This is a genomic window from Streptomyces sp. MBT53, from assembly GCF_016654115.1.
Taxonomy (GTDB): Bacteria; Actinomycetota; Actinomycetes; order Streptomycetales; family Streptomycetaceae; genus Streptomyces.
Genome location: NZ_JAEQAZ010000085.1, coordinates 1 through 57,671 on the forward strand (window position 1 = coordinate 1; position 57,671 = coordinate 57,671).

52 protein-coding genes and 1 pseudogene (1 of these 53 running past the window's edge) are annotated in these 57,671 nt (G+C 70.6%); 30 read left to right on the forward strand and 23 right to left on the reverse strand.

Features of this window, described 5'->3' with window-relative positions; translation table 11 throughout:
- Positions 1-356: LacI family DNA-binding transcriptional regulator (locus JHN45_RS27815; RefSeq protein ID WP_201051119.1), on the reverse strand; the 356-nt coding region annotated here is incomplete at its 3' end.
- A gap of 431 nt (positions 357-787) precedes the next feature.
- Here JHN45_RS27815 and hisC point away from each other — a divergent pair.
- The 6 genes and pseudogenes from hisC to JHN45_RS27845 form a co-directional block, all read left to right on the forward strand.
- Complete coding sequence (gene hisC, locus JHN45_RS27820; RefSeq protein ID WP_201051121.1) at positions 788-1,867, forward strand: histidinol-phosphate transaminase; 1,080 nt, start codon at positions 788-790, stop codon at positions 1,865-1,867.
- Between the two features lie 234 nt (positions 1,868-2,101).
- Positions 2,102-3,610 carry a cytochrome ubiquinol oxidase subunit I gene (locus JHN45_RS27825; RefSeq protein ID WP_200709296.1) on the forward strand — a complete coding sequence of 503 codons (1,509 nt, stop codon included), beginning with the start codon at positions 2,102-2,104 and terminating at the stop codon, positions 3,608-3,610.
- Between the two features lie 21 nt (positions 3,611-3,631).
- On the forward strand, positions 3,632-4,636 hold the full coding sequence (gene cydB, locus JHN45_RS27830) for a cytochrome d ubiquinol oxidase subunit II (RefSeq protein ID WP_201051123.1): 1,005 nt from the start codon (positions 3,632-3,634) through the stop codon (positions 4,634-4,636).
- 116 nt (positions 4,637-4,752) lie between these two features.
- On the forward strand, positions 4,753-8,247 hold the full coding sequence (gene cydD / locus JHN45_RS27835; RefSeq protein ID WP_201051129.1) for a thiol reductant ABC exporter subunit CydD: 3,495 nt from the start codon (positions 4,753-4,755) through the stop codon (positions 8,245-8,247).
- A 62-nt stretch (positions 8,248-8,309) separates the two neighbouring features.
- The gene (locus tag JHN45_RS27840; protein WP_201051131.1) at positions 8,310-9,989 is read left to right on the forward strand and encodes a GAF domain-containing sensor histidine kinase; all 1,680 of its coding nucleotides are present in this window, start codon (positions 8,310-8,312) and stop codon (positions 9,987-9,989) included.
- Positions 9,990-10,198: 209 nt separating this feature from the next.
- Positions 10,199-10,684: pseudogene (locus JHN45_RS27845) on the forward strand (M23 family metallopeptidase); the annotation flags it as partial.
- Between the two features lies 1 nt (position 10,685).
- Here the strand turns inward: JHN45_RS27845 and JHN45_RS27850 are convergent.
- Entirely contained in the window at positions 10,686-11,573 is an 888-nt protein-coding gene (locus JHN45_RS27850; RefSeq protein WP_200709300.1) for a Cof-type HAD-IIB family hydrolase, read from the reverse strand.
- A 1,058-nt stretch (positions 11,574-12,631) separates the two neighbouring features.
- Here JHN45_RS27850 and JHN45_RS27855 point away from each other — a divergent pair.
- The 11 genes from JHN45_RS27855 (at position 12,632) to JHN45_RS27905 (ending at position 21,262) form a co-directional block, all read left to right on the forward strand.
- Positions 12,632-12,889, forward strand: a complete 258-nt coding sequence (locus JHN45_RS27855; RefSeq protein WP_200709301.1) for a helix-turn-helix transcriptional regulator — start codon at positions 12,632-12,634, stop codon at positions 12,887-12,889.
- Between the two features lie 99 nt (positions 12,890-12,988).
- Positions 12,989-13,609, forward strand: a complete 621-nt coding sequence (locus JHN45_RS27860) for a DUF2975 domain-containing protein (protein ID WP_200709302.1) — start codon at positions 12,989-12,991, stop codon at positions 13,607-13,609.
- A complete protein-coding gene (locus JHN45_RS27865; protein ID WP_200709303.1) occupies positions 13,609-13,833 on the forward strand; it encodes a helix-turn-helix transcriptional regulator in 225 nt (74 codons plus the stop codon). Before JHN45_RS27860 ends, JHN45_RS27865 begins: the two co-directional genes overlap by 1 nt.
- Positions 13,834-13,878: 45 nt before the next feature.
- Entirely contained in the window at positions 13,879-14,358 is a 480-nt protein-coding gene (locus JHN45_RS27870; protein WP_201051133.1) for a DUF3515 family protein, read from the forward strand.
- 147 nt (positions 14,359-14,505) lie between these two features.
- Positions 14,506-15,012: a hypothetical protein gene (locus tag JHN45_RS27875; RefSeq protein ID WP_200709305.1), complete on the forward strand. Its 507-nt coding sequence runs from the start codon at positions 14,506-14,508 to the stop codon at positions 15,010-15,012.
- 158 nt (positions 15,013-15,170) lie between these two features.
- Complete coding sequence (locus tag JHN45_RS27880) at positions 15,171-16,763, forward strand: hypothetical protein (RefSeq protein ID WP_201051134.1); 1,593 nt, start codon at positions 15,171-15,173, stop codon at positions 16,761-16,763.
- Between the two features lie 23 nt (positions 16,764-16,786).
- On the forward strand, positions 16,787-17,512 hold the full coding sequence (locus JHN45_RS27885; RefSeq protein WP_201051136.1) for an ABC transporter ATP-binding protein: 726 nt from the start codon (positions 16,787-16,789) through the stop codon (positions 17,510-17,512).
- Entirely contained in the window at positions 17,509-18,726 is a 1,218-nt protein-coding gene (locus JHN45_RS27890; protein ID WP_201051138.1) for an FtsX-like permease family protein, read from the forward strand. The genes JHN45_RS27885 and JHN45_RS27890 overlap by 4 nt, the downstream gene beginning before the upstream one ends.
- Positions 18,723-19,787, forward strand: coding sequence for a hypothetical protein (locus tag JHN45_RS27895; protein WP_200709309.1), 1,065 nt, complete (start codon positions 18,723-18,725; stop codon positions 19,785-19,787). Before JHN45_RS27890 ends, JHN45_RS27895 begins: the two co-directional genes overlap by 4 nt.
- Positions 19,788-19,798: 11 nt before the next feature.
- Positions 19,799-20,311 carry a hypothetical protein gene (locus JHN45_RS27900; protein ID WP_201051140.1) on the forward strand — a complete coding sequence of 171 codons (513 nt, stop codon included), beginning with the start codon at positions 19,799-19,801 and terminating at the stop codon, positions 20,309-20,311.
- 48 nt (positions 20,312-20,359) lie between these two features.
- On the forward strand, positions 20,360-21,262 hold the full coding sequence (locus tag JHN45_RS27905) for an LLM class flavin-dependent oxidoreductase (protein ID WP_201051141.1): 903 nt from the start codon (positions 20,360-20,362) through the stop codon (positions 21,260-21,262).
- Between the two features lie 99 nt (positions 21,263-21,361).
- On the opposite strand, the gene JHN45_RS27910 is transcribed toward JHN45_RS27905, so the two are convergent.
- The 5 genes from JHN45_RS27910 to JHN45_RS27930 form a co-directional block, all read right to left on the reverse strand.
- The gene (locus tag JHN45_RS27910) at positions 21,362-21,910 is read right to left on the reverse strand and encodes an RNA 2'-phosphotransferase (protein WP_201051143.1); all 549 of its coding nucleotides are present in this window, start codon (positions 21,908-21,910) and stop codon (positions 21,362-21,364) included.
- A gap of 123 nt (positions 21,911-22,033) precedes the next feature.
- Positions 22,034-22,981 carry a MerR family transcriptional regulator gene (locus tag JHN45_RS27915; protein ID WP_201051145.1) on the reverse strand — a complete coding sequence of 316 codons (948 nt, stop codon included), beginning with the start codon at positions 22,979-22,981 and terminating at the stop codon, positions 22,034-22,036.
- On the reverse strand, positions 22,978-23,895 hold the full coding sequence (locus tag JHN45_RS27920; protein ID WP_201051147.1) for a metal-dependent hydrolase: 918 nt from the start codon (positions 23,893-23,895) through the stop codon (positions 22,978-22,980). The genes JHN45_RS27915 and JHN45_RS27920 overlap by 4 nt, the downstream gene beginning before the upstream one ends.
- On the reverse strand, positions 23,892-25,646 hold the full coding sequence (locus JHN45_RS27925) for an SDR family oxidoreductase (protein ID WP_201051150.1): 1,755 nt from the start codon (positions 25,644-25,646) through the stop codon (positions 23,892-23,894). Before JHN45_RS27925 ends, JHN45_RS27920 begins: the two co-directional genes overlap by 4 nt.
- Positions 25,643-26,485, reverse strand: coding sequence for a M24 family metallopeptidase (locus tag JHN45_RS27930; RefSeq protein ID WP_200709316.1), 843 nt, complete (start codon positions 26,483-26,485; stop codon positions 25,643-25,645). The genes JHN45_RS27925 and JHN45_RS27930 overlap by 4 nt, the downstream gene beginning before the upstream one ends.
- A gap of 247 nt (positions 26,486-26,732) precedes the next feature.
- Between JHN45_RS27930 and JHN45_RS27935 the strand changes: the two genes are divergently transcribed.
- The 5 genes from JHN45_RS27935 (at position 26,733) to JHN45_RS27955 (ending at position 30,570) form a co-directional block, all read left to right on the forward strand.
- Positions 26,733-27,713: an ABC transporter ATP-binding protein gene (locus JHN45_RS27935; RefSeq protein ID WP_026179266.1), complete on the forward strand. Its 981-nt coding sequence runs from the start codon at positions 26,733-26,735 to the stop codon at positions 27,711-27,713.
- Positions 27,703-28,611, forward strand: a complete 909-nt coding sequence (locus JHN45_RS27940; protein WP_200709317.1) for an ABC transporter permease subunit — start codon at positions 27,703-27,705, stop codon at positions 28,609-28,611. Before JHN45_RS27935 ends, JHN45_RS27940 begins: the two co-directional genes overlap by 11 nt.
- Positions 28,608-29,519 carry an ABC transporter ATP-binding protein gene (locus JHN45_RS27945; RefSeq protein WP_201051152.1) on the forward strand — a complete coding sequence of 304 codons (912 nt, stop codon included), beginning with the start codon at positions 28,608-28,610 and terminating at the stop codon, positions 29,517-29,519. Before JHN45_RS27940 ends, JHN45_RS27945 begins: the two co-directional genes overlap by 4 nt.
- An 11-nt stretch (positions 29,520-29,530) precedes the next feature.
- Positions 29,531-30,250 (forward strand): ABC transporter permease subunit, encoded by a 720-nt coding sequence (locus tag JHN45_RS27950; protein ID WP_200709318.1) that lies wholly within the window; start codon positions 29,531-29,533, stop codon positions 30,248-30,250.
- An 80-nt stretch (positions 30,251-30,330) separates the two neighbouring features.
- Positions 30,331-30,570 carry a hypothetical protein gene (locus tag JHN45_RS27955; RefSeq protein ID WP_019073427.1) on the forward strand — a complete coding sequence of 80 codons (240 nt, stop codon included), beginning with the start codon at positions 30,331-30,333 and terminating at the stop codon, positions 30,568-30,570.
- A gap of 324 nt (positions 30,571-30,894) precedes the next feature.
- Here JHN45_RS27955 and JHN45_RS27960 read toward each other — a convergent pair whose 3' ends face one another.
- From JHN45_RS27960 to JHN45_RS28000, 9 genes are all read right to left on the reverse strand, one after another.
- The gene (locus tag JHN45_RS27960) at positions 30,895-31,698 is read right to left on the reverse strand and encodes an HAD family hydrolase (protein ID WP_201051154.1); all 804 of its coding nucleotides are present in this window, start codon (positions 31,696-31,698) and stop codon (positions 30,895-30,897) included.
- Positions 31,695-32,972: a serine--tRNA ligase gene (gene serS / locus JHN45_RS27965; RefSeq protein WP_200709320.1), complete on the reverse strand. Its 1,278-nt coding sequence runs from the start codon at positions 32,970-32,972 to the stop codon at positions 31,695-31,697. The genes JHN45_RS27960 and serS overlap by 4 nt, the downstream gene beginning before the upstream one ends.
- A gap of 584 nt (positions 32,973-33,556) precedes the next feature.
- Complete coding sequence (pheA, locus tag JHN45_RS27970; RefSeq protein WP_200709321.1) at positions 33,557-34,489, reverse strand: prephenate dehydratase; 933 nt, start codon at positions 34,487-34,489, stop codon at positions 33,557-33,559.
- A 108-nt stretch (positions 34,490-34,597) separates the two neighbouring features.
- Positions 34,598-35,896, reverse strand: coding sequence for an iron uptake transporter deferrochelatase/peroxidase subunit (gene efeB, locus JHN45_RS27975; protein WP_201051156.1), 1,299 nt, complete (start codon positions 35,894-35,896; stop codon positions 34,598-34,600).
- A gap of 8 nt (positions 35,897-35,904) precedes the next feature.
- The gene (locus JHN45_RS27980) at positions 35,905-37,854 is read right to left on the reverse strand and encodes a copper resistance CopC/CopD family protein (protein ID WP_201051158.1); all 1,950 of its coding nucleotides are present in this window, start codon (positions 37,852-37,854) and stop codon (positions 35,905-35,907) included.
- A gap of 16 nt (positions 37,855-37,870) precedes the next feature.
- Complete coding sequence (locus tag JHN45_RS27985) at positions 37,871-38,314, reverse strand: copper chaperone PCu(A)C (protein ID WP_201051159.1); 444 nt, start codon at positions 38,312-38,314, stop codon at positions 37,871-37,873.
- A complete protein-coding gene (locus tag JHN45_RS27990) occupies positions 38,311-38,961 on the reverse strand; it encodes an SCO family protein (RefSeq protein WP_200709325.1) in 651 nt (216 codons plus the stop codon). Before JHN45_RS27990 ends, JHN45_RS27985 begins: the two co-directional genes overlap by 4 nt.
- 95 nt (positions 38,962-39,056) lie before the next feature.
- A complete protein-coding gene (locus JHN45_RS27995; RefSeq protein ID WP_200709326.1) occupies positions 39,057-39,773 on the reverse strand; it encodes a YcnI family protein in 717 nt (238 codons plus the stop codon).
- Positions 39,774-39,946: 173 nt separating this feature from the next.
- Positions 39,947-40,783 carry a hypothetical protein gene (locus tag JHN45_RS28000; protein ID WP_200709327.1) on the reverse strand — a complete coding sequence of 279 codons (837 nt, stop codon included), beginning with the start codon at positions 40,781-40,783 and terminating at the stop codon, positions 39,947-39,949.
- Between the two features lie 236 nt (positions 40,784-41,019).
- Between JHN45_RS28000 and JHN45_RS28005 the strand changes: the two genes are divergently transcribed.
- From JHN45_RS28005 to JHN45_RS28020, 4 genes are all read left to right on the forward strand, one after another.
- Positions 41,020-41,466: an ATP-binding protein gene (locus JHN45_RS28005; RefSeq protein ID WP_200709328.1), complete on the forward strand. Its 447-nt coding sequence runs from the start codon at positions 41,020-41,022 to the stop codon at positions 41,464-41,466.
- 52 nt (positions 41,467-41,518) lie between these two features.
- Positions 41,519-42,076: a GNAT family N-acetyltransferase gene (locus JHN45_RS28010; protein ID WP_200709329.1), complete on the forward strand. Its 558-nt coding sequence runs from the start codon at positions 41,519-41,521 to the stop codon at positions 42,074-42,076.
- 66 nt (positions 42,077-42,142) lie between these two features.
- Positions 42,143-43,105 (forward strand): intradiol ring-cleavage dioxygenase, encoded by a 963-nt coding sequence (locus JHN45_RS28015; RefSeq protein WP_234467630.1) that lies wholly within the window; start codon positions 42,143-42,145, stop codon positions 43,103-43,105.
- A gap of 9 nt (positions 43,106-43,114) precedes the next feature.
- Positions 43,115-43,948, forward strand: coding sequence for a triphosphoribosyl-dephospho-CoA synthase (locus JHN45_RS28020; protein WP_201051167.1), 834 nt, complete (start codon positions 43,115-43,117; stop codon positions 43,946-43,948).
- A gap of 121 nt (positions 43,949-44,069) precedes the next feature.
- Here the strand turns inward: JHN45_RS28020 and JHN45_RS28025 are convergent, their stop codons facing one another.
- From JHN45_RS28025 to JHN45_RS28040, 4 genes are all read right to left on the reverse strand, one after another.
- The gene (locus JHN45_RS28025) at positions 44,070-45,296 is read right to left on the reverse strand and encodes an MFS transporter (protein ID WP_201051169.1); all 1,227 of its coding nucleotides are present in this window, start codon (positions 45,294-45,296) and stop codon (positions 44,070-44,072) included.
- 68 nt (positions 45,297-45,364) lie between these two features.
- On the reverse strand, positions 45,365-46,732 hold the full coding sequence (locus JHN45_RS28030; RefSeq protein WP_201051171.1) for a PLP-dependent aminotransferase family protein: 1,368 nt from the start codon (positions 46,730-46,732) through the stop codon (positions 45,365-45,367).
- 127 nt (positions 46,733-46,859) lie between these two features.
- Positions 46,860-48,326 carry an aminopeptidase P family protein gene (locus JHN45_RS28035; RefSeq protein ID WP_201051173.1) on the reverse strand — a complete coding sequence of 489 codons (1,467 nt, stop codon included), beginning with the start codon at positions 48,324-48,326 and terminating at the stop codon, positions 46,860-46,862.
- 93 nt (positions 48,327-48,419) lie between these two features.
- Complete coding sequence (locus JHN45_RS28040; protein ID WP_201051180.1) at positions 48,420-49,973, reverse strand: PP2C family protein-serine/threonine phosphatase; 1,554 nt, start codon at positions 49,971-49,973, stop codon at positions 48,420-48,422.
- A 459-nt stretch (positions 49,974-50,432) separates the two neighbouring features.
- Between JHN45_RS28040 and JHN45_RS28045 the strand changes: the two genes are divergently transcribed.
- Together JHN45_RS28045 and JHN45_RS28050 are read left to right on the forward strand one after the other, a co-directional pair.
- Positions 50,433-51,098, forward strand: coding sequence for a bifunctional DNA primase/polymerase (locus tag JHN45_RS28045; protein WP_200709335.1), 666 nt, complete (start codon positions 50,433-50,435; stop codon positions 51,096-51,098).
- A 56-nt stretch (positions 51,099-51,154) separates the two neighbouring features.
- Positions 51,155-51,724 carry a hypothetical protein gene (locus JHN45_RS28050; RefSeq protein WP_200709336.1) on the forward strand — a complete coding sequence of 190 codons (570 nt, stop codon included), beginning with the start codon at positions 51,155-51,157 and terminating at the stop codon, positions 51,722-51,724.
- Positions 51,725-51,968: 244 nt separating this feature from the next.
- On the opposite strand, the gene JHN45_RS28055 is transcribed toward JHN45_RS28050, so the two are convergent.
- From JHN45_RS28055 to JHN45_RS28065, 3 genes are all read right to left on the reverse strand, one after another.
- The gene (locus JHN45_RS28055; protein WP_200709337.1) at positions 51,969-52,934 is read right to left on the reverse strand and encodes a DUF5926 family protein; all 966 of its coding nucleotides are present in this window, start codon (positions 52,932-52,934) and stop codon (positions 51,969-51,971) included.
- Between the two features lie 827 nt (positions 52,935-53,761).
- Entirely contained in the window at positions 53,762-54,313 is a 552-nt protein-coding gene (locus JHN45_RS28060; protein WP_200709338.1) for an ATP-binding protein, read from the reverse strand.
- Positions 54,314-54,543: 230 nt separating this feature from the next.
- A complete protein-coding gene (locus tag JHN45_RS28065; protein ID WP_201051182.1) occupies positions 54,544-55,389 on the reverse strand; it encodes a glycerophosphodiester phosphodiesterase in 846 nt (281 codons plus the stop codon).
- 258 nt (positions 55,390-55,647) lie between these two features.
- Here JHN45_RS28065 and JHN45_RS28070 point away from each other — a divergent pair, with 258 nt between their 5' ends.
- Positions 55,648-57,192, forward strand: coding sequence for a S1C family serine protease (locus JHN45_RS28070; protein ID WP_201051184.1), 1,545 nt, complete (start codon positions 55,648-55,650; stop codon positions 57,190-57,192).
- A 206-nt stretch (positions 57,193-57,398) separates the two neighbouring features.
- Positions 57,399-57,671, forward strand: partial view of an RNA polymerase sigma factor gene (locus JHN45_RS28075; RefSeq protein ID WP_200709341.1) — the 5' portion only. The gene runs 375 nt beyond the window's last position; 273 of the gene's 648 nt are visible here — the first part of the coding sequence; the start codon lies at positions 57,399-57,401; the stop codon falls past the right edge of the window.

Sequence of the window (57,671 nt, forward strand, 5' to 3'; positions counted from 1 at the left end):
GAATTCGCGTACTTCGCCGAGGTGGCGGCGCGCGCCATCTCGGCGAAGTACGCGAATTCGGTGAAGGTGAAAGGTTCATCCCCGTACGTCGTGACGGTCAGGCCGATGAGGCCCGATTTCCCGGTACGGAGCGTGCGAGCCGCCGCGGAGGGGCGATAGCCCAGCCGGTCGGCCACTTCGCGGACATGGCGTCGGGTGGCGTCCGGGAGCCGGCCCTTGCCGTTGAGGGCGTCGGAGACGGTCGTGATGGAGACTCCGGCCGCGGCGGCCACGTCTCTGATTCCCGCCCGGCCCGGCCGGCTTCCTCGACGAGAGGTTTCCGCGCGGCTCACCTGGTGCTTCCCTGCTGCTGTCATGGCGAGCCGATAGTAGGGCTCATGCGGTGGGGTAGTGCGGACGCATATGCACGCGTTGACAGGCACGTTTCTGCAAGGTCAGGAAGGGTCAACTGCCTTAGAAACAAAGTCAGTTAAACGCTTCGATGGCATTACGTGACTTGTCGGCGCGCATGGGCCTGCCAAGTCCCCGATGTTTCGAAGAGGTCTCAACTCACCTGTACGAGGGATGCGCGCCACGGCGCGAGCCACCAGCGCATAGATATATGTACAGCGCGCCCCCGGTTCGTGCGCCTTCGTGCGCTGTTGCCCCTGATGTGGATGTGACGTGTGAGACATTCCCGGGCGGCGTCCGCGGACCGCTCGCCCGGACCGGACCTGTACGCGCCGGCGTCGAATCCTCATAAGGTGAGCAGTATTGAAATCCGGTGGTGGTCACAAGGAGGACTGCGGTGAGCGAGACGAGCCCCAAGCTGCGCGCCGAGCTGGAGGGTATCCCCACCTACAAGCCGGGCAAGCCTGCCGCGGTGGACGGTCCGGTGGCCTACAAGCTGTCCTCCAACGAGAACCCGTACCCGCCGCTGCCGGGTGTCATGGAGAGCGTGACGGCGGCCGCCGCGTCCTTCAACCGGTACCCGGACATGGCCTGCACCGGTCTGATGAACGAGCTGGCGGAACGGTTCGGCGTCCCCGTCTCCCACCTGGCCACCGGCACCGGCTCGGTCGGCGTCGCCCAGCAGCTGATCCAGGCGACCGCCGGACCCGGCGACGAGGTCATGTACGCCTGGCGGTCCTTCGAGGCGTACCCGATCATCACGCGGATCAGCGGTGCCACGGCCGTGCAGGTGCCGTTGACCCCGGGCGATGTGCACGACCTCGACGCGATGGCCGACGCCATCACCGACCGGACCCGGCTGATCTTCGTCTGCAACCCCAACAACCCGACGGGGACGGTCGTACGGCGGGCCGAGCTGGAGCGCTTCCTGGACCGGGTGCCCGGCGATGTGCTGGTCGTACTGGACGAGGCGTACCGGGAGTTCATCCGGGACCTGGAGGTGCCGGACGGCGTCCAGCTCTACCGCGACCGGCCGAACGTCTGCGTCCTGCGGACCTTCTCCAAGGCGTACGGCCTCGCCGGGCTGCGGGTCGGTTTCGCGATCGCGCACGAGCCGGTGGCGGCGGCGCTGCGCAAGACGGCGGTGCCCTTCGGGGTGAGCCAGCTCGCGCAGGACGCGGCGGTCGCCTCGCTGCGCGCCGAGGACGAACTGCTCGGCCGGGTCGGCTCGTTGGTGAGCGAGCGCACCCGTGTGGTCGACACGCTGCGCGCCCAGGGCTGGACGGTCCCGGAGACCCAGGCCAACTTCGTGTGGCTGCGGCTGGGGGAGCGCACGGTCGACTTCGCGGCGGTGTGCGACCAGGCGGGCGTGGTGGTGCGGCCGTTCGCGGGTGAGGGCGTGCGGATCACGATCGGGGAGACCGAGGGCAACGACATCTTCCTGAAGGTGGCGGAGGGGTTCCGCAAGGAGCTGTAGCGCAGCTGTAGCGCGGTCGTCGACGGGATCGTTTGTAACGAGTGACGTCAGGGGGGTTGCCTTATGGGGACCCCCCTTCGTAATGGGACCCCCCTTCCTCGGTCGAAAATCGGTACGTCATAATAGCTTGTGAATGTGAACGCGTTCACAAGCGTGTCCCAGTTCGTCCCGTGATGTGTGCGACAAAAGGGGCAAACTGCCGCTGTACCACGGCGACATAAGGAGACCGACGACGTGGAAATGGCTCTGGCGCCAGAGACACTGGCGCGATGGCAGTTCGGTATCACCACCGTCTACCACTTCCTGTTCGTCCCGCTGACGATCTCGCTCGCCGCTCTCACGGCCGGGCTGCAGACCGCGTGGGTGCGCACGGAGAAGGAGAAGTACCTCAGGGCCACCAAGTTCTGGGGCAAGCTCTTCCTGATCAACATCGCCATGGGTGTCGTCACGGGCATCGTGCAGGAGTTCCAGTTCGGCATGAACTGGTCCGCCTACTCGCGGTTCGTCGGCGACATCTTCGGGGCCCCGCTCGCCTTCGAGGCGCTGATCGCGTTCTTCTTCGAGTCCACCTTCATCGGGCTGTGGATCTTCGGCTGGGACAAGCTGCCCAAGCGGATCCACCTGGCCTGCATCTGGATGGTCTCGATCGGCACGATCCTCTCGGCGTACTTCATCCTCGCGGCCAACTCGTGGATGCAGCACCCCGTCGGCTACAGGATCAACAAGGCCAAGGGCCGTGCCGAACTCACCGACTTCTGGCACGTGCTGACCCAGAACACCGCGCTCGCGCAGGCCTTCCACACGCTCTCCGCGTCCTTCCTGACCGGCGGCGCGTTCATGGTCGGCATCGCGGGCTTCCACCTGTACCGCAAGAAGCACATCTCCGTGATGAAGACCTCGCTGCGGCTGGGCCTGATCACCGTCACCATCGCCGGTCTGCTCACCGCTGTCAGCGGTGACACCCTCGGCAAGGTCATGTTCAAGCAGCAGCCGATGAAGATGGCCTCCGCCGAAGCCCTGTGGGACGGCCAGGACTCGGCACCCTTCTCGATCTTCGCCTACGGCGATGTCAGCAAGGGCCACAACACCGTCGAACTCTCGATCCCCGGGATACTGTCGTTCCTCGCCGACGACGACTTCAGCTCCTACGTCCCCGGCATCAACGACACCAACAAGGCCGAGCAGGCCAAGTACGGTCCCGGCGACTACCGGCCCATCATCCCCGTCACCTTCTGGGCGTTCCGCTGGATGATCGGCTTCGGCATGGCGTCCTTCGCCATCGGAGTGGCCGGACTCTGGCTGACCCGCAAGAAGTTCATGCTGCCCCAGCATCTGCGGGTGGGCGACGACGAGGTCCCGAACGTGGTCCTCTTCAAGAAGAAGGCCCTGGGCCCGAAGCTCACCAAGCTCTACTGGCTGGTGTCCATCTGGACCCTCGGCTTCCCCCTCATCGCCAACTCCTGGGGCTGGATCTTCACCGAGATGGGCCGCCAGCCCTGGGTCGTGTACGGCCTCTTCCAGACCCGTGACGCCGTCTCCCCCAGCGTCTCCCAGGGCGAGGTCCTCACCTCGATGATCGTCTTCACCTCGCTCTACGCGATCCTCGCCGTCATCGAGGTCAAGCTGCTCGCGAAGTACGTCAAGGCCGGCCCGCCCGAGCTCACCGAGGCCGACCTCAACCCGCCCACGAAGATCGGCGGCGACTCCCAGGACGCCGACAAGCCGATGGCCTTCTCGTACTAGGCCGAGGGAGCTGCAACAGTCATGGAACTGCACGACGTCTGGTTCGTCCTCATCGCCGTCCTGTGGACCGGCTACTTCTTCCTGGAGGGCTTCGACTTCGGGGTCGGCATCCTCACCAAGCTGCTCGCCCGGAACCGCACCGAGAAGCGGGTGCTGATCAACACGATCGGCCCGGTCTGGGACGGCAACGAGGTCTGGCTGCTCACGGCCGGCGGCGCGACCTTCGCCGCCTTCCCCGAGTGGTACGCCACCCTCTTCTCCGGCTTCTACCTCGCCCTGCTGATCATCCTGGTCTGCCTGATCGTCCGGGGCGTCGCCTTCGAGTACCGGGCGAAGCGCCCCGAGGAGAACTGGCAGCGCAACTGGGAGACGGCGATCTTCTGGACCTCGCTGCTCCCCGCGTTCCTGTGGGGCGTGGCCTTCGGCAACATCGTGCGGGGCGTGAAGATCGACAAGAACTTCGAGTACGCCGGCACCTTCTGGGACCTGCTCAACCCGTACGCCATCCTCGGCGGCCTGGTCACCCTGACCCTCTTCACGTTCCACGGCGTGGTGTTCACGGCGCTCAAGACCGTAGGGGACATCCGGGTGCGGGCACGGAAGCTCGCCCTTCAAGTCGGTCTCGTCACCGCCCTGTTGGCGCTCGCCTTCCTGATCTGGACCCAGGTCGACAGCGGTGACGGCAAGAGCCTGGTGGCGATGATCGTGGCCGTCGTCGCCCTGGTCGCGGCGCTGGGGGCGATCCAAGTCGGGCGCGAGGGCTGGTCGTTCGCGTTCTCCGGGGTCACCATCATCGCCGCCGTCGCGATGCTCTTCCTGTCGCTCTTCCCGAACGTCATGCCGTCCTCGCTCAACCCGGACTGGAGCCTCACGGTCACCAACGCCTCGTCGAGCCCGTACACGCTGCGGATCATGACCTGGTGTGCGGGGATCGCCACGCCGATCGTCCTGCTCTACCAGGGCTGGACGTACTGGGTGTTCCGCAAGCGGATCGGAACGCAGCACATCGCCGAAGCGGCGCACTGAGTCCGAGCGCTGAGTCCGAGCATTGAGTCCGACTTGGGGCATGTTTCACGTGAAACATGCCCCCCTCGGGGCCGGCCGAGAAGTCCGGACCTCCCGATGAAGAGGGTGTGTTTCACGTGAAACCAATCGACCCACGGCTACTCCGATACGCCCGCGCCACCCGCCTCTTCCTGATGGCGGTCGTCGGCCTGGGAGCTGTCGGGGCGCTGCTGGTCATCGCCCAGGCGATGCTCATCGCCGAGGTCGTGGTCGGCGCGTTCCAGCACGGCAAGTCCGTGAGCGAACTCGGCACTCCCCTGCTGCTGTTGGTCGCCGTCGCGGCTGGCCGTGCCCTGGTCTCCTGGCTCACCGAACTCGCAGCCCACCGCGCCAGCGCCTCCGTGAAGTCGGAACTACGACGACGGCTGCTGGAGCATTCCGTGGAACTGGGCCCCGGTTGGCTGAGCGGACAGCGGACCGGCTCGCTGGTCGCCCTCGCCACCCGTGGGGTCGACGCCCTCGACGACTACTTCTCGCGCTATCTCCCGCAGTTGGGGCTCGCGGTGGTCGTCCCGGTGGCGGTGCTGGCGCGGATCGTCACCGAGGACTGGGTCTCGGCGGCGATCATCGTCGGCACCCTGCCCCTCATCCCGCTCTTCATGGTGATGATCGGCTGGGCCACGCAGTCCCGGATGGACCGTCAGTGGCAGTTGCTGTCCCGGCTCTCCGGGCACTTCCTGGACGTGGTCGCGGGGCTGCCGACCCTGAAGGTGTTCGGCCGGGCCAAGGCGCAGGCCGAGTCGATCCGGCGGATCACCGGCGAGTACCGCCAGGCGACCATGCGGACTCTGCGGATCGCCTTCGTCTCCTCCTTCGCGCTGGAACTCCTGGCCACCCTCTCCGTGGCCCTGGTCGCCGTGACGATCGGCATGCGGCTCGTCCACGGCGACATGGACCTCTACATCGGTCTCGTCGTCCTCGTCCTGGCCCCCGAGGCGTATCTGCCGCTGCGCCAGGTCGGCGCGCAGTACCACGCGGCGGCGGAGGGCCTCGCGGCGGCCGAGGAGATTTTCGCGGTCCTGGAGACACCGGTGCCGGCCTCGGGCACCACCGAAGCACCCTCCGACGCCCTGGCCTTCGAGGGTGTGACGGTCCGCTATCCCGGGCGGTCCGTGGACGCTGTGTCGGACGTGTCCTTCACCGTGGAACCCGGCGAGACGGTCGCCCTCGTAGGACCGAGTGGTTCGGGCAAGTCCACATTGCTGAACGCCCTGTTGGGGTTCGTGCGGCCCGTCGAGGGCCGGGTGTGCGTCGGGGGAGTCGATCTCACCGACGCCGACCTGGAGCGGTGGCGGTCGCGGATCGCCTGGGTGCCGCAACACCCGCAGCTGTACGCCGGGACGATCGCCGAGAACGTACGGCTGGCCCGGCCCGACGCCGACGACACCGCCGTACGGCGGGCGTTGGCCGACGCAGGTGCCCTGGAGTTCGTGGACGCGTTGCCCGAGGGCATCGGGAGTGTGCTCGGTGAGGACGGGGCCGGACTGTCCGCCGGGCAGCGGCAGCGGCTCGCGCTGGCCCGGGCCTTCCTCGCCGACCGTCCTGTCCTGCTCCTCGACGAGCCGACGGCCGCGTTGGACGGAGCGACCGAGGCCGAAGTGGTCGAGGCGGTACGGCGGTTGGCGGTCGGGCGGACCGTCCTGCTCGTGGTGCACCGGCCGGCCCTGCTGGCGGTGGCGGACCGGGTGGTGCGGGTGACGGAGGGCGAGGCGGTGGTTCGCGCGGAGACGGAGACCGTGCCGACGGTCGCCGGTACGAGCCCGGAGGCGACGGTGAGTTCCGTGGCCGTCGACGAGCCCGAGACACGGCTCGCCGCACACAAGGGCAGCGTCCTCTCCCGCGTCCGTGCGATGTCCGGTGCCCGGCGTGGCCGCCTCGCCCTGGCGCTGCTGCTCGGAAGTCTCGCGCTGGGCAGTGCGGTTGGGCTCATGGCCACTTCCGGGTGGCTGATCTCGCGGGCCTCGCAGCAGCCGCCCGTGCTGTATCTGATGGTGGCGGTGACGGCGACCCGGGCCTTCGGGATCGGTCGGGCCGTGTTCCGGTACGCGGAGCGGCTGGTGTCGCACGACGCGGTGCTGCGGATGCTGGCCGACACCCGGGTCGCCGTCTACCGGCGCCTCGAACGGCTGGCGCCCGCCGGCCTGCGCGACACCCGGCGAGGGGATCTCCTCTCCCGGCTCGTCGCCGACGTGGACGCGCTCCAGGACTACTGGCTGCGCTGGTTGCTGCCCGCCGGGGTCGCGGCCGGCGTCTCCGCGGCGACGGTCGGCTTCACTGCCTGGCTGCTGCCCGAGGCCGGTGCCGTGCTCGCGGTCGGTCTCCTCGCGGCCGGCGTAGGTGTCCCCCTCGTCACCGCTGCCGTGGCCCGGCGCGCCGAACGACGGCTGGCCCCGGCCCGCGGTGCGCTCGCCACCCGCGTGACCGAACTGCTCACCGGTACGGCCGAGTTGACGGTCGCCGGCGCGCTGCCCGCCCGTACCGCCGAGGCCCGACGTGCGGACGGCGTCCTCACCCGGATCGCCTCCCGTGCCGCCACCGCCACTGCCCTCGGCGACGGCCTCACCGCCCTGATCTCCGGCCTGACCGTCGCCGCCACCGCACTCGTGGCAGCGCAGGCCGTCGCCGCGGGACGGCTCAGTGGTGTGCTGACGGCCGTCGTCGTCCTCACCCCGCTCGCCGCCTTCGAGGCCGTCCTCGGACTGCCTCTCGCCGTGCAGTACCGGCAGCGGGTCCGCAAGAGCGCGGAGCGTGTGTACGAGATCCTGGACGCCCCCGAGCCCGTACGGGAACCGGAACGGCCCCGCCAGGCGCCCGCGACGCCCTTCCCGCTCGTGGTGCAGGGACTGGCCGCCCGGCACACCGGGCAGGACCGGGACGCGCTCGCCGGGCTCGACCTCACGCTGGAGAAGGGGCGCCGGGTCGCCGTGGTCGGGTCCTCCGGGTCCGGCAAGACGACGCTGGCACAGGTGCTGCTGCGCTTCCTGGACGCGGACGCCGGTTCGTACACGCTGGCCGGCGTGGACGCGTACGCCCTGGACGGCGACGACGTACGACGGCTCGTCGGGCTGTGTGCCCAGGACGCGCACCTCTTCGACAGTTCGGTGCGCGAGAACCTGCTGCTGGCGAGGAAGGACGCGACCGAGGACGAGCTGCGGGTCGCGCTGGAGCGGGCCCGGCTGCTCGACTGGGCCGACGGGCTGCCCGCCGGACTGGACACGCTCGTCGGTGAGCACGGGGCGCGGCTGTCCGGCGGGCAGCGGCAGCGGCTGGCCCTGGCCCGTGCGCTGCTCGCCGACTTCCCGGTGCTCGTGCTCGACGAGCCCGCCGAGCACCTGGACCTGGCGACCGCCGACGCGCTCACCGCGGATCTGCTGGCCGCCACGGAGGGCCGTACGACCCTGCTGATCACGCACCGGCTGGCGGGACTCGAGGACGTGGACGAGGTGATCGTGCTGGACGAGGGACGGGTCGTGCAGCGGGGACCGTACGCCGAACTGGTCCTGGCGGACGGGCCGTTGCGGGGGATGGCGGAGCGGGAGGCGGAGTCGGAGCTGTTGGTGGCGGCCGGGTAGGGAGCCCCGGTCGCCACCATGCTCGACTTTCGGTGACAAAGGGGACTTATTAGGCTCGGGGTATGTCTGCTGCCCCGAGTGCCGGTCCCCCGTCGCCCTCCTCGGGGCTGCCGGCCGAACCGGCCGTACGTGTGCCGCAGTTGCTGGCGGCGATGCGGTCCGTGGGCAGTGGGCTCGAACTGCACTCCACGCTGGAGCGGATCTGCGAGGCGGCGGCCACGCTGACCGGCGCCCGGTACGCGGGACTCGGTGTCGTGGACGAGGAGGGCGACGCACTCGCCGACTTCGTCTTCCACGGTGTCGACGCGGGCACCGCGCGGCGCATCGGACGCTTTCCCGACGGGCACAAGGGGCTGCTCGGCGCCCTCGTCCGGGAGCCGGATCCGGTCCGGCTCGTGGATGTGACCCAGGACCCGCGCTCGTGGGGCTTCCCCGCGCACCATCCTCGGATGCGGGCCTTCCTTGGTGTTCCGATCCGGGTCCAGGGGGAGGTCTTCGGCAATCTCTATCTCGGCGAGAAGCGCGGCGGGGACCCCTTCGACGACGATGACGTCGACATGGTCCGGGTCCTGGCGACCGAGGCCGGTATCGCCATCGGCAACGCCCGGCTGTACGAGGCCGCCCAGCAGCGCGAGCGGTGGATCGACGGATCGGTGGCCGTCACGACCGCCCTGTTGTCCGGCGGGGACGCCGAGGACGCGCTCCAGGTCGTCGCGGAACGGGCCCGCCGGCTCTCCGGGTCGGCGGCCGGGATCGTGCTGCTGCCCGCCGACGCGGGCGGCATGGAGATCGTCGCCGTGGCCTCGGAACGGCCGTCGGACCAGCTCGGCAGAGTCGTCCCGCCCGAGAGCGAGATCATGGCGCGACTCCTCGACGGACAGCCGGTGTTCGTCAAGGACGCGGGCACCGACCCCCGGATGATCAGCGCCCTCGCGCGCGCGTACGGGCCGATCATGGCGCTGCCCCTGCAGAGCGGCGGGCGTGTCCTGGGGGCCTTGGTCACTCCTCGGGCGCGGGGCGAGCGGCCGTTCACGGAGGCGGAACGCACCCTCGCGATCCAGTTCGCCTCGCAGGCCGCGCTCGCGCTGATGATGGCCGAGGCCCAGCGCGACCGGGAACGCCTCGCGGTGTACGAGGACCGGGACCGGATCGCCCGCGACCTGCACGACCTGGTCGTCCAACGGCTGTTCGCCACCGGGATGATGCTGGAGAGCGCCCGGCGCGACTCGCTCGTGCCCGAGGTGCGGCAGGGCGTCGGCAACGCCGTCGACGAACTCGACATCACCATCCAGGAGATCCGCACCGCGATCTTCGCCCTCCAACAGGGCCCCACCGAAGCACCCTCCGGGCTGCGCACGCGGGTGCTGCGGGAAATCAACACGGCCGCCGTACCGCTCGGTTTCACCCCCGCGCACCGCTTCGTCGGCGCGGTCGACACCGTGGTCGGCGACCTGACCGGCAAGAACCTCATCGCGGCCCTGCGCGAGGCCCTCTCCAACGCGTTCCGGCACGCGGCGGCCACCCGGATCGAGGTCGTCGTCGACGCGACCGCGCCCCTGCCCGACGGGCGGCCGGGCGTACGACTCACGGTCGCGGACGACGGGGTCGGCATCCCGGAGGGCGGTCGCCGCAGCGGCCTGAGGAACCTCAAGCGCCGGGCCGAATCCCTGGGCGGCGACAGCTGGTACGGGCCCGGCGACGGCGGACGCGGTACGACGGTGGTGTGGCAGGCGCCCCACTGACCCCGTCGCCCCGGGGCTCCCGCTGAGCCGTTCGCGCCAGCCTGTCCCCCATGCGTACGACCTGAACAGGGCACTGGTCCGCCGCGCGGGTCACGATCGCTGACGTGCCCTCATCTCGCCGTCACCCATTGCTCGTTCCGGTGCTGCTGTGCGCGATCGCCGTGCTGGCGGCCCGCCCCGGCGACGGCGGCAGCCACATCGTCGGCGGCGGGCAGACGGACGCCTCGGGAGCGGCGGGTTCCTGCCCGGGCACGGTCCGCCTCGACCAGCCGCCGACCACCGAAACCGCCTCATGGGTCGCGCCGGTGGAGTCGAGTGAGCTGTCCGCGGGGTTCGGCAGCGACGGCTCCCGGTGGGCGGACCGGCACACCGGCCAGGACTTCGCGGTGCCCGTCGGGACGCCGGTGCGGGCGGCCGGAGCGGGCCGGGTGGTGCGGGTGTCCTGCGGCGGCGCCTTCGGCACTCAGATCGTGGTCGAGCATCCGGGCGGCTACCGCACGCAGTACGCCCACCTCTCCGCCGTCGCCGTCGACGAGGGGGACCGTGTCGTCACCGGCCAGTGGATCGGCGAGTCCGGCACGACCGGCAACTCCACGGGACCGCACCTGCACTTCGAGGTACGGACCACTGCGGAGACGGGGTCGGCGGTCGATCCGCTGCCGTGGCTGGCGGCGCGCGGAGTGGCCGTCGGCTGAGCTACCGCCGCTCCGCCAGCATCCGCTCGATGACGACCGCCACGCCGTCCTCGTTGTTGTCGACGGTCCGTCCCGAGGCGGCGGCGAGCACGGCGGGGTGCGCGTTGCCCATGGCGTACGACTGCCCCGCCCAGGTGAGCATCTCGACGTCGTTGGGCATGTCCCCGAAGGCGACGACCTCCTCGGGCGCGATACCCCGTTCCGCGCAGCACAGGGCGAGCGTGCTCGCCTTGGAGACACCGGGGCCGCTGATCTCCAGCAGGGCGCTGGGACTGGAGCGGGTGACGTTCGCGCGGTCGCCCAGGGCGAGTCGGGCGGTGGTCAGGAACTCGTCCGGGTCGAGGTCGGGGTGGAACGCGAGGATCTTCAGCACCGGTTCGTCGGCCCCCGGTGCGTCTGCCGCGAGGAGCTTCTCGGCGGGCGCGAGGGTGTCCGGGATCTCCATGTGCAGCTTCGGATACGCCGGCTCCTGGTAGAAGCCGTAGGTCTGCTCGATCGCGTACACCGTCCCGGGCGCCGCCTCGCGCACGAGTCGTACGGCGTCGAGGGCGTTGTTGCGGGCCAGTTCGCGGACCTTCACGAAGCGGTGGGCGCCGGGGCCGCCGTGCAGGTCGACCACGGCGGCGCCGTTTCCGCAGATCGCCAGGCCGTGGCCGTGGACGTGGTCGCTGACGACGTCCATCCAGCGGGCCGGGCGGCCGGTCACGAAGAAGACCTCGACACCCGCCTCCTCGGCAGCCGCCAGGGCGGCGACCGTGCGGGGGGACACCGACTTGTCGTCGCGCAGCAGAGTGCCGTCCAGGTCGGTGGCGATCAGCCGTGGCGGGGCGGCGGAGGCCGGGGTCTCGGGCTGTCGAGTCGCTGAGGTCACCGGGCCATTCTCCCGCATTTGCCCGCACGGCCGTGCGAGGGTGCGCACATGTGAGTGGTTATGGCCCCTCGCAGGGCCGTCGCGCCTGCGGTCAGGGGTGCCGCCGGGGCGGCGGAGGAGTGTCCCGTCAGGGTTCCGCGGTGTGTCGGTGGGCGCGGGCACGCCGATCGGTGCCGGGCCGGATGCGCTGGGGCAAAACCGTGCGGGCGGAGCCGACGGTTCCGGTGGGCCGACGTTACGGCTCCCGCCGGAAGGCGGGCCGGCGGGTGCGGCCGATCCGGAGCGATGCGGTGGAGCCGGCCCCGTTCCACCGCGCCGAGGGCGGGACCGCCGTACGGTCCGGGTGGCGTGTCGGCCATCGGGTCGTACCAGGTGGTGTGCCGTGGGAGCGGACAAGGGTGTGCGTCTCGTCCGGGACCGGCACGGCGCGTTCTCCCGCGCTCGGTGGCGGATGCGGTCGGGCGCGGCACCCGAAGCCCGTGCCTTTCCGTGGGGACGGGCAACTGCGGCCCGATTCGTATGCAACAGCAAATGATCGCACATGCCCCGGGGGTGGATCGGGGCCGTCGGTGCCCCCGGGCGGTGCCGGACCCGCGCCGTTTGGTCAACTGGCCTTGTTCGACGCGGACTGAGGTCTGTACCAGGGGTGCCGTCGGGCGCCTCGGTTACCCACTCCGGCGCGCGGAAACCTCAAGACTGCCTCAACTCGCTTTACATTAGGTAACGTTCATCGTTTACTGACGCTTCCCCACGATGGCACGCCTCCGGGCGCGGATGAGGGACCTCGGCGGCTGCTGCCCGCGCGGCCCTCACCAGCCGTATCGGAATGGAGGCGCGCCCTGCGGGGAGCGCAGATCCGCGACACCGTCGACCCGGCCCATCGGGTCGAGGTGCCACGACAACCGCCGCCCGGCGCCGAAATCCCGGCATGCGAGCAGCGCAAGGAGAGCAACGGGACAACCGGCTGAGGCGGTCACACAGATATCAACGGGGAGATCATCGCTTTGACAAATCTCACGAAGGACGATCAGAGACCGGGGCCACGGCCGGAGCCGCAGCCGGGGCCGCAAGGGGACTTGAGCGCCGCCCCGGCCACCCCGCCCGCTCCAGGGGACCCTCACGCCATCCCCTCGCTCACCCCCCGAGAACGGCAAGTTCTCGTCCTGCTCAGTCACGCCGCCGACAATCGCGAGATCAGCCGCCGGCTGGGCATAGCCGAGCGCACCGTCAAAGCGCATCTGACCAACCTCATGGTCAAGATCAAAGTGACCGGCCGTACGGAAGCGGCCCTCTTCGCCTACGCCCATCACGGCCGTCTCGCCGACGGGCTCTGAGGATCCCGTCCGCCGCCGCACCCCGGGCTTGACAACGTGCATATCGCTTATCGATACTATCGATAAGCGATATGCACGTGGGGTGACAGGGGGGAAACCGTGAGTACGAAGTCCTGGTGGAGCCGGACCGACAACCGACTGCTGGAGGCGGCTCTCGGCCTGGCCGCCCTGCTCGACGGCGTCTTCGGCGTACTGCTCCCGGCTCTCGGAGTGGTCGGCCTCATCGACCCCGTGGACACCCGCGAGGTCAGGACCGAGACCGCGACCCGGGTACCGGGCACCGTGACCGACGCGGTCGCGGGCCACGGCATGACCCTCACCGGCACCCACCGGGCCGACCTCGCCTTCGCCCACCCCGACCTGGGCCAGCGCCTGTTGCTCGCCCTGCCGGATGTCGTCGGCGGTCTGCTGCTGCTCCTCGTCCTGGTCCTCCTGACGCGGATGGCCGGGACACTGCGGGACGGCGATGTCTTCGTGCCGAGGAACGCCCGCCGGCTGAGTGTCATCGGGCTCACGGTGCTGGTCCAGGCCGTCCTCTCCCCGACGCTGCCGGCGTTCACCACACAGGCACTGGTGAGCGGCACCCCCATGGCCGAGCAGATCCCCCTCTCGGTCACCTTCACCGGTGAGTACGTCCTGCTCGCCTTCCTCATCCTGTCGCTGGGCGAGGTCTTCCGGCGGGGGACCAAGCTCCGCGCCGACACCGAGGGGCTGGTCTGATGCCGCCGGACGAGGAACACCGGGTCAAGGTCCACCTGGACCGGCTGCTGGCCGAGCGCGGTATGACCCTGTCCGAACTGGCGGCCAAGGTCGACGTGACGGTGGTCAACCTCTCCGTCCTGAAGAACGACCGGGCGAAGGCGATCCGCTTCTCCACCCTCACCGCGATCTGCCGCGAACTGAACTGCCAGCCCGGCGACCTGCTCAGCGTCCGCGAGGACTGACCCGAACACAGCCTGTAACTCCACCATCTAGACAAGGGATTGCTCATGGGGACGACCTCTGTCCGGCAGCTGTTACAGGCCGGCGTGATCACCGTGTGTGCCGCCGCGCTCGCGGCGTGCGGGACCTCCTCGCGCTCCTACAACGTGTCGGCAGCGCCGGGAGGCGACAGCGCCGGCTGCTCCGGTCTGGTGAGCAGGGCGCCGCAGAAACTGGGCGGCCACGAGCGCAACGATTCCGACCAGAAGGGAACGGCCGTCTGGGGGGACGGCGATGTGATCCTCCGCTGCGGGAACATCTCGGACGTCCCGGAGTCCGCCGCGTGCACGTCGGTCAAGGGCGTCGACTGGGTCGTGAACGCGAAGAAGACCCACGACGGGACGAAGACGGTCCTGTCGTACGGGCGCAGCCCCGCGGCCGAGGTCACCATGTCGGAGCGGATCAAGGACAAGGACGCCGTCATCGGTGCGATGTCCGGGATCGTGTCGGGGCTCGCCCGGCAGAAGGCGTGCACGAAGCAGGGCTGAGGTAGCCCTGAGGGGCAGGATGCCCGAAGGTGCGATGGTGGCCGATGTGGCCAGAGCCGTAGAAATCAGTGGAACGTGCGTACGGGTGCCGTCTCGGGTACCGGACGCACGGCCAAGGAAGCATTTCCACTTCTACGGGGAGAAACCATGCGTAATCTCTCGCGCCTCGCGTCTGGTGGTGCCGCGGCGATAGCTGCCGGGGCGCTGCTGTTCGCGGCCGCGCCCGCGCACGCCACGTCGGCCTCGAACACCTGGGGCATCCCGGGTCACAGAATGCAGGTGAACGCCTGGCACTGCGGCTCGTACGTGACGGCCTGCGACTGGAAGGCGTCGACCAAGCTGTACAAGGGCAACAGTGGCTCGACGCACGACAGCGCGCAGTGGGTGCAGAACCGGGCCATCCTGGCCGCTCACGGCATCAGCGTCTCCATCAAGATCTCGAAGAACCCCGAGGCGTCGCTGACGATGAACAGCAGGTCGCAGGGAACGGTCCGCTGGAAGAACTACGGCGGCCACAAGTGGATCGCGGACACCTACGGGCAGATGAAGCCCAGCAGGCTGACCGTGTACGTCTCGACGAAGTCCTGCGGCTCCGCCCAGATCACCAGCCGCATCAAGTTCACGGAGAAGTGCGTCTACGCCGGCGCCTCCTGATCCGCGCCTGACACCGCGCACCGCCTGAACGTCTCTGCCCCCGCCTCCTCGGCGGGGGCAGAGGTCTCTTACGGGGGAGAACCGGGATGTTTCACGCCAGGAAAGTCACGAGGAAAGCCGCGTGGACTGCCGTTGCGGTCTGCGTCTGCACGACGGCCGTGTCCTGCACCGCGCAGGGAAGCCGCCCCGAAAGCACCGAACCCGCCTACTTACAGAGCCTGGTCAGCCAGGCCAACGGCCTCTACTACCACCCCTTCTTGAGGGAGGAGCGAGGCAGCCCCGAAGCCCAGTCCTACGCGCTGCGCATCCTGACGGAGACCGGCGCGAAGCCGAAGGTCGCCGTGACAGCCACCACAGCCGCGGCGCTGCGCTCCGACGCGCTCAAGACGTCCGCGCTGTGGGGCAGGTACTGGCTCGTCCCGCTGCGCGGGGCCGGGGCGGCGGCGGTACTGGGGCGCCGCGACACACAGGATGTGGAGAAACTGCGCACCGGCAAGGGCTGGTACGAGGATCCCGCGCTCGGAGCGAAGAACGACCAGGGGCGCCTCGGTGCCACCTGGGCGGCGCTGGAGGTGGAGGCGGCCACCGGAACTCTCGTGGAACTGCCCGCCGCGCACAGGACGGCCACCGTCGACTGGCTGGACCGGCTGGCGGACGGCGGGCCGAAACTGGACGAGGCCGCCGTCCTGGCCCGCTGCCTGCACCTGCTCGGCAGGCCCGTCCCCGCCACCCTGACCTCGGTGGCGGCCCCCGACACGAGCCGGTTCACCGAGCGGCCCGGCGACGAACGCGCCGACCTGCTGGAGGACACGTACAACTACGTACTGCTCCAGGAGTCGGCCGGCAAAAAGCCGCAGGTGGACCGCAGGACCTGGCGACAGGTGCTGTCCCACGACACCGCAAGCCTCGACTACGACCAGCTCTACAACCTGGTGCACATCCTGCGCGCCACCGGCAGCCCCACGGCGGAGTTCTCGGCCGTCACCCGCCGGCTGGAGCGGGAGCGCATGGCAGACGGAACCGTGCGCGACCCCTCCTCCTACCTGGGCACGCCCGACGCGTCGCTGTTCGTGCAGCGCCTGCGGAGCGTGGCCGGATGGACCGTACGGGACAGCCGTCTCCTGGCCGCCGTCGACGAACAGGCCGACGCCCAGGACGCGCCCCGCGACGGAGCCGCGCGGCTGAACCTGGCCTCGCTCAGGCACAGCGCGGGCGGCGAGCCGTTCTCCCGTCAGGAGGCCGCGCTCTGCCGGGACCCGTCGACGGTGCCGACCACGGTCACCGCGGACGACGTGGTGGCCTGGCAGCGCGCGGCCTGGGACTGCGCGGAATCCGGCGTACCGACACCGGTCCCCTCCGTCCGGCGCTGGAGCGTCGACGACCTGGAGGGCGCGCAGTCCGCCGCCACCCTGGTCGTCGGCCTCCACCAGATGGGCCAGGAGGACCGGACACCCGGATGGCTGACCGCGCACGCCCTCGAACGGTGGGCGGCCGACCCGGGTCCCCGCGCGAGCGTCTACGACCGTGCGCTGATCGTCCGCGCCTACCTACTGCTCGGCGGCCGTGCCGACGCCTCCATGGTCGGAGACCTCGCCGCCGAGTTCCGGGCGCACCGGGGCTGTCCGGGGCTTCCCGGCCTGTACCGACCCGATGACGAGCCGGGCTGCGACCTCAAGACGACATGGGCGGTCTGGGAGCTGGACAAGGCACTCGACCGGAAGCTGGGAACCCTGCCTTCGCAGGGCCCCTGAGACAGAGAGTGAGCACAACCTCCGTGAACACACTGCTGACAGCGAGTGGGGTGGGCAAGTCCTATACCTTGCGCGGCCGGCGGGTCGATGTCCTCCAGGACGTCGATCTCGCGGTCGCGCCGGGATGCGTCACCGCGCTCGTCGGACACTCGGGATCGGGCAAATCCACCCTCCTGCACATCCTCGGGCTGCTGACGAAACCCGACACCGGCCGGGTGGAGCTGGAGGGCCACGACACCCACGGCCTGTCGGACAACGCGCTCGCGGACCTGCGGCGCCGGCGGCTGGGGTTCGTCTTCCAGTCCTACAACCTGCTGCCGCAGCACAGCGCCCTGCGGAACGTCCTGCTCCCGTTCACCGGCAGGCGCCGGGAGGCGGAGGCCAGGGCCCGCGGTCTGCTGGAGCGGGTGGGGCTGGGAGACCGGTGCGAGCACCGGCCCGGCGAGCTGTCCGGGGGCGAACAGCAGCGCGTGGCACTCGCCCGGGCGCTGGTGAACGATCCGCCTCTGCTGCTGGCCGACGAACCCACCGGAAACCTGGACACCGGGAGCGAGGCCGTGCTGCTGGGCCTGTTCCGGGAGTTGGCGGACGACGGGCGGGGGGTGCTGGTCGTCACCCACGAACAAACCGTCGCGGACGCGGCCGACGTCGTCCACCGACTGGACCGGAGCGCCGCCCTGCCGGCACCGGACGAGACGAACGGCCGCTCCTGGGCGACCACCCGGAGCGCGCGGGAGGGCGAGCTGTGAACCTCTTACAGGTGGCGTGGTGGAACGTGCGCACACTGCGCAGGCGGCTGCTGGGGCTGGTGGCGATGGTCGCGGTCGCCGGCGCGGTGTGCCTGAGCGCCATCGGGATCGCCTCGAACGCGCAGGGCACGACGACCAGCCAGGTCGGGGAGTCGACGGCGAACCGGTCGGTCACGGTGGACTCCCCCGAAGGGCGTCCCGACACCGCCCAGTTGACGGACGCGACGGAGCAGCGCCTGGCGAAGATCGCCCACGTGGTGTCGGTCCAGCACCGGCTCCAGGTGTCCATGCCGGTACGGGACAACCCCGAGGGGGCCGACCTGCTGTACGCGACGACCTACCGCAAGGCGCTCGCACCCCCCGTGGTCAAGTCGGTCCGTAAGCAGCTGTTCCCGCTGCACCGCGGCGAGGTGGTCTTTCCCGCCGCCACGCACGGCGTGGACCTGTCCTCGATGGTGGGCAGGACGGTGACGGTGGACGCGCACCACTATGTGCGGCCCGGCGTGGGGGACACGGTGAGCGACCGGGTCAAGGTGGTGGGCCTGTACGACCCAGGCTGGCAGTTCGACGGACCGGACACCGCGTACGTGGACGACGCGACCGTGGTGAAGTGGGCGGCGGCCGCGGCGGGCAAGACCACCGACGACTACCTGCGCACATCGGGCTGGGACCAGCTGACGGTGGTGGCCGACAGCGCCGCCCATGTACCGGGCGTGCTCAAGACCGTGCAGAAGATGAACTACCCGGCCGTCGCCCTGCAGCAGCAGCTCGAGGCTCTTCCCGGAGTACTGCAGCTCGTCGCCCTGACCGGGAACGTGCTGCTCGGCGTCCTGGGCGTGCTCGCCTTCGCCGGGGCGGTCACGGTGACGGGTGCGCTGGGGCGGCAGCGGGCCCAGGAAGTGGGCATCCTCAAGGCGGTCGGTTTCCGCGGCCGTTCGGTGACGGGGATGCTCGTGGCGGAGATGGCGATCGCCGGTGCGGTCGCGGCAGCGGCCGGAGTCGTGCTCGCGGTGGGCGTGGCCGGCGCGGCGGCCGCAGGCCTCCGGCGTATCGGCGACATCGCCCCGTACGTACACGACACGGTGCCGCTTCCAAGCCTGCCGACGATGGTCTCCCTGTCGGTCGCGACCGTCGTCGTCGTGGCCGCCGGCGCCGTGCTCCCGGCACGTCGTGCCGCGCGCATGTCCCCCACCGAAGCCATGAAGGACTGGTGATTCCTGTGCCGCGGCACAAGACGTCGTACGCCGCGCTCGCGGTGTCCGCTGCCCTGCTGGCCTCCTGTTGCGGCTGTTCCGGTGCCGACGACGTGGAGTTGGGAACGGACTGGAAGGGTTCGCAGACCTTTGTGACCGCGAGTGTGTCCGGGTACACCGTGGTGGTCGGCATCAATCCCGGGGCCCACCACGCGCAGGCGCTGGCCGTGGTGCCGAAGAAGGTCGGCGACGACGACGTGCTGGCCCCTCAGCTCGTGCGGTTGGCCGACGGGACGTGGTGGCTGTCGACGCCCCGCAAGGGGGAGCGCCCGGACCGGTCCTTCACGCTGGACACTGCCCGGCACGCCCTGGACGAGAAGGACGACACGGAGCGGCTGCGTGAACTCGTGCCGGGTCGGAGCCTGGTGGCGGCCGTTCACGACTCCTCCGGAGGCGATCGGGAGGCCCCTGCGGCGGACGGCGGAACCACCGGTGTGCTGATACGCGACGCGAAGACGTGGAAGAAGGTGCGGGACGTGCGGGTTCCGGGGCCGGTCACGCTGGCGGCGTCCGATCCGTCCAGCGACACGGTGTGCCTCGCCACCGGGCAGGGGTCCGATGTGAAGGCGAGTGTCCTCGACCTCACCACCGGCAGGACCAGACAGGTCGGGGAGGCCGGCGGTGTGCGGGTGCAGCAACTGGCATGTCCGGCGGGCACCCCCGTCCTGGCCGGTGCCCCTGCCCGGATCAGCCGGGGAACCGCGCTGAGAGTGACCCTGACGAACGCGGAAGGGGCAACCGTGCTGAGCGCGGCCGGCGGAAGGGTCGATGCCGTGGAGGCGTCGAAGGACACCGTCGTGGTCGCGGTGAGCACCGGGCAGGACAGCGATCTCGTCGAGCTGGACCGGAGGACCGGGCGGGAACTGCGGCGGGCGACGGTCGAGGGCATGGACAGCTCGTCCCTGCTGCGGCACACGCGGGACGGCTGGGTGATGGTCTCGGACAACACGGCGGCCGTGGTCGACCTGGACAAGGGGACGTCCCGGACGTTCGACCTGCCGGGAACGCTGACGAGCTTCTGAGCCGACCGGGATTGCCCGGGATTTCCACCACTACCGGCACCCCGTCGGCAATAAATCCTCGTCGCGACCGGCAGCGAGCGCAGGACCGCCGCCGGGGAACTCGTCGTCTAGCGTTCCGACGTTCTCGACGTGGTCTGGTCGCGGTCTTCGACAACGCCCGGCTCGCGCACGACGCGCTGCGCCGGCTGCTCAGCGGCGAGTACGACGAGGAGTTCCGCCGCGCCCACGTCGAGGACACGACGGAGTGGTACGAGCGCATGACGACCACCCCCGAGTTCGTCCCGCTCGCGGGGTGGCGCGGGGAACTGCGCCACGAGATCGCCCGCCGCGCGGCGGCCCCGGCGAGCTGTGGCCCGATCTGGTCCTGCTCCCCGAGCGACGCGACCGCTTCGTCCTCGCCCAGCTCCTGTGGTGTGCCGACGCCGACCATGCCCGCCGTTTCGCATCCCTCGCCGCACGCGTACAGCGGCGCCAGCTCGCGCCGGCGGCCGAGGTCGCCGGGCCGGGAGCAGGCCGCACGCTGAGCGTGGGCGGGTCCGGGACTCGTCGGGCGTCGCCGTAGGCTCGGAGACATGAGTCTGCGCCTGAGTACCGTGATCCTTCCGCACCGCCGCTGGCACGAGGGTGGCCGTGCCGCATGGCAGCGCGCGGAGGAACTCGGGTTCCACACCGCGTACACCTACGACCACCTGTCCTGGCGTACGTTCCGGGACGGCCCCTGGTTCGGCGCGATCCCGACGCTGACGGCGGCGGCGGGCGTCACGGAGCGGATGCGTCTGGGCACCCTCGTCACATCGCCCAACTTCCGGCATCCCGTGACGCTGGCCAAGGAGCTGATCTCGCTCGACGACATCTCCGGCGGCCGGATCACCCTCGGTATCGGCGCGGGCGGCACCGGCTTCGACGCCACCGCGCTCGGACAGGATCCGTGGACCCCGCGGGAGCGTGCCGACCGGTTCGGGGAGTTCGTGCCGCTGCTGGACCGGCTGCTCACCGAGGACTCGGTGTCGTACGAGGGCGACTTCTACTCGGCGCACGAGGCCCGGAACATTCCGGGGTGTGTGCAGCGGCCCCGGCTGCCCTTCGCGGTGGCCGCCACCGGGCCCCGTGGTCTGAAGCTCACCGCCCGGTACGGGCAGGCGTGGGTGACCACCGGAGATCCGAAGCTGTTCGAGAGCGGCACCCCCGAGCAGTCGGTGCGTGCCCTTCACGGGCAGGTCGAGAAGCTGGCCGACGCCTGCGCGGCGGTCGGCCGGGACGCGGCCGGACTCGACAAGATCCTGCTCACCGGTTTCACCCCGGACCGCGGACGTCCGCTGGAGTCCCTCGGCGCCTTCGTCGACTTCGCGGGCCGGCACCAGGAACTGGGCTTCACCGACATCGTGATCCACTGGCCCATCCCCGACTCCGACTTCGCCGCGGACGAGAAGGCCTTCGAGCAGATCGCCATGGAAGCGGCGGCCCAGCTGACGTGACGGCGGTGCCCACCGCAACCGCCCGTCCATGTTTCACGTGAAACAGTCACCTCATGCGGCCGGGGCCGTACCCGGCGGCACATCTCGGGCCGCGCGGGATCAATGGGACTCGGGGAACCGCAGATAGCGCGTGGGTACCGCCTCGGTGAGCCACACCCCGTTCTCGCTGAACCGGAACACATGGCCGTCGCCGTGCATCGCGCCCGCGTCGACGGAGAGCACGACGGGTCGGCCGCGACGGGCGCCCACCCGGGTCGCGGTCTCCCGGTCGGCGGAGAGGTGCACGGCGTGGCGGTTCATGGGCCGGAGCCCTTCGGCCCGGATCGCGTCCAGGTTGCGCGCCACCGTGCCGTGGAAGAGGTACGACGGCGGGGTGGCCGGGGGCAGTCCGAGGTCGACCTCGATGCTGTGGCCCTGGCTGGCACGGATACGGGTGCCCTCGATCGCGAAGCGTTGCTTGTCGTTGGTGGCCACCACGTGGTCGAGGTCCTGACGGCTGAAGCGGAACCCGTGCGCTGCACAGGCGGCGATCAGCGTGTCGATCTCGACCCAGCCGGCCTCGTCGAGGGTGAGCCCGATCCGCTCGGGCTGGTGGCGCAGGTGCTTCGAGAGGTACTTCGACACCTTCACGGTGCGTCTTTCATCCATCCGTTCAGCATGGCGGGAGAGACGTGGATCACGCATTTTATTTTGGAGCCGATGTTTGGTCCACAACCAACTGTAGTTATCCACAGGGGGACTTGGCGTTTCTGTGGACAACTCCCTGTCATGTCAGCCCTGTTCGTCAAGATCAGCTGGGGGACACCCATTTGGCATGAGCGCATCCAACGCCCTTGCCCGCAGCTCCCGTTCGGCCGCGAGCGCTACGAACTCCGCCGCCCTCGCCGCCCCAACCAGCCCCTCTACGGCCCGCATCGTCTCCTCGGGGACGGCCACGGAACGTGACGAGAACGCCGGTGCCGAAGGCTCGACCGCTCCCAGGTGCTGCCGCAGTGAACGGTTGGCGAACAGCCGCATCGCGCGGGCGAGTTCCGCGTCCACTGTCTGCTGCGCGAGCGGCCGCAGCCGTCGTACGAGGGAGGCCGCCTCGGCCGCGTCCGCGTCGGTCGGACGGTGCGGTCCTTCGAGGTAGCGGGCGAAGACGTGCTCGGTGGTGAACTCCAGGAAACGGGAGGCGATGTGCTCGACCTGCACCCTCAACTCCCGCAGATGGGACGAGATCGCGGACAGCGGAACCCCCGAGGCGTGCAACTCGACGGCCACCGCGAGCTCTTGGGGGCTCGGCACGAGGAAGGAGTCGGGGTCCTCGGGCACCGGCTCCAGTACGCCGAGCTCGACGGCCTCGGCGACGGCCGCGTCGTCGGGATTGCCGCCGAAGCGCCGTTCCAGTTCGGCGCGCGAGATCCGGCCCGCCTCCTCGTCGGTCCACGGCCCGTCCACCTCGGCGACCAGCCCGAGCACCCCGCCCAGGCCCCGGCCCGCGTCCCAGGCCGCCAGCAACTCCTTGATGGAGGCCAGGGTGTAGCCGCGGTCGAGCAGGTCCGCGATCTGGCGGAGCCGGGCGAGATGGACGTCGGCGTACACGTTGGCCCGCCCGCGCCGCTCGGGGCGGGGGAGCAGACCGCGGTCCTGGTAGGCGCGGATCGTCCGGACCGTAGCCCCGCTGAGCTGGGCGAGATCCTCGATCCGGTAGGCGACCCCACCGGAGCCGGCACTCACGCGGCACCCGCCCGCGCCGCCGGTGACCGTCTCAGGTACTCCACCGCCCGGTTCAGCGATCCCTCCCGCGACGGATGGTAGGAGCGCCGCAGATAGCGGGGGACGGCCGCGCCGAGCGACCGCCAGGTGGGCAACAGGCCTTTCCGTACGGCCCTGTTGTGCTCGGCGAGCGAGTAGCGGACGCGCCCGGCGAGTTGCGGGTCGTGGCGGATCAGGTAGGCCGTGCCCCAGGCCCACAGGTAGAGCATCACGGGCGCGGTGACCGTCATGCCGGCGATACGGCGGGCGTACCGGGGGAGACCGCGGCCCCCGCAGTGCTGGAACATGTCGAAGGCCACCGCGCGGTGTTCGACCTCCTCGGCGCCGTGCCAGCGCAGCAGGTCGAGCATGATCTCGTCGGCGCCCGCCCGGTCGAGGGCCTCCGCGGCCAGGATCCAGTCGCCCAGCACCGCCGTGAACTGCTCGATCGCCGCGACGACCGAGAGCCGGAAGCGCAGCCACTCGCGCTCGGGCAACGGCGCGCCGAGCGGCGGGCATTCGCCCAGCAGCCGTTCGAAGAGGAAGTCGACGTACCGGGTGAAGTCGGCGGTGTCGAGCCGCTGGGCGGCGAGATGGTCCAGCACGTGCGCGTGCTGGACGCTGTGGGTGGCCTCCTGACCCATGAACCCCTTGACGTCCGCGCGGAGTTGAGGGTCCCTGACCAGCGGCAGGCCCTCCTTGAGGACTTTCACGAACCACCGCTCCCCCGCCGGCAGCAGCAGATGCAGCACGTTGACGACATGCGTGGCGGTCGGTTCGTCCGGGATCCAGTGCAGGGGCGTGCGCGACCAGTCGAAGGAGACCCGGCGGGGCGCGATCGCGTGGTGTTCACGCGCGTGCTGTTCATTCTCGTGGTGCTCGTTCGCGGAGGTCACAGCGGCGGCTCCATGCGGGCCACCGCCCGCAGCGCGCGCGGGGCGAACCGGGACATCAGATGGGCGCCGCGCGCCTCCGGGGTGACCGGTACGACGGCCTGGTCGCGGACGACCGCCCGCAGGATCGCGTCGGCGACCTTCTCCGGCGGGTAGTTCCGCATCCCGTACAGGCGTGCCGACCGCTTCTGGCGCCGTTTCTCCTCGTCGGCGTCGACCCCGGCGAAGTGCGCGGTCGAGGTGATGTTGGTGTTGACCAGGCCGGGGCAGATCGCCGAGACACCGATCCCCTGCCCGGACAGCTCGGCGCGCAGGCACTCGCTGAGCATCAGGACGGCCGCCTTGGAGGTGCTGTAGGCGGGCAGTGTCCTGGAGGGCTGGAACGCCGCCGCCGACGCGGTGTTGACGATGTGGCCGCCCTGGCCGCGCTCGGCCATCTGCTTCCCGAAGAGCCGGCAGCCGTGGATGACGCCCCACAGGTTGACGTCGAGGACCTTCTTCCAGTCTTCCGGGGTGGTGTCGAAGAAGGAACCGGAGAGTCCGATTCCGGCGTTGTTCACGAGGACGTCCACCACGCCGTACTCCCCGGCGACCTTCGCGGCGAGCTTCTCCATGGCCGGCCCGTCGGAGACGTCGACCGTCTCGGCCCAGGCCTCGGGTGCGCCGATGAGCCGGGCCAACTCGGCGGTGCGGGCGGCACTTTCCGCGTCCCGGTCGACGGCCACCACGCGCGCGCCCGCCTCGGCGAACGCGAACGCCGTGGCCCGCCCGATCCCGCTGCCCGCCCCCGTGACCAGCACGAGCTGCCCGCCGAACCGCTGGGCGTACGTGCCGGTCCCCGTGGACGACACGGGTCCCCCTTCGTCGGCCGTCACGAACTCCGTGATCCAGGAAGCCAGTTGATCGGGGCGCGTGCGCGGGATCCAGTGCTTGGCCGGCAGTGTCCGCCGCACCAGCTCAGGCGCCCACTCCTCCAGCCCGTCGTAGAGCCGCTCGGACAGAAACGCGTCCCCCAGGGGCGTGATGAGCTGCACGCGCGCGTGCGCATAAGCGTCGGGGCGTGGCCTGCGCAGCCGCGCCCGGACGTTGTCCCGGTACAGCCAGGCGCCGTGGGCCGCGTCCTGGGGCAGCGACGAGGTCGGGTAGTCACCGCGCGGGACCTTCTCGACCCGCTCCAGGATCCTCGGCCAGCGCTTGCCCAGGGGGCCGCGCCAGGCGAGTTCGGGCAGCACGGGCGTGTGCAGCAGGTACACGTACCAGGACTTGGCACCCTGGCCCAGGACTTGGCCGACGCGGCGCGGGGTGGGCCGGGTCAGGCGCTTGTTGATCCAGTGCCCGAAGTGGTCCAGGGACGGCCCGGACATCGACGTGAAGGAGGCGATACGGCCCTTGGTGCGCTCGACGGTGACGAACTCCCAGGACTGCACCGAGCCCCAGTCGTGGCCCACCAGGTGCACCGGCCGGTCCGGGCTGACCGCGTCCGCGACCGCCAGGAAGTCGTCCGTCAGCTTCTCCAGGGTGAACCCGCCCCGCAGCGGCTGCGGGGCCGTGGACCGGCCGTGCCCCCGGACGTCGTAGAGCACCACATGGAAGCGGTCGGCGAGGCGGCCGGCCACCTCGGACCACACCTCCTTGCTGTCGGGATAGCCGTGCACCAGGACCACTGTGGGGTTCGACTCGTCCCCCAGCTCGGCCACGCACAGCTCGACTCCGCCGGTCCGCACCCGGCGCTCGCGCGCACCCTCAAGCGTCACTTGTCCTCCGCCCAGCGCCGCACGTGCGGCAGATCGTCGTCCAGCCAGAAGGCGCTCTGTTCGGGGTCCCCGGAGTCGGTGACGACGAGGATCTCCTCGAACTTGGCGCCCGTGCCCCGGAATCCGAGATGCGGTTCGACCGCCCACAGGCCGGGGTGCGGGGGGTGGTCGGAGAAGCGGTACGGCGACCAGAGCGGGGACCAGCCGTCGCGGTGGCCGTGCAGCGCGTCGCTCGCGAGGCCCTTCAGGGCCTGGGTGCCGAACCCGAACAGCCGCGGGGACCAAGGGCGTTCGGCGACCCGGTCGACCTTGTGCGCGATCACGCCGAAGGGGTACGCGCGGTGCCGGTTGGCGTAGCCCTGGCGGACCATGAGGCGGTCCACGTCCTCGTAGATCTCGCGCAGCGGGCGCCGCTCGCGCACCTCGCGCAGCAGCAGCTCGCGATGCGCCTCCAGGTCGGCCATCAGCCGGTCCTGCACCGGGTTCGCCCCCAGGGAGCCCGAATATCCGATGTCGGCCGTGAATCCCTTGTACACGGGGGCCATGTCCAGGATGAACGGCATCCCGGGCTCCAGCCGGCGGTTCGTGGGGAAGAACTGCAGCGGCACCCGGAAGTTCGTGAACGCCGTGCGGTCGCCGAACCAGGCGAAGGGCAGATGGAACCAGTCGCTCACACCCTTCGCGCGCAGCCACGACCGCTGCATGCGCGCCGCGTCGCGCTCGGTCACCCCGGGTTCCAGACGGGCCGCGACGGCCTCGGCGCACTCGTACGCCAGCCGCTGGACCTCCCTGAACCCCCGCAGTTCCGCGGAGAGTTCGCGTGTCACCGCCGTAGTCATGCCACCGCCCCACCTGTCCACACCGACTGCGGTACGTGCTCGTAACTTGACACTGGTGAATGTGACAGTTGTTAGAGGCTGCGTCAATAGGCTTGATCTCTGCCTGTGGATAACCGCCCGAGGCCGGTCGCGTAGCTCTCAAGTAGGGGCATCCCCTACGGACCCGTACGCCTGGAGTCTGACGTGAGGACAGCTCTGCGGGGTGACGACCGGAGTGGTCCGCGTCACTACCTTCGTAGACGTGACTGTGATCGCGACCGAAAGCCTGAGCAAGCGGTTCCCCCGGGTGACCGCGCTTGACCGGCTCTCCGTGGACGTCGGCCCCGGTGTGACGGGGCTCGTCGGTGCCAACGGAGCCGGCAAGTCGACCTTGATCAAGATCCTGCTGGGTCTGTCCCCCGCCTCCGAGGGCCGAGCCGAAGTGCTCGGCCTCGATGTCGCCACCAAGGGTGCCGACATCCGCGAGCGCGTCGGGTACATGCCGGAGCACGACTGTCTGCCGCCCGACGTCTCGGCCACCGAGTTCGTCGTCCACATGGCGCGCATGTCCGGACTGCCGCCCACCGCGGCGCGCGAGCGCACCGCGGACACGCTGCGCCACGTCGGCCTGTACGAGGAGCGCTACCGCCCCATCGGCGGCTACTCGACGGGCATGAAGCAGCGCGTCAAACTGGCGCAGGCCCTCGTCCACGACCCGCAGCTGGTCTTCCTGGACGAGCCGACCAACGGCCTGGACCCGGTCGGCCGTGACGAGATGCTCGGCCTCATCCGCCGTATCTACACGGACTTCGGCATCTCGGTCCTGGTGACCTCGCACCTGCTGGGCGAGCTGGAGCGCACCTGCGACCACGTGATCGTGGTCGACGGCGGCAAGCTCCTGCGCTCCAGCTCCACCACGGACTTCACCCAGACCACGACCACCCTGGCGATCGAGGTCACCGACACCGACGAGCACCCGGACGGCACCCGCGCGGTGCGCGAGGCGCTCCACGCGCGCGGGGTGGACACCCACGACGGCAGCGGCCTGCCGGGCGCGGGCCACGTCCTGCTCCTGACGGCCTCGGGCGAGGAGACGTACGACGTGGTCCGGGACGTGATCGCGGACCTCGGCCTCGGCCTGGTGCGCATGGAGCAGCGCAGGCACCACATCTCCGAGGTCTTCACCGACACCGAGACCGGCACCGACAGCGACGCAGAGCGGAAGGAGGCCGTAGGCCATGGCAATTGACCAGCCCCTGGTCCCCCAGCCGGGCGACCAGACCCGTATCCACAACATCGGCTACCGCAACTACGACGGCCCCCGCCTGGGCCGCGCCTACGCCCGGCGCTCCCTCTACTCGCAGTCCCTGCGCGGCGCCTACGGCCTCGGCCGCTCGGTGAAGTCCAAGGTGCTGCCCATGCTGCTGTTCGTGGTCATGTGCGTGCCCGCGGCCATCATGGTGGCCGTCGCGGTCGCCACGAAGGCCAAGGACCTGCCCGTCGACTACACCCGCTACGCGATCATCATGCAGGCCGTCATCAGCCTCTACGTCGCCTCCCAGGCGCCCCAGTCGGTCTCGCGCGACCTGCGCTTCAAGACCGTGCCGCTGTACTTCTCGCGGCCGATCGAGACCGCCGACTACGTGCGGGCCAAGTTCGCGGCCCTGGCCTCGGCCATGTTCATCCTGACCGCCGCCCCGCTGATCGTGCTCTACGTAGGAGCGTTGCTCGCGAAGCTCGACTTCGCCGACCAGACCAAGGGCTTCGCCCAGGGCCTCGTCTCCGTGACCCTCCTCTCCCTGCTCTTCGCCGGCATCGGCCTGGTCATCGCCGCGGTCACCCCGCGCCGAGGCTTCGGCATCGCCGCCGTCATCGCCGTACTGACCATCTCCTACGGCGCCGTCTCCACCCTCCAGGCGATCGCCGACGCGCAGAACGCCACGAACGCCATCCCGTGGATCGGCCTCTTCTCGCCCGTCACCCTCATCGACGGCCTCCAATCGGCCTTCCTGGGCGCGACATCGGCGGCACCCGGAGGCATCGGCCCCTCCCACGCGCAAGGCGTCGTCTACGTCCTCGCCGTCCTGGGCCTCATCGCCGCGACCTACGGCCTCCTGATCCGCCGCTACCGGAAGGTGGGCCTGTGACCACGCTCTCCATCGACCACGTCTCCCGCTGGTTCGGCAACGTGGTCGCCGTCAACGACATCACCATGAACGTCGGCCCCGGCGTCACCGGACTCCTCGGCCCCAACGGCGCCGGAAAGTCCACCCTCATCAACATGATGGGCGGCTTCCTCGCCCCCTCCACCGGCACCGTCACCCTCGACGGCCAGCAGGTTTGGCGCAACGAACAGATCTACAAGCACATCGGGATCGTCCCCGAGCGCGAGGCGATGTACGACTTCCTCACGGGACGCGAATTCGTCGTGGCCAACGCCGAGTTGCACGGCCTCGGCGCCAAGGCGGCCCAGAAGGCGCTGGCCACGGTCGAGATGGAGTACGCGCAGGACCGCAAGATCTCCACGTACTCCAAGGGCATGCGCCAGCGCGTGAAGATGGCCTCCGCCCTGGTCCACGACCCCTCGCTGCTCCTGCTCGACGAGCCGTTCAACGGCATGGACCCGCGCCAGCGTATGCAACTCATGGACCTGCTGCGGCGGATGGGCGACGAGGGCCGCACGGTGCTGTTCTCGTCCCACATCCTCGAAGAGGTCGAACAGCTCGCCTGGCACATCGAGGTCGTCGTCGCCGGACGGCACGCGGCCAGCGGCGACTTCCGCAAGATCCGCCGCCTGATGACCGACCGCCCGCACCGCTACCTGGTCCGCTCCAGCGACGACCGCGCCCTCGCCGCCGCGCTGATCGCGGACCCCTCGACCTCGGGCATCGAGGTCGACCTGGCCGAGGGCGCGCTGCGCATCCAGGCCGTCGACTTCGGCCGGTTCACCGCCCTGCTGCCCAAGGTGGCCAGGGACCACGGCATCCGGCTGCTCACGGTCTCGCCGTCGGACGAGTCGCTCGAATCCGTCTTCTCGTATCTCGTCGCGGCGTAGGAGGCCAAGAGATGTACGACCCCACAGTCGCCCGACTCACCTACCGGGCCCTGCTCGGCAAGCGCCGGGCCCTCATCCTGGGCGCCCTGCCCCTGCTGCTGATCGTGATCTCCGTGGTGGTGCGCGCCCTCGCCGGCGCCGACGACCAGACCGCCGTCGATGTCCTGGGTGGCCTCGGCCTCGCCACGATGGTGCCGATCATCGGCGTCATCGCGGGCACGGGCGCGATCGGACCGGAGATCGACGACGGCTCCGTGGTGTATCTGCTGTCCAAGCCGCTGAAGCGGCCCACGATCATCTTCACCAAGCTGATCGTCGCGGTCGGCGTCACCATGGTGTTCTCGGCCGTGCCCATGCTGATCTCCGGGCTCATCCTGAACGGCAACGGCCAGCAGATCGCCGTCGCCTACACGGTGGCCGCCCTGGTCGCCTCCATCGCCTACGCGGCACTCTTCCTGCTGCTCGGCACGGTCTCGCGGCACGCGGTGGTCTTCGGGCTCGTCTACGCCCTCGTCTGGGAGGCCCTGTTCGGCTCCCTGGTCGCCGGCGCCCGCACGCTCAGCGTCCAGCAGTGGTCCCTGGCCGTCGCCCACAAGGTGTCCGGCGGCGAGCTGGTGACCTCCGACGTCGGGCTGACCACGGCGACGATCTTCCTGGTCGCGGTCACCGTGGGAGCGACCTGGTACGCCGGACAGAAGCTGCGCTCGCTGACCCTCGCCGGCGAGGAATGACAGGTCCTGATCTTGACGGGGGCTTCATCTCTGTCCGGGCACACTGGGCAAACGGGGACGCACGGCTAGGAGGAACGGGGATGGCGGGACAGGCACCGTACGGCGGCGGACAGGCCGAATCAGGGGACGGCTGGGACAAGTTGGTCCTGGACGACGACTTCATACGGTCCGCCGAGACGGCCGAGCCGTCCGCGCGAGCCCGGATGCTCGCGGCGCGCTGGCGCAACGAGTCGCCCGAGCCGCAGCCCTGGCGCTCCGACGAGCCGCCCGCGGGCTGGTTCTTCAGCAAGGCACGTCGGCGCAGGTGGCGCCGGGGTTAGGACAGGCCCCCAGCCCTCACCCGGCTGCCCTTTTATTCGGTGGCGTCCAACTCGGCGTACAGGCACAGTTGTTCTGTCGACGCCGGATCAGCCGGCGCCACCGACTGGGAGAGGAGCTGGACGATGTCGATGCCAGACAGTACGTCCAACTCCCTTCAGGGCAGCCCGCGGCGGTCTCCGGAGTAGTTACCCCTCCGTCGAGTCGCCCACCACGGGGAGCTGCCCGGGGCGGCCGCTTCGAGCACGCGACTCATTATCGCGTGGGCCGCCCTCCCTTTCGCCCCTATCGCAGGGGGCACGACGGGCTGGGGCGGTTGCCCACACCTACGCGAGCAACCGCTCCAGCACGACCGCGATCCCGTCCTCCTCATTGGAAGACGTCACCTCGTCCGCCACCGCCTTGAGCTCCTCGTGCGCGTTGGCCATCGCCACGCTGTGGCCTGCCCACCCGAACATCGCTATGTCGTTGGGCATGTCGCCGAAGGCGATCGTGTCGGCGGCCTTCAGACCGAGGCGGCGGGCCGCGATGGAGAGGCCCGTGGCCTTGGACAGGCCCAGGGGCAGCAGTTCGACGATGCCCTCGCCCGCCATAGCGACCGTGACGAAGCCGCCCGCGGCCTCGCTGGCCGCCTCGGCGAGCTGGTCGTCGGTGAGGGTCGGGTGCTGGATGTAGATCTTGTTCAGGGGGGCGGCCCACAGCTCGGACAGGTCCGTGAACGGGGTCGCGGGAAGCGCCCCCGTGACCCGGTACCCGGGACCGACCAGCACCTCGCCGTCCAGGCCGCCCTGGCTCGCCGCCAGGAACAGCGGGCCGACCTCCGCCTCGATCTTGGCGAGTGCCACAGCGGCCAGTTGCCGGTCCAGGGTGACCGAGGTCAGCAGGCGGTGCTCGCCGGCGTCGTAGACCTGGGCGCCCTGCGCGCAGACCGCGAGTCCCTCGTAGCCGAGGTCGTCGAGGATGTGCCGGGTCCAGGGGGCCGCGCGGCCGGTCACCACGATGTGCGCGGCACCGGCCTCCGTGGCCGCCGCGAGGGCGGCACGGGTGCGCGGCGAGACCGACTCGTCGGAGCGCAGAAGCGTTCCGTCGAGGTCGGTCGCGATCAGCTTGTACGGGAAGCCGGTGCTCACTTGGCGACCGGCGTCAGAACCTCACGGCCGCCCAGGTACGGGCGCAGCACCTCGGGCACCCGCACCGAACCGTCGGGCAGCTGGTGGTTCTCCAGGATTGCCACGATCGTGCGCGGTACGGCGCACAGCGTGCCGTTGAGCGTGGCCAGCGGCTGCACCTTCTTGCCGTCGCGCAGACGGACGGAGAGCCGGCGGGCCTGGAAGCTGTCGCAGTTGGAGGCCGAGGTCAGCTCGCGGTACTTGCCCTGGGTCGGGATCCACGCCTCGCAGTCGAACTTGCGGGAGGCGGAGGCGCCGAGGTCGCCCGAGGCCACGTCGATGACCTGGTAGGGCAGTTCGAGGCCGTCGAGCCACTGCTTCTCCCAATCCAGGAGCCGCTGGTGCTCGTTCTCCGCGTCCTCGGGGAGGACGTACGAGAACATCTCGACCTTGTCGAACTGGTGCACGCGGAAGATGCCCCGCGTGTCCTTGCCATAGGTGCCGGCCTCGCGGCGGAAGCACGGGGAGAAGCCCGCGTAGCGCAGCGGCAGCTTGTCGGCGTCGAGGATCTCGTCCATGTGGTACGCGGCGAGGGGGACCTCGGAGGTGCCGACCAGGTAGTAGTCGTCCTTCTCCAGGTGGTACACGTTCTCCGCGGCCTGGCCGAGGAAGCCGGTGCCCTCCATGGCGCGCGGGCGGACCAGCGCCGGGGTCAGCATCGGGACGAAGCCGGCCTCCGTGGCCTGCGCGATCGCCGCGTTGACGAGCGCCAGCTCCAGGAGGGCGCCGACGCCGGTGAGGTAGTAGAAGCGCGAGCCGGAGACCTTGGCGCCGCGTTCGACGTCGATGGCGCCGAGCGCCTCGCCGAGCTCCAGGTGGTCCTTGGGCTCGAAGCCCTCGGCGGCGAAGTCGCGGATCGTGCCGTGCGTCTCCAGGACGACGAAGTCCTCCTCGCCGCCCACGGGCACGTCCGGGTGCACGAGGTTGCCGAGCTGGAGCGCGAGGCGCTTGGTCTCCTCGTCCGCCTCGTGCTGCTCGGCGTCGGCCGCCTTGACGTCGGCGGCGAGCTGTCCCGTCTTCTTGAGCAGCTCGGCCTTCTCGTCGCCGGAGGCCTTGGAGATGAGCTTGCCGATGCTCTTCTGCTCGGAACGCAGCTCGTCGAAGCGGACGCCGGACGACCTGCGTCGCTCGTCGGCGGACAGGAGAGCGTCGACGAGCGCGACGTCCTCTCCACGGGCGCGCTGGGACGCGCGCACACGGTCGGGGTCCTCACGGAGCAGGCGAAGGTCAATCACGCGGACCAGGCTACCGGTGCGGGGTTCCGGCTCACGACTTGGTATTCCGAACTGCGGCTTACATCCAGTTATGGGGTAATTGCGGAGAGTGTCAATACTGGTGGACGCGAGTCAATAAAAGAGCGTTCCACTCCCTGGAACGGGGCAGGCGCGAGGCGGCCTGTTGACTCGAATCCCTTGTGGGAAACGGGACTTGAGGTCGCGGTTGTCCACAGGAATCCACATCCCGGAAGAGTTATCCACAGGCTGTGTGGAAGATCTGTGGATGCCGGAAGTGATCATTCCTAAAGGGGTCCCGGGATCAAGGAATTCCCGACCCAAACGTCCCTCACACCCACTTTCGGGTGGAATTGCGTCGCTCCATAGGATTGCCCGAAGGAAACGGGTGGACGAAGAGTGACCTACGCGCCGGTGCACGGACCAGGAGCCCGTAGGGCGATTTGTCGACTGCATCGTGTGTCGGTGTCGACTTGTCCCCAGGTCGAGAAGTGGGCCTGTGGATAACTTCTGTGGATAACGAAGATACGCAGGTACTACCGGGCCTCTTCCGGGCCACCATCGGTGCACTGCCGACGCACCACCGGTCAGAAACGGCCGTCCTGGCAGTGCGCGACCCAGTCCGCCGCCGACAGGAAGTCCTCGTCCGAGGTCCCAGGGAACAGCGGTCGCACCCCGTCCACGCCGACGTCCGCGCGCGGGTACGAACCGAGGAAACGCACCTGCAGAGAGATGCGCTTGAGCCCCATCAAGGCCTCGGCGACGCGACGGTCGGAGATGTGTCCCTCGGCGTCGACGCAGAAGCAGTAGTTGCCGATGCCGGCACCGGTCGGGCGGGACTGCAGCAGCATGAGGTTGATGCCCCGGGTGGCGAACTCGCCGAGCAGATCGCGCAGACCGCCGGGGTGGTCGTCGCGCTGCCAGATGACGACGGACGTCTTGTCCGCGCCCGTCGGCGCGGCCGGCCGGGCGGGCCTGCCCACCAGCACGAACCGGGTCTGCGCGTTCTCCGCGTCGTGGATCTCCGTCTCCAGGGCCTCCAGGCCGTACCGGGCGGCGGCGAACTCACCGGCGAACGCGGCGTCGTAGCGGCCCTCCTGGACCAGCCGGGCGGCGTCGGCGTTCGAGGCGGCCGACTCCCACAGGGCGTCCGGGAGGTTCGCCTTCATCCAGTTGCGGACCTGCGGCTGGGCGGCCGGGTGCGCGGAGACCGTCTTGATGTCGGAGATCTTCGTGCCGGGCCTGACCAGCAGCGCGAAGGTGATCGACAGCAGCACCTCGCGGTAGATCATCAGCGGCGCGCCCGCGACCAGCTCGTCCAGGGTGGTGGTGATACCGCCCTCGACGGAGTTCTCGATCGGCACGAACGCGGCCTCGGCCTCACCGGCGCGCACCGCGTCGAGCGCGGACTGCACCGACACATACGGGATCAGCTCCCGGGTGGCCGCCTCCGGAAGTGTGCGCAGGGCGACTTCGGTGAAGGTGCCCTCAGGGCCGAGATACGCGTAGCTGGCTGGCATGACCTCACCCTAATGGGCCTTGCGAAACCGGACGTACTGTTCCTGGTCCGGCCACCCGTCAGGGCGACGGGCTCCACTCACGGCCGCTGCCCTGACGGGGCGACCGGCTCACCCCTCCAGCAACCGCTGCCCCACGTACTCGCCCTCCGCCGCCCCGCCCGGCACCGCGAACAGGCCGCTAGCCTCGTGGCGGATGTACGTCGACAGGGCGTCGCCGCGGTCGAGTTTGCGCTGCACGGTGACGAAGCCGCGCAGCGGGTCGGCCTGCCAGCAGACGAAGAGGAGCCCGGCGTCCGGGGTGCCGTCGGCGGCGATGCCGTCGTGGTACGAGAAGGGGCGCCGGAGCATCGCCGCGCCGCCGTTCTGGTCGGGGCGGGCGATCCGGGCGTGCGCGTTGATGGGGACGACCAGGGCGCCCTTCGCGTCGGTCTTCTCCAGGTCCATCGCGGTCGTCTCACCGCCCCCGGAAAGGGGCGCCCCGTTGGACTTGCGGCGCCCGACGACGTTCTCCTGGGCGCCGGTCGAGAGCTTCTCCCAGTCGTCGAGGAGCATGCGGATCCTGCGTACGACGGCGTAGGAGCCGTTCGCCATCCACGCCGGGTCGGCCGAACCGGACGCCGGCACGAAGATCCGCTTGTCGAAGTCGGACTCGGTCGGCTTGGGGTTGCGAGTGCCGTCGAGCTGGCCCATCAGATTGCGGGCCGTCATCTTGTGGGCCGTGGCGCCCGGCGACCGGTTGAAGCCGTTCATCTGCCAGCGCACCTTGGCCGCGCTGCCCGCGTCCTTCTGGATCGTGCGCAGGGCGTGAAAGGCCACCAGGGCGTCGTCGGCGCCGATCTGCACCCACAGGTCGCCGTTGCTGCGGGACTTGTCGAGCTGGTCGGAGGAGAAGTCGGGGAGCGGGTCGAGGGAGGCGGGGCGTTGCTTCTCCAGGTCCGTACGGGAGAAGAAGCTGTTGCCGAAGCCGAAGGTGATCGTCAGCGACGAGGGCCCCGCGTCCCGGGCGACATCCGTGTCGTCCTGCGCCGCCGCCTCACCCGCCATCAGCCGCTGCGCGGTCGTCGACCAGCGGCGCAGCAGGGCCGCCGCCTCCTTGCGGCCCGCGCCCGCCGCCAGGTCAAAGGCGACGAGGTGGCCGCGCGCCTGGAGGCCCTCGGTGATGCCGGGCTGATGTTTCCCGTGAAACATTGCCCTGTCCGCGCCAAGTGAGGTCAGCGGAGTGGCCCCGGCGGGGGCAGCCGCGTACCCCACGGCCCCGCCCGCCGCACCGAGCACAAGCCCGGTGGCACCGGCCGTACCGAGGAGCCGTCGGCGGGAAACACCCTCCCCGGGGGAGGCGTTTTCGGAAACGGTCTCCCCGGGAGGTGCCTTTACGGTGCGGGCCTCGGGAATGGACTGGTCTGGCATGGCGTGGTTCAGCCGATCTGCGCGTTCTTGTCGACGGTCGTCTGGTCGATGTCGGAGGTCCGCACGGTCACCGAGATCTTCCAGTCGCCCGCCATGGGGATCTGGATTCCGTTCGCGGCCCAGTGCCCGGTGGTGATGCGGTCGGGCGTCACGGGCAGTGGACCGATCTTCTTCGCGGCGAGCGTGAAGGCGACCTTCACCTCGGGGACGTCGAAGGCCCGTCCGTTGGGGCGCTGCACATAGACGTGCATCTCGTTGCCGCCCACCCGCGCGGGGTCGATGTCGACGCGGATGACGCCCTTGCCGTCCGTGCCCCCGGTGTCGAAGGACATGTCCAGGGTCAGCGCGCCCGAGGACGACGAGGAAGAGGACGAGGAGGAGGCCTTGGCCGCCTTGGCGTCCTCCTCCGTGCGGCCCGGTTCGGTGGTCGTCAGGGCCGTGGTGACGGCGAGGACGACGACCGCGACGGCGGCCTCGGCGAGGACCGAGCGGCGCAGCCCGAAGAGGTTCGGGTCGGCGTCCCGCAGCCGCTTCTGCTTGGTGTTGTCCACGGCGGCCTGCTGGCGCGCGAGCTGGGCGGCGCGCTTGGAGTCACCGGAGGCGGTCGACGAACCGCCGGCCTTGGCGGACGCCGTGACGTGCTCCTTCTCCGGCTCGCGTTCCTCGGCTGCCGCTGTTTCGTCAGTGACCGTATCAGCCGTAGCCGTCGTAGCCGTGTCGGTGGCGCTGTCCGCGAGCCGCGCCGTCCACCGCCGGGAGATCGACGCGATCCCCACGAGCAGCGCCACGAGCCCGATCTTGACGAGCAGCAGCTGCCCGTAGCCGGTGTCGGTGAACGCCGACCAGGAGCCGAGCTGGCGCCAGGACTGGTAGACGCCGGTCGCGACGAGCGCGACGACACTGCCGAACGCGAGGCGCGAGAAGCGTTGTACGGCGGCCCGCCCTATGGGGTTGTCGGCGGGCGCCCGGTACAGCGAGACGAGCAGGGCGGTGAGGCCGCCGAGCCAGGTCGCGACGGCCAGCAGGTGGACGACGTCGACGGGCATCGCGATGCCGGGCTGCAGCCCGGTCGAGGCGTGCTCGGACAGCGCCCAGCTCGCGGCGAGCCCGGCGGCCACCACACCGCCGCCGATGGCCAGCCCGAAGGTGAGGTCCCGCTTCTCCTCGTCCTCGCGCTTGTCGTAGGCCCCGAAGAGGACGGCGATGAACAGCGCGGCGGCGGCGAGCAGCAGCAGCCGGGAGACGAGCGAGGCGCCCGTCTTGGTCTGGAGGACCTGGCCGAGGAGGTTCAGGTCGAAGATGTCGCCGACCTTCCCGGAGGTCGTGTACGAGCCGCGCAGGAGCAGCAGCCAGAGCGTCGCCGCGGTCAGCGAGACCCAGCCGGAGACGACCAGCCGTTGCAGCGCCCGCACTCCGGCGCCGCGCTGCCAGCAGGCCAGGACGAAGGCGGCGCCGCCGACCATGACGATGAAGCCGGCGTACGACATGTAGCGCCCGAAGCCGTAGAGCCCGCCGACGAGCCCGCCGCCGACGTCCTGTTCGGCCGACGCGGAGACGGTGGTCTTCGAGGGGGAGCCGATGGAGAAGGTGAAGGCGCCGCCCACGGGGTGGCTGTCCGCGGAGACGACCTGCCAGGCCACCGTGTAGGTGCCGTCGGGCAGTCCGCTGCGGATCTGCGTGGCGTACGTCGTACCGCTGATGTTGGACGGTTTGCCGACGTCGACGCGTTTGCCCTTCGGGTCGAGCACGCGCAGTGAGTCGTTGTTCGTCGCGACCTTCTCGGAGAAGGTGAGCGAGACCTGTGTCGGAGCCTTGTTGACCACCACCCCCGAAGAGGGGTCGCTGCCGGTCAGGGCGGCGTGCGCGGAGGCCGTCCCGGCACCCGCGAACAGCATGCCGACGACGGCCAGGAACAGCAGCACCAGCGTGCGGACTCTGGGGGTGATGGTCGTCTTCAAGGTGGGGGTCCCTCCCTCAGTGCCCGGTCGTGGGGTTGTACGTCGCCGACTTCACGGGCATCTCAACCGTGAGAGGGCCGGACTTGGCAAAGTGCAGCTTCACGGTCACGTTGTCGCCCTGCTTCAGCGTGTGCTTCAGCTTGTCGAACATCAGGTGGTTGCCGCCGCTCTTGAACACGAGTTGACCGTGTGCGGGCACATCGAGGGACGTGACCTCCTCCATCGCCTGGCCGACCGTCTCGTGCACGGAGACCGGGCCGACGTCGCTGGTGACGGAGGTCAACTCGTCCTTCGCGTCGCCCTTGTTGGCGATGTCCAGGAAGCCCGCCGCCATGTCCGAGACCGGCTGGGGCATGTAGGCGGAGCCCACGGAGAGCTGGGCCTTCGTGTCGTCCGCGCCGCAGCCGGTGAGGAGCAGCGCGCCGCTCAGCACCGCGACGGGCACGGCGAACCGCCTCACGGTGTCTCCCCCTTGATGATCTTGGGGAGGTCCTTGGTGTAGTCGTCGACGGTGGTGTCCTGGCCGTAGAGCAGGTAACCGCCGTTGGTCTTCGGCGAGAACGCGACGACCTGGGTGCCGTGGACGGAGACGAGCTTGCCGTTCTTGTCCTTGGAGGTCGGCTCGATGGAGATGCCCAGGGTGCGGGCGCCGGCCTGGATGGTGGCGAAGGAGCCGGTCAGGCCGACGAACTGGGTGTCGATGCCCTTGAGCCACTTGCCGAGTTCCGGCGCGGTGTCCCGGGCCGGGTCGGTGGTGACGAACACGACCAGCAGCTTGTCCTGCTCGGCCTTGGGCAGCGACTTCTTGGCGACGGCGATGTTGTTCATCGTCAGCGGGCAGATGTCGGGGCAGTGGGTGTAGCCGAAGTAGATCAGCGTCGGCCGGTTCTTGGTCTCCGCCCGGAAGTCGTACTTCTTGCCGTGCGTGTCCGTGAGGACCAGGTCCGGCTTCTCGAACGGGGTGTCGAGCACGGTGGCGGCCTGGGTCGCGGTGTCCTCGGAGACCACGGCGACGGGGCTGTTGCCGTCGTCGCCGCTGCCGCAGGCGGAGAGCGTCAGGGTGGCGGCGGCGAGCAGCGCTGCCGCCGCGAACGTCTTCTTGCGCATAGGAAAAATGTCCCAGTTGTGAGAGCTCCGGCGCGCACCGGGGTCGTTGCGCAAGAGTCGCACGGACCCCTGTGCGCGCCATGAGCGGACGGGCCTCAGACGGTCGTACGCCGTCGACCGGCGAGAACGCCGTACGCCACACCGGCGGCGCCGACGGCGATGCCGACCACGCCGAGGACGCGGGCGGTGGTGTCGGAGGAGTCGGCGGACGACGTGGTGTCGGCGGCGGTGTTCTCGGTCTTCTCGGAGGCGTCCTCGGCGGTCGCGCCGGAGGCGGAGGCGGCGGTCAGTTCAAGGGTCGGAGCCGGGTTCTCGGGCTCCTCCTCGCCGTCCTTCTGCACCTCGATCCAGCGCACGACCTCCTTGTCGGAGTAGGTCTGGAGGGCCTTGAAGACGAGCTGGTCGGTGTCCGTGGGCAGCATGCCGACGGAGACCGGGAACTTCTGGAAGTAGCCGGGCTCGACGCCCTTGCCGGTCGCGGTCCAGGTGACCTTGGTGACGGCCTCGGTGATCGTCTCGCCGTGCATCTCGGCGGGCTTGGCCAGCTTCGACTTGGTGACCTTGACGGTCCAGCCGCTGATCGGCTCCGGCATCACGGAGGCCAGCGGGTGGTCGGTCGGGAAGGTGACTTCGAGCTTGGTGGTCGAGGCGTCGTCCCGCTCGTTGGGGACCTTGAAGTCGACGACCGCGTAGCCGCCCTTGAGAGCCGTGCCCTCCGGCTGCACGGAGACGTGCGCGAAGGCGGGGGAGGACAGGACGACAACGGCCGAGCCGGCGACGGCAGCGGCGGCGGCGATACGAGAAGCCTTCATGGAAAGGAGCACTCCACTTCGAGTTCGAGTGAGTTCCGGTGGTGAAGAGGGGCGCGTGAACACCTGGGTGACACCAGGGGTTTCCCGGCGGAAAAAGCCGGGCACGCGCGTGTGCCGCACGACGGCGGCCTCTCCACGCACGGAAGGAGTGCGGTGGTGGTGGTCGCGTCGCGTCAGGCGGCGAGGACGTGTGCGGCGGCCGAGGGCGGGCCGCGGCGGATCACCGAGTGCTGGAGTGCGGTGGTGTGCGGCGCGGGCGGCGCGAAGTGGGCGGTACGCCGCAGCCGCGGACCCGTACCGGGCGCCCCCGGCAGTCCGGCCCGCAGGGCGCGCACCAGGGCGAGCGCCCCGCGCAGGGACCGTACGAGCGCCCCTTCCGCGACTCCGTGCGCCGACAGTTCCATCAGGCGCCGCAGCGCCAGGTCCCCGTGCCGCAGCAGCCAGCCCGCGGCGAGGGCCGCGAGGAGGTGACCGAGCAGCATGGACACGGACGGGAACAGCGACATGGAGGAGGCGGCGGAGGTGGACATGGCGTCCGCCGGGTGGTGCATCGACCCCATGCCGCTCATCCCGCTCATCGAGCCCGAGGCCGGCAGCAGCCGCGCGTCGGCGAGGAGTTGGTGGGCCTGCGCCGGGCTGATCGCCGCCGCGGTGGTCCCGCACAGCAGATGCGCGGCGCGTGCGACGAGCGTGGCGTCGGACGCGGACAGGCTGCCCGTGGTCGACGTACCGGCGCTCTGGCCGAGCCCGAACAGCGTGTGCAGGACGGTCTGTCCGACCGCGAGCAGGGCCGCTATGCCCGGCAGCGAGCGCTCGCGCCCGGCGAGCGGCGCGACGAGGAGGAACGTGGCGAGGAAGCCCGCGCCGAGTGTCCAGAGGGGCACGGTGGCGCAGGAGGCGATGGCATGACCGGCCGCGGCCAGCACGACACAGACCGCGGCGAACACCGCGGCCCGCAGGACCCGGAGTTCACCTCCGGAGCGCGCTGTACGTGGGTGGGGGGCAGTCATGGCGGGCTCATCATCGCACCGGCTCTGTGGACGCCATACGGCAGGTCCACCACACCGGGACGATAATGTGTCATAGATCACAAAGGTCACTCTCCGACGTGAGCTACCTCCGGATACACCAATTACGTTTCGGACACATCCCCCATATGGGCGGCATCACGTCAACTCCGTGCTTACACAGGGGCACTGGCGGCAATAGGTATCGGTATGTCGAGCCGCGGCCAGGAGGCTGGAGCATGAGCATCTGGTGGTCACTCCATCTGAGGCGCGAGGCCGCGAGCGTTCCGCTCGCCCGCCGGCTTCTCCTCGGCACGATGGAGACCGCGGGCGTCGACCCGGACATCTCCTACGACCTCTCGGTCGCCCTCAGCGAGGCGTGCGCCAACGCCGTCGAGCACGGCGGCGACACCGAGCCCGGCGCGTCCTCGGAGGCGTACCGCGTCACCGCGTATCTCGACGGCGAGACCTGCCGTATCGAGGTCGCCGACTCGGGCCCCGGCTTCGCGCGCGCCCAGGCCGTCCGCCCGGCCCCGAGCGAGGCGGAGAACGGCCGGGGGCTGTGTCTCATCCAGGAGCTCGCCGACCACGTTCACATCGGCAACAAGCCGGGTGTGGGCGGCGCGGTGGTGAGCTTCGACAAGATCCTGAAATGGCGGAAGGACGCACCGCTGATCGCGGTGTGACGGCCCGTCCGAAGCGCGTCCCCCGGGGGCGGCGCCACGGCAGAATCCGCGCATGGACATCCGACCCGAACAACTGGCCGAGGGCTTGACGCTGCGGCTCGCCGAGCCGGCCGACGCCCCGGCCCTCGCCGCCGCCTTCGCCGCGAACCGGAGCCCCTGGGAGCCGTACCGCCCGGACGTCTTCTTCACCGCCGAAGGGCAGCGCGGACGGCTGCACGCGCTGCTGCGGGAGTACCGGGAGGGCCGGGTCGTGCCGCTGCTCCTCGTGTCCGGCGAGCGGGTCGCCGGGGCCTTCACCCTGGCCGGGATCGTGCTCGGCTCCTTCCGCAGCGGCTCGCTCGGCTACTGGATCACCGCCGACCTGCGGGGGCGCGGCCTGGCCACCGCAGGGGTCGAGCAGGTGTGCCGGATCGCGCGGGAGACGATCGGCCTGCACCGGCTTGAGGCGGTCACGCCGCTCGACAACCTGGCCTCCCAACGCGTCCTGGAGAAAAGCGGGTTCGAGCCGATCGGCATGGCTCCGCGCTATACGCACATCGGCGGGGAGTGGCGGGACCACCGGCTGTTCCAGCGGATCCTGCACGACGACGACCCGACTTCAGCTTTCTGAGAATTCTTACGTTGCGCACAGCGCACGCTCACGCCCTTGACGGCGGCCGTCCATAGCTTCGCGATCATGACGGGAAACCTTGAGAAGCACGGGAACCACAGAGACAAAACGATCAGCCGCCGCCGCGCCCTCGCGGTGACCGGCGGGACGGTCGCGGCCGGCGGCCTGGCGGTGGCCGGGCTGCAGTCGGCCTTCGCCGACACCGCGGACACGACGACCGACGCGGACGCGACGGCCACGGCGACCTCGACCAGCAGTGAGTGCATGACGCTGATGACGAGCGTCACCGAGGGCCCGTACTACCTCGACGGTGCCCTGGTGCGCAAGGACATCACCGAGGGCAAGGCGGGCGTCCCGCTCACCCTGCGCCTGACCGTCGTCGACGCCACCGACGGCTGCACCCCGGTCAAGGGCGCGGCCGTGGAGATCTGGCACTGCGACGCCTGGGGCTACTACTCCGGCTACACCACCGCCAACCCCGGCGGCTCGGCCCCCGCCGAGAGCGAGGAGGGCGACAGCGCCAACGACCAGACCTACCTGCGCGGTTACCAGATCGCCAACGCCAACGGGGTCGTCAAGTTCGAGACGATCTTCCCCGGCTGGTACACCCCGCGCACCTGCCACATCCACGTGAAGGTGCACACCGGCGGCGAGAAGGAGGACGGCACCTACGAGGGCGGCAAGGTCAACTACACCGGCCAGCTGTTCTTCGCCGACGACATCGCCGAGGAGATCTTCACCCTCGATCCCTACTCCAAGCACACGGGCTCGTACACCGTTCTCGCCGACGACATGGTCTACGACGGCGGAGGCGCCACCAGCGGCCTGCTCACCCTCAAGGCCGTCCACAAGAAGGACCCCTCCAAGGGCTACAAGGGCTCCCTGACGCTCGGCGTCGACCCGGACGCCGAGAGCACGGGCGCGGGCAGCGGCGGAGGCGGCACACCCCCGAGCGGCGCCCCCAGCGACGCCCCGACGGGCACCCCGCCGTCCGACAGCGCCTCCCCTACGGCATCCGCCTCCTCGTAAGGTACGACGATGCAGAGCCGCGAGGACGAGGCACTGGCGCGGGCCGCCGTGGACGCGCTCACCGGGCAACTGGCGCTGGCTCCCAAGCCGGGCCTGCCCGACCCGCGTGACCTGGACGCCCGCAGCACGCGCCGGGAGCACGACAGTCTGCGCTGGTCGGCCAGGGCGCTGGAGCCCGGCCTCGCGGCGATGGCCGCCGCCGCCCGCCGTGCCGGCGAGCCCACGCCGGCGCTTCGGGCGGAACTGGGCGCGATCGGCCGGTGCACCGAGCACTCGGTCGGCCTGGCCGGAGGCGGCCACAAGGGCGCTCTGTGGGCCCTCGGCTTCCTGGTCGCCGCGGTCGCCCTGGACCCCGGCGCCGAGGCCCGCGAGATCACCGCGAACACCAGGAAGATGGCCGCGTTCAACGACAAGGGCGCCCCCAGGCGCCCCTCCCGTGGTTCGTCGATCTCCGTCAAGTACGGCGCGGCCGGCGCCCGGGGCGAGGCAAGGGCCGGATTCCCGCACGTACGCAGGGCGTTGGACACCCTGGCCACCACCCGCGCGGCCGGCGCCACGGAGACCCAGGCCCGCCTGGACGCCCTCCTCACCGTGATGTCCACCCTCCAGGACACTGAACTCCTGCACACCGCGGGCCCGTTGGGCCTGCGCCAGGTCCAGGCGGGAGCCCGCGGCATCCTGGAGGCGGGCGGCACGGCCACGGACGCGGGCGCGGAGGCCCTGGCCGCCTTGGACACCGACCTCCACGCGCGCGCGTGGAGCCCTCGCGGAAGCGCGGGACTCCTGGCGGGAGCGCTGTTTTTGGACTCGGTGTCGGTCAACTCACTGGCGCGGACCGGCTGATCCGCCGACGACGCCGGACCGCTCCGGGGCGTGCGGTCCGCTGCCCCGCTCGCAGCCGATCGGCCGGCCGGCGCGGCCTGTCCGGTCGTCGCCCGCGGCCGGACCGGCGACTGTCCGAAGGTCACTTCACCAACTCCGGCCGCCTGACCGTCACTTCACCCGCGCGGGTCGCCCGCCGCGTCGCCGGTCCCATCGCGTACGACGCCGCCACCGTCGCGCCGCCCAGCAGCAGCCAGCCCGGTGTGCCCCACTCCAGAAGGAGGGAGGTCAGTACCAGGGGGCCCATTGTTCGGGCCACGGTCACGCCGGTTCCGAAGAAGCCCTGGTACTCGCCCACCCGGTCGGCGGGGGCCAGCGCGAAGGACAGTTGCCAGGAACCCGCCGACTGCCCCATCTCGGCGGCCACTTGGAGGACCGCCCCGACCACCAGCGCCCCCACCGCCACCCACGGCGACGCGCCCGCCGACAGTGCGAAGGCCGCGCAGGCCGCCAGCATCACCCAGCCCGAACGCCGCACCACGCGCGTGGCCGACGCGAGCCCCGTGACCCCGCGTGCCGTCCGGACCTGGAAGACCATCACCGCACCGGTGTTGAGCACGAACAGCGCGGACACCAGCCAGGTCGGCGCGTCGGTCCGCTCGGCGATCCACAGCGGCAGCCCGAGGCTGAGCAGCGGCATCCGCAGCAGCAGCACGGTGTTGAGGAGCGTGACGACGACGTACGGGCGGTCCCGCAGGACACCGAGACCGCCCGCCCTCCTCACCTGAACGCTCGGTACCGACGGCAGCCGCAGCAGCAACCCCGCGCACACCAGGAAACTCACCGCGTCCAGCGCGAACACCCCGAGGTACGCCGATCGCGTCCCCGCCCGCAGCGCGAGCCCGCCGAGGCCCGCGCCCACCGCGAGACCGGCGTTCAGCGTCGACTGGAGGTGGGCCAGCAGCCCGGTCCGCTCCCCGGCGGACACCAGTCCCGCCAGCAGCGCCTGCCGGGCCGCCGCGAGCCCCGACTGTGCGGAGGCGTAGGCGCACGCGGCGAGCACGAACGGCACGAATCCCCGCACGACGAGGAAGGACGCCACCGCGAGCCCGGTCGCCAGCGCCAGCAGCACCGCCGTACCGCGCGGCCCGCGCCGGTCGGCCAGCCGCCCCAGCGGCACGCCCACCAGCGAACCGACGGCCCACGCGAGGGTGAGTCCGAGGCCCACGCGCGCGGGGGCGAGCCCGACGACGTGGGTGAAGTACAGCGCCGAGGTCACGTAGTAGGCGCCGTCACCGACGGAGTTGGTCAACTGGGCCAGCGCGAGGGTGCGTTGCGGGCCTGCGGGCGGGACGAGTGCGTTCGTCATGGCTACGACGTTAGAAGCTCATTGGGTCTCCGTTGAGACCCAATAGCCCTTCCATTTGTTGGTCCAATTCAGGACCCGTCCAACACTCGCCCCAGCACCTCCAACGCCTCCGGATAGACCCGCTCCCGAGGCGTCCCGTACCCCACCACCAGCCCCTGCGGGCGCCCCTCGCCCGCCGTATGCCAGTGCTCGCCGAGCCGCCCGACCGCGAGCCCCTCCTTCTCGGCGCGCGTCACTACGGCCTCCTCGTCGTCGACCTCCACCAGCGCGTGCAGCCCGGCCGCGATCCCGCGCACGCCGCCGCGCGCCCCCAGTCGGTCGAGGAGCTGGTCGCGGCGGCGCCGGTAGCGCAGTCGGCACGCGCGCACGTGCCGGTCGTAGGCGTGGCTGTCGATCAGTTCGGCGAGGGCCAGCTGGCCGATGGTCTCGGTGTGGTGGTCGCTGTGCAGCTTGGCGTCGGCGACCGGGTCGACCAGGTGGGGCGGCAGCACCATCCAGCCGAGCCGCAGCGCGGGCCCGAGCGTCTTGGAGGCGGTGCCCAGGTACGCGACCTGTCCCGGCGCCATCCCCTGGAGCGCGCCCACGGGCTGCCGGTCGTAGCGGAACTCCCCGTCGTAGTCGTCCTCGACGATCAGTCCCCCACGCGCGCGTGCCCAGTCGGTCAGCGCCCGTCTGCGCTCCGGGTGCAGAGTCACGCCGGTCGGGTACTGGTGGGCCGGTGTCAGCACCACGGCCGCCGCGTCCCCCAACTCCTCCGCGCGGGCGCCCCGTTCGTCGACCCCTACGGGGACCACGTCGCCGCCGTTGTGCCGGACCACCTCCCGGTGGAACGGCAGTCCGGGGTCCTCCATGGCCACCCGGGAACCGTCGAGCACGCGCGTGAGGAGCGCGAGCCCCTGTACGTACCCGGAGGTGATGACGATCCGCTCCGGGGGCGCGATCACCCCGCGCGCCCGCCCCAGGTAGCCGGACAGCGCGGTGCGCAGTTCGAGGCGACCGCGCGGATCGCCGTAGTCGTACGCCAGGGAGGGTGCCGTCGCGATGGCGCGGCGCAGCGCGCGCAGCCAGGCCGCCGCCGGGAACGCGCCGACGTCCGGGCTGCCGGGCCGCAGGTCGAAACGGGGTACGCGCGCGCGTGCCGCCGCCCCCGGTGTCTCCGCGGCGACGGAGGGCAGCAGCGCGACCTGGGTGCCGGAGCCCTGGCGGGCGGTCAGATAGCCCTCGGCGACGAGTTGGTCGTAGGCCGCCTTGGCGGTGCCCCTGGAGACGCCGAGTTCGGTCGCGAGGCGTCTGGTGGCCGGGAGGCGGGTTCCGGGGGCCAGCCGGCCGTCGCGTACGGCGTCCCGGAGCGCGCGTTCGAGACCGGCGCGCCGGCCGCCCTCCGGGTCGGGTTCCAGATGCAGGTCGACCCCGACACCGGACCAGAAGTCGTTCACGAAAAAGCCCTCCCCCTAGGCATACGACAGCCGTGCGACAGCCATACGACTGCCATGCGACTCGGCACACGAATGGCCGGGCACCGCACGTGTGCCCGGCCATCAGTCTTGTATCAGTTGTCGGCTGTCAGCCCTTGAGGGACGCCATCCAGCTCTCGACCTCGGCCGAGGTGCGGGGCAGCTCGTCGGAGAGGTTCCGGTTGCCGTCCTCGGTGACCAGGATGTCGTCCTCGATGCGGACACCGATGCCCCGGTACTCCTCGGGGACGGTCAGGTCGTCCGCCTGGAAGTACAGGCCGGGCTCCACCGTGAGGACCATGCCGGGCTCCAGCGTGCCCTCGACGTACGTCTCGGTCCGCGCGGCGGCGCAGTCGTGGACGTCCATGCCGAGCATGTGGCCGGTGCCGTGCAGCGTCCAGCGGCGCTGGAGGCCCAGCTCCAGGACGCGCTCCACGGGACCCTCGACAAGGCCCCACTCGACGATCTTCTCGGCCAGCACGCGCTGTGCCGCGTCGTGGAAGTCGCGGTACTTGCCGCCCGGCTGCACCGCCGCGATACCGGCCTCCTGGGCCTCGTACACGGCGTCGTAGATCTGCTTCTGGAGTTCGGTGAAGCGGCCGTTGATCGGGAGCGTGCGGGTGACGTCGGCGGTGTACAGGGTGTGCGTCTCGACGCCGGCGTCCAGGAGGAGCAGGTCGCCGGAGCGGACCGGGCCGTCGTTGCGCACCCAGTGCAGGGTGGTGGCGTGCGGGCCCGCGGCGCAGATCGAGCCGTAGCCGACGTCGTTGCCCTCGACGCGCGCGCGGAGGAAGAACGTGCCCTCGATGTAGCGCTCGCTCGTCGCCTCGGCCTTGTCGAGGACGCGCACGACGTCCTCGAAGCCGCGGACCGTCGAGTCGACGGCCTTCTGCAGCTCGGCGATCTCGAACTCGTCCTTGACCAGGCGGGCCTCGGAGAGGAAGACCCGCAGTTCCTCGTCGCGCTCGGCGGTGACCTTGTCGGTCAGCGCGGCCTCGATGCCGGCGTCGTAGCCGCGCACGACGCGCACCGGGCCGGTGGCCTCGCGGAGCGCCTCGGGCAGTTCGCGGACGTCGGCGGCGGGGATGCCGTAGAGCGCCTCGGACTCGGTCAGCGAGTGCCGGCGGCCGACCCACAGCTCGCCCTGGCCGGAGAGCCAGAACTCGCCGTTCTCGCGGTCGGAGCGCGGCAGGAGGTAGATCGTCGCCTTGTGGCCCTCGGTGGTGGGCTCCAGGACGAGGACGCCGTCCTCGGTGAGGTTGCCCGTCAGGTACGCGTACTCGACCGACGCCCGGAAGGGGTACTCGGTGTCGTTCGAGCGGGTCTTCAGGTTGCCCGCGGGGATCACCAGGCGCTCGCCCGGGAAGCGCGCGGAGAGCGCGGCGCGGCGGCGGGCGGTGTGCTCGGCCTGCTCGACGGGCCGCAGGTCGTGCAGCTCGGTGTCGGCCCAGCCGGACTTCATGCTGTCGGCCAACTCGTCGGAGACGCCCGGATACAGGCCGTTCTTCCGCTTCTTGATCGGCTCCTCAGACTCAGTCTCCGGGGTCTCCGGGGTGAGCTCGTCGGCCACGGTCATCCTCCTAGATACGGCACTGGACCCCCTCCATCGTACGGTCGTACGGAAGGGGGCCCAGGGCCGTATGGCCTGTTACACATGGCTTCCGGGCGACTACTCGAAACGGGCCGCCAGGAGGACGACGTCCTCGTCGCTGTCGGCCGTGTCGAGGCCGTCCGGCAGTACGGTCCGCAGCACGTGGTCGGCGATCGCGGCCGGGTCGGCGCGCAGCGCCTTGGGGACGCTCGCCGCCGCCGAGTGCAGCCGGGCGAAGGCGCGGTCCATGGGGTCGCCGGTACGGTGCAGCAGCCCGTCCGTGTAGAGCAGAACCGTCTCGCCGGGCTCGGCCTCCAGCTCCACGCTCGGCGCCTCCCAGCAGGCCAGCATGCCGAGCGGCGCGGACACGGAGGTCTCCACGAACTCCGTGCGCCGCTCGCCGACCAGCAGCGGCGGGCTGTGTCCCGCGCCGGCCAGGGTGATCTTGCGCAGCGCGGGCTCGCAGTAGGCGAACAGGGCGGTGGCCGAGCGGGCGGGCTCGGTGAGCCTCAGGAGGAGTTCGAGGTCGGACAGGACCGCGACCGGGTCCTCGCCCTCCATCACCGCGTACGCCCGCAGGGAGGCCCTCAGCCGGCCCATCGCGGCGATGGCGCTCGGCCCGGAACCGGTCACCGAGCCGACGGCGAGGCCGAGCGCGGCGTCCGGGAGCGGCAGCGCGTCGTACCAGTCGCCGCCGCCGCGCGGACCCGTGCGGTGCAGCGCGGCGAGCTGGACACCGGCCACGCGGGGGAGCCGGGACGGCAGCAGCTCCTCGGCGATGGTCGCCATGCACGCGCGCGTGCGCTCGACTTCGAGGAGCCGCGCCAGGTGCTCGGTGGCGTACCGGGCGTACAGGCCGACGAGATGGCGCTGCCGCTCGACCGGCTCGGCGGGCTCGTCGTACAGCCACACGGCGGCGCCCAGGCGTCCGGCCGCGTCGGTCGCCAGGGGCAGCGCGTAACTGGCCGCGTAGCCGAGGCGTACGGCGACCTCGCGGTGGCGCGGGTCGAGGCCGTCCTCGGCGAACAGGTCGGCGTGGACGATCTCACCGCCCTCACCGCCCGGCGCCCCGGCAGGACCGTCCAGAATCTGGCCGTAGGACATCGCCCCGCGCGGGACCGTCTCGATGTGGCCGAGGTCGGAGCGGTCCAGGCCCAGGCCGATGGTGGTGTCGGGGCCCAGGTCGTCGCCGGGTTCCAGGACGACGAGTCCGCGCCGGGCGCCCACCAGGGCGGCTCCGGCGCGCAGCAGTTCCTGGAGTGCGTCCGCGAGTGCGTCCGTGCGTGCCAGTCGTTCCGTGAGTTCGTGGAGGGTCGTGAGGTCGGAGACCCAGCCGGCGAGACGGTCCTGGAGCAGGGCACTTGGCGCGTTCGGAGCGGTGTCCGGCAGGTTCTGGACGTTGGGCGAAGGGGCCGGAGGGGTACCGGTGGCGGCAGGCGCGGGCGCGACAGTGTGTGCGGGCGAGGGAACCGTTGAATCGATTCCAGCCACTTTCGGAGGGTGAGGGGCGTTCATGGCGTCCGGCTTTCCGACCGGTGCGTATTGCTCAAAAGCATCGCAAACCCCCATGTCATTCTGCGCCGCTGGCAGTGTCTCCACATGTACACGCACTCGTGAGGGGATGTCCAGCATTGTCCTGCTGGGATTCCTGGTGTCCATGGGTTTCGCGGGGGCATTTCGCTCTCCCCTTGCGGATTGGCAAAGTTGGCTTAAAACTGCATCAGGGGACGGTCCATTGAGGTCGACTGGGTTTGCTCGACGGAGCGTCACAGCGGTCGTGATGGGTACGTACTCGGAGAAGACCAGGGGTGGCGGGGGCCGCCCGGAACCTGGTGAGGGACCCGGGCGTCTTAACCACCGACGATCGTGCCCCATCCTCCCGTGGCGGAGGCGGAGAGAAATACGCGGGACGGCAAAACGCCAGACTTCGCCACCCCCACGCCACGCCCATGCTTTTCAAGCACGCACGGGTTCCCCTTGCTTCACGCAGGGGTGTGATGCGCCAACAGGTACGCACAGTGAAGTGATCGACACATGGTGTGATGTGGTCCTCGGTGTTGCCAGCGGTGCAACGGAAAGGAACGAGCGCTCATGCGCGAGATCCTCGGAAAGCGACGCAGGCTCCTGTCCAGGCGAGACAACAGGAGGTCTGAGATGCTCAGCGCGGCCCTGACCTTCGCCACTGAATGGCAATGGCCCGTACTCCCGGGCGTGGCACCCGATCCCCAGGGACGGGCCCGCTGCGGCTGTCCGGACCCTGAGTGCACGGTGCCCGGCGCCCACCCCTTCGACCCCGGCCTCCTCGCGGCCACCACCGACGCCCGCATGGTGCGCTGGTGGTGGGGCAACCGCCCCGCCGCGCCCATCGTCCTCGCCACCGGCGACAAGGCCCCCTGCGCGGTCAGCCTGCCCGCACCCGCGGCCGCCCGGGCCCTGGCCGCGCTCGACCTCCAGGGCATGCGCCTCGGCCCGGTCGTCGCCGCGCCCACCCGCTGGTCGCTGCTCGTCAAGCCGTACTCCCTGGAGCAGCTGGGCGAGCTGCTCTACGCCAAGGACCACGTCCCCGGCTCGCTCCGCTTCCACGGCGAGGGCGGCTACCTCGCCCTGCCGCCCTCCGAGACCGGCCAGGGCCAGATCCGCTGGGAGCGCGCACCACTGCCCGGCTCGTCCTCGCCCTGGGTCCCCGATGTCGAGGCCGTGGTCGACGCCGTGGTCGAGGCCCTCACTCGTACGGGTGTGAGCGCCCCCGAGTTGTAGGGGTGTCGGGCGCGCACGGACCGTGGCGCCCGTGGTTGGTCGTTATCTTCCGCTCTATGAACCTTCGTCTGCTCGCCCTCGCGGGCGTCGCGGTGTGCGCGGTCGCGCTGCCGCTGGCCGTGGCGTCCGCGGGACCCGTACGCGACGAGGGTCACGCGGTCGTACGTTCCCTGGTCCACTCCTCCGACGACGACCGGGACGATGACCGGAAGGTGCCGTCCGCCGCGCCCTCGCCGGCGCCCACCCGCTCCCCGCTGACCCTCGGCCTGGGGCTGGCCACTGCGGCCCGCTGCGGACCCGAACTCTCCACCCCCGACGGCATCGAGGCGCAGACCTGTGTCATGACGCAGGGCGAGGAGACCTGGGCGCGCACCTACTACCGGAACGCGACCGGCGACGACCTGGACGCGGTGCTGAGCCTCATGGGGCCGGCGGACCGCACCGTGCAGATGCACTGCGCCGTGAGCGCTGAGGACGAGCCCTCGCTGTGCGAGACGCCCCGGGAGCACACACAGGGTGGTCCGGCGGACTACACGGCTGTCGCGGAGTTCGCCGCCGGGCCGGGCGGGCACGGTCCGCTGTTGCTGCGCTCGGGGAGCAACTCCTCGGCGCCTACGGCGAGTTGACGGACGGCGTCGTTCCGTACACGCGGGCCGGGCATGAAAAGACCCGGTTGCTGGCGACGGGGGATGCACCAGCAACCGGGCTACTCGAACGGTAACAAGAGATCGGCGGTTCGCAAATTCGATCTCGGCTATTCGGACACCGACTTGCCTTTCACAACGGGGAGTTGTGACAGGAGTCACCGGAGTGAACAGGCCTGTTGCGACTGACCGGTCGGTCAGCCGAACCCCTGCGCCCCTCCGGGTGTCAGCTCAGCGTGACCTGCCGGTTGGTGAGGCCGCCGCGCGCGCGGCGCTCGTCCGCGGTGAGCGGGGTGTCCGTGGCCAGCGCGGCGGTCAGGCGCTCGGCGAACTCGGCGGCCGGCTTCTCCGTGTCGTCCGCGCCGAACCCGCTCGGGAGGTCCCAGACGGGCACGGTCAGACCGTGAGCACGGAAGGACCCCACGAGGCGCGTGCCCTCACCGAGACCGGAGCGACCGGCCGCGTGCAGCCGGGCGAGAGCGTCCAGAAGCTGCTCCTCCGGGTACGGCATCACCCAGCGCAGGTGGTTCTTGTCCGGCGTCTCGCACCAGTACGCGGCGTCCACGCCCTGGAGTTTCACGGTCGGGATGGCGGCGGCGTTGGCGCGCTCCAGGGAGGCGGTCACCTCGGGCGACGCGTTCTCCGCCTCCGGAACCCAGAATTCGAAGCCCGTGTGCACAACTGGCTCGAACGCGCCTTCAGGGTCGAGCAGTTCCTGCAGCCGCGGCCCGTCGGCCGGGGCGCGGCGGGACTGCACCGGAGTGCCCGGGTCCGCGACCAGCGCGCGCTGGAGGGTGTCGGCGAGGTCGCGGCTGATGTCGCCGGACGCCGTGTCGTTCTGCAGGCCGAGCAGCACCGAGCCGTCGTCCCGGCGCAGGGCCGGCCAGGCCATCGGCAACACCGTGGCCAGCGTGACCGACGGAACCCCTTCGGGGAGGCCGCCCTTCAGCGGCAGCGCGACCGTGGCGGCCGGCACCAGCTCGCGCAGCGCCACCCAGTCGCCCTCGCCGGGCAGCCCCTCGAAGGGCCGCTGCACCAGCTCGGTCACCGCGTGCGCGGCGGCCCGGCCGTGGCACGCCTTGTAGCGGCGGCCGCTGCCGCAGGGGCAGGGCTCGCGGGCACCGACCACCGGGACCTCTGCGTCGCTGAGCTGAGGCCGCTTGGCCGTGGTCTGGGGTCGCTTCTTGGCCATCGTGGGTGTCTCCCGGTTACGGCTCGTCTCGTACGGGCGGGAGCCTAGCCGTTCACGCCATGACCGACGGGAGCCTGTGGACAACGAGGCGACACGGGTCGACGGCGGACCCACCTGTGGAAAACCCGGTGACCCGGGCCTCCTACGGGAAACCCGGCGCCTGTGGACGGACGGGGCGGTTCTGCGGGGACGGCTCAGGCGGGGTCGCCGTGGCGGACGCGTCGGTCCGGGTTGTCGGGACGGTGGGTCGGTGGGTCGGTCCAGGTTGTCGAAGGGGCGGGTCGGTCGGGGTCGTCGTGGTGGACGAGTCGATCCAGGTCGTTGGTGAACGGGTGGGTGGGTTCAGGCCGTCGAAGGGGATGGGTAGGTCTGGGGCGTTGTGGTGGACGGGGCGGTCCGGGTCGTCTTGGCGGGCGAACCAATCCAGGTCGTCGACGGACGGATGGGTGGGTTCAGGCCGTCGAAGCGGACGGGTGGGTCCAGGCCGTCGGGGCCGACAGGTCGGTCCGGGGTGTGGTGGCGGACAGGTCATCCAGGTCGTCGACGGATGCGCCGGTTCAGGTCGCCGACTGGGTCGTGGGCGGATGCCCCGGTTCAGGTCGTCGGCGGACGCCCATGCCCAGGCCGTCGTTGCGGACGTGCCAGATCAAGTTGTCCCGGCGGACGCCAGTCCAGGTCGTCCCGGCGGACACCAGTCCAAGTCGCCTCAGCGGATGCCTCAGTCCAAGCCGTCGTGGCGGACGCGTCAGTCCAGGTCGCCGCAACGAACCTGCCGTCCAAGCCGCCGCAGCGAACGTGTCAGTCCAAGCCGCCGCAGCGCACGCGCGTCAGTCCAAGTCCTCGTAGGCGTCCGCGAAGCCCAGCCGGGGGCCCGCGGAGACCGTCGGGGCCGTGACGCGCGCGGCGAAGTCGTCGCGCCGGTGTGCGGCGTCCGGATCATGGACGTCCTCGTGGACGACGACCCACACCGTGACCTCGCCCCGGGTGTCGTCGCGTACGCCCCAGTCGTCGGCCAGCGCGGTGATGATGTTCAGGCCGCGTCCGCCGTGCGCCGTGACCGACGGGGTGGCCGGAGCCGGGCGGGTCGGGCCGCCGCCGTCCGTCACCTCGACGGTGAGCCGTCCGCCGGTGTCCACGCGCCAGGCGCAGCGGACGTCGCCGTCACCGGCCAGGGCGTCGCCCAGGGGCCTGCCGTGTTTGCACGCATTGCTGAGAAGTTCGGAAAGGATCAGTACGGCATCGTCGATGACCGATTCCGACACACCGCCCGTGCGCAACTGGTCGCGCATGCGATGTCTTGCCTGCCCCACGCCCGCAGGGCCATGGGTCACGGCCATGCTCGACGACGTGGGCACCTCCTGTGCCACCACCAACGCCACCCCCGAGACCTCCTTCGCCCCACGCCACGGTGTGGATGCCCTCTTGGCCTGTACCGGAAACCGGCCAATCCACGTTCAGTGACGCATTCGCAACGATCGAACACGGACCGAACGCGCCGGAGCACTCCCCGTAATCGGGTGGCTTGTTTTCGATGGTGTGGCCGAGTTCGGAGGATGGTGCAGGTGAGGTGCCCGGGTCAAGGGGTGTTTGGCGGTCTTTATGAGGTTCTTTAATGTTCCCTACCGAGCTGGCTCAGAACGGCCCGCGGCCGGTTGGTGATGATGGCGTCAATGCCCAGGTCAACGCAGAGATCGACGTCCTCGGGCTCGTTGACGGTCCACACATGCACCCGATGACCGGCGTTTTTCAGCCGCTCGATATACGCAGGGTGATTGCGCACGATCCTGATCGAGGGGCCTGCGATCCGGACACCGGCCGGAAGTCGACCGTCCCTCAGGCGGGGCGAGAGGAACTGCAACAGGTAGACCGTCGGCAGCGTCGGGGACGCGGCCCGCACCCGGTGCAAAGATCGCGCCGAGAAACTCATGACCCTTACCGGGGAATCGGCCGCGGAGGCCGGGGCGTCGAGCCCGAAGCGCTTCAGGAGCACCAGCAGCCGTTCCTCGACCTGCCCCGCCCAGCGCGTCGGATGCTTCGTCTCGATGGCCAGCTCCACCCGCCGGCCCGCGTCCGCGACGAGTTCGAGCAGCCGCTCCAGGGTGAGTACGGAGGTGTCCGCGCGGTCCTCGGGAAGGTGCTCCCAGTCCGGCTCCTCGTCCCGTGTCCGCCAGGAGTCGCGGGACAGGTCGCGGCCCTTCCAGGAGCCGAAGTCGAGGGCGGCCAGATCGGCGAGTTCCAGTGCCGAGACCGCTCCGCGTCCGTTCGACGTACGGTTGACGCGTCGGTCGTGGACGCAGACGAGATGGCCGTCGGCGGTCAGTCGTACATCGCACTCAAGCGCGTCCGCGCCGTCCTCGATCGCCTTCTTGTAGGCGGCGAGGGTGTGTTCGGGAGCCTCTTCGGAGGCTCCGCGGTGGGCGACGACTTGGATCCGGTGCTGCCGTGCGTGGGTCACCGCGTCATGGTGCCACCGCAAAGGGGTACACGTGGAACCGAGAAGGCGTATATATGCGGCTTTTTGGTGTTGATGACCGCTTATAAAGGATCGCCATGGACCCACAGGCACCGCTTATGGTGCCCTGACGTCCGGTGGGAAAAGCTGACGGCATACAAAAGCACCAGCACAGCTGTTTCGCGCCGGACCGTCGACAAGCGTGAACGAGTGTGACCGCATGCTTCCGAGAACAACAGCCGTGGACCGAGGAGAAGAGCTGTGAGCACCGAGAACGAGGGCACTGAGGTACCCCCGGCCCCGTCTGCACCTCCTGTGCCGGTGGAATCTCCCGCAGCTTCCCCGCAGGCGGCTGCGCCCGAGGGGGGCGCGCCCACCACGCCGCTCCCCCCGGTGCCTCCGAGCACCCCGCAGGACGGCGCGTACGCCGGGCAGGCGCCCGCGTTCGGCGCCGCGCCCCAGGCATCCGGCTCCGAGGGCACGGGATCCGCGCCCGACGCCGCCTGGCCGCCCCCGCCCGCCACACCGTCGTACGCCGACGGAGGCACGGCCGCGGGCGCGTACGGCGGCGAGGGCGTGGGCGGCTACGGCGGCGACGGCTACGGAGCCGACGGCGCGGCCGGTGCCGGTGGCTACGGCGGTGACGGCACGGGCGGCTGGGGCACCCCGTACCAGCAGCCGGCGCCCAAGAAGTCCGGCGGAAGAGGCGGGCTGATCGCCGCCGTCCTGATCGCCGCGCTCGTCGCCGGCGGCCTGGGCGGTGGCCTCGGCTACACCCTGGCCAAGGACAACGACAACGGCAACTCCACCACCGTCTCCTCCGACACCGGCAGCAGCGCCTCCGTCAAGCGCGACCCGGGCACCATCGCCGCGGTGGCCGCCAAGTCCCTGCCCAGCACGGTCACCATCGAGGCCGAGAGCACCAGCGGCGAGGGCGGCACCGGCACGGGCTTCGTCTTCGACACCCAGGGCCACATCGTCACCAACAACCACGTCGTCGCCGACGCGGTCGACGGCGGCAAGCTCACCGCGACCTTCCCGAACGGCAAGAAGTACGACGCCGAGATCGTCGGTCACGCCCAGGGCTACGACGTGGCGGTCATCAAGCTCAAGAACGCCCCCACCGACCTCAAGCCGCTCGCCCTCGGCGACTCGGACAAGGTGGCCGTGGGCGACGAGACGATCGCCATCGGCGCCCCCTTCGGCCTGTCCAACACGGTCACCACGGGCATCATCAGCGCCAAGAACCGCCCGGTGGCCTCCAGCGACGGCAGCGCCACCAGCAAGGCGTCCTACATGAGCGCCCTGCAGACCGACGCCTCCATCAACCCCGGCAACTCGGGCGGCCCGCTGCTCGACGCCCAGGGCTCGGTCATCGGCATCAACTCCGCGATCCAGTCGACCAGCAGCGGCGGCCTCAGCGGCAGCAGCCAGTCCGGCTCGATCGGCCTGGGCTTCGCCATCCCGATCAACCAGGCGAAGTACGTCGCCCAGCAGCTGATCAAGACCGGCAAGCCGGTGTACGCCAAGATCGGCGCCTCCGTCTCCCTGGAGGACAGCACCGGGGGCGCGACGATCACCACCGGCTCCTCGGCGATCGAGGCCGGCGGCCCCGCGGCCAAGGCGGGCCTCAAGGCCGGCGACGTCATCACCAAGTTCGACGGTTCGGTGATCGACAGCGGCCCGACCCTCATCGGCGAGATCTGGACCCACAAGCCCGACGACAAGGTCTCGATCACCTACAAGCGCGACGGCACGGAGCACACCACCGAACTGACCCTGGCTTCGCGGGTCGGCGACAACTGACGTAGCGCACCGAGCGACCGACCGGCGGGCCGGGCAAGGGTTTCCTTGCCCGGCCCGCCCGTTTTCCGCCCTCTCCCCCATGGGCGCGTACACACCAGGGGAACTGGATTCCTCCCGGCGGCGAAGTACGGGTGAAAGCCCAATCTTCAGCAGCGTGTTCGCCTGGACGATTCGCACGGCGGATCGCATGGACGAGAGGAGCCCCGATGACCGTCGAACCAGGCGTCAGGGTGGGGCAGGACACTGGCACCTCCACGAGTGACGCCTCGGAGATCGAACGGTCCTGGAACGAGCCCGAGGCATTCGCCGTGCTCTTCGACCGCCACGCCGACTCGGTGCACCGTTACGCGGCGCGCCGGCTCGGTCCCGAGGTGGCCGAGGACCTGATGGCGGAGACGTTCACCATCGCGTTCCAGCAGCGCTTCCGCTACAACACGGAACTGGCCGACGCCCGCCCGTGGTTGTTCGGCATCGCGACC

What these genes read in the sequence shown, in the direction of transcription:
- cydB (WP_201051123.1), top strand. Translation starts at nt 3,632, where the DNA reads ATGGAACTGCACGACGTCTGGTTCGTCCTCATCGCCGTCCTGTGGACC.
- JHN45_RS27840 (WP_201051131.1), top strand. Translation starts at nt 8,310, where the DNA reads ATGTCTGCTGCCCCGAGTGCCGGTCCCCCGTCGCCCTCCTCGGGGCTG.
- JHN45_RS27850 (WP_200709300.1), bottom strand. Translation starts at nt 11,573, where the DNA reads ATGCGGGAGAATGGCCCGGTGACCTCAGCGACTCGACAGCCCGAGACC.
- JHN45_RS27865 (WP_200709303.1), top strand. Translation starts at nt 13,609, where the DNA reads ATGCCGCCGGACGAGGAACACCGGGTCAAGGTCCACCTGGACCGGCTG.
- JHN45_RS27870 (WP_201051133.1), top strand. Translation starts at nt 13,879, where the DNA reads ATGGGGACGACCTCTGTCCGGCAGCTGTTACAGGCCGGCGTGATCACC.
- JHN45_RS27875 (WP_200709305.1), top strand. Translation starts at nt 14,506, where the DNA reads ATGCGTAATCTCTCGCGCCTCGCGTCTGGTGGTGCCGCGGCGATAGCT.
- JHN45_RS27905 (WP_201051141.1), top strand. Translation starts at nt 20,360, where the DNA reads ATGAGTCTGCGCCTGAGTACCGTGATCCTTCCGCACCGCCGCTGGCAC.
- JHN45_RS27910 (WP_201051143.1), bottom strand. Translation starts at nt 21,910, where the DNA reads ATGGATGAAAGACGCACCGTGAAGGTGTCGAAGTACCTCTCGAAGCAC.
- JHN45_RS27930 (WP_200709316.1), bottom strand. Translation starts at nt 26,485, where the DNA reads ATGACTACGGCGGTGACACGCGAACTCTCCGCGGAACTGCGGGGGTTC.
- JHN45_RS27940 (WP_200709317.1), top strand. Translation starts at nt 27,703, where the DNA reads ATGGCAATTGACCAGCCCCTGGTCCCCCAGCCGGGCGACCAGACCCGT.
- JHN45_RS27950 (WP_200709318.1), top strand. Translation starts at nt 29,531, where the DNA reads ATGTACGACCCCACAGTCGCCCGACTCACCTACCGGGCCCTGCTCGGC.
- JHN45_RS27955 (WP_019073427.1), top strand. Translation starts at nt 30,331, where the DNA reads ATGGCGGGACAGGCACCGTACGGCGGCGGACAGGCCGAATCAGGGGAC.
- pheA (WP_200709321.1), bottom strand. Translation starts at nt 34,489, where the DNA reads ATGCCAGCCAGCTACGCGTATCTCGGCCCTGAGGGCACCTTCACCGAA.
- efeB (WP_201051156.1), bottom strand. Translation starts at nt 35,896, where the DNA reads ATGCCAGACCAGTCCATTCCCGAGGCCCGCACCGTAAAGGCACCTCCC.
- JHN45_RS27990 (WP_200709325.1), bottom strand. Translation starts at nt 38,961, where the DNA reads ATGCGCAAGAAGACGTTCGCGGCGGCAGCGCTGCTCGCCGCCGCCACC.
- JHN45_RS27995 (WP_200709326.1), bottom strand. Translation starts at nt 39,773, where the DNA reads ATGAAGGCTTCTCGTATCGCCGCCGCCGCTGCCGTCGCCGGCTCGGCC.
- JHN45_RS28000 (WP_200709327.1), bottom strand. Translation starts at nt 40,783, where the DNA reads ATGACTGCCCCCCACCCACGTACAGCGCGCTCCGGAGGTGAACTCCGG.
- JHN45_RS28005 (WP_200709328.1), top strand. Translation starts at nt 41,020, where the DNA reads ATGAGCATCTGGTGGTCACTCCATCTGAGGCGCGAGGCCGCGAGCGTT.
- JHN45_RS28010 (WP_200709329.1), top strand. Translation starts at nt 41,519, where the DNA reads ATGGACATCCGACCCGAACAACTGGCCGAGGGCTTGACGCTGCGGCTC.
- JHN45_RS28015 (WP_234467630.1), top strand. Translation starts at nt 42,143, where the DNA reads ATGACGGGAAACCTTGAGAAGCACGGGAACCACAGAGACAAAACGATC.
- JHN45_RS28020 (WP_201051167.1), top strand. Translation starts at nt 43,115, where the DNA reads ATGCAGAGCCGCGAGGACGAGGCACTGGCGCGGGCCGCCGTGGACGCG.
- JHN45_RS28025 (WP_201051169.1), bottom strand. Translation starts at nt 45,296, where the DNA reads ATGACGAACGCACTCGTCCCGCCCGCAGGCCCGCAACGCACCCTCGCG.
- JHN45_RS28035 (WP_201051173.1), bottom strand. Translation starts at nt 48,326, where the DNA reads ATGACCGTGGCCGACGAGCTCACCCCGGAGACCCCGGAGACTGAGTCT.
- JHN45_RS28040 (WP_201051180.1), bottom strand. Translation starts at nt 49,973, where the DNA reads ATGCTGGACATCCCCTCACGAGTGCGTGTACATGTGGAGACACTGCCA.
- JHN45_RS28045 (WP_200709335.1), top strand. Translation starts at nt 50,433, where the DNA reads ATGCGCGAGATCCTCGGAAAGCGACGCAGGCTCCTGTCCAGGCGAGAC.
- JHN45_RS28050 (WP_200709336.1), top strand. Translation starts at nt 51,155, where the DNA reads ATGAACCTTCGTCTGCTCGCCCTCGCGGGCGTCGCGGTGTGCGCGGTC.
- JHN45_RS28055 (WP_200709337.1), bottom strand. Translation starts at nt 52,934, where the DNA reads ATGGCCAAGAAGCGACCCCAGACCACGGCCAAGCGGCCTCAGCTCAGC.